This is a genomic window from Thermostichus sp. MS-CIW-26, from assembly GCF_054059115.1.
Window position 1 is genome coordinate 57,672 of sequence record NZ_JBSSBV010000005.1, and the last position, 50,437, is coordinate 108,108.

General features: G+C 58.6%; 57 protein-coding genes, 1 tRNA gene, 1 pseudogene and 1 riboswitch (1 of these 60 running past the window's edge). Of the genes and pseudogenes, 41 read left to right on the forward strand and 18 right to left on the reverse strand.

Annotation, left to right across the window (positions count from 1 at the left end):
* Positions 1-341, forward strand: the 3' portion of a protein-coding gene (locus ACVWZU_RS03270) for a redox protein (RefSeq protein ID WP_414343843.1). It extends 124 nt beyond the left edge of the window; the window shows 341 of its 465 coding nt (coding positions 125-465); its start codon lies off the left edge, out of view; its stop codon occupies positions 339-341.
* An 18-nt stretch (positions 342-359) separates the two neighbouring features.
* Here ACVWZU_RS03270 and ACVWZU_RS03275 read toward each other — a convergent pair whose 3' ends face one another.
* A complete protein-coding gene (locus ACVWZU_RS03275) occupies positions 360-1,577 on the reverse strand; it encodes an RNA-guided endonuclease InsQ/TnpB family protein (protein ID WP_457443356.1) in 1,218 nt (405 codons plus the stop codon).
* A 112-nt stretch (positions 1,578-1,689) separates the two neighbouring features.
* On the opposite strand from ACVWZU_RS03275, the gene deoC reads away from it, so the two are divergent.
* The 3 genes from deoC to rpaB all read left to right on the forward strand — a co-directional run bounded on the left by deoC (position 1,690) and on the right by rpaB (position 4,443).
* Positions 1,690-2,385: a deoxyribose-phosphate aldolase gene (gene deoC, locus ACVWZU_RS03280; protein ID WP_457443358.1), complete on the forward strand. Its 696-nt coding sequence runs from the start codon at positions 1,690-1,692 to the stop codon at positions 2,383-2,385.
* Positions 2,382-3,239, forward strand: a complete 858-nt coding sequence (gene recO / locus ACVWZU_RS03285) for a DNA repair protein RecO (protein WP_414343828.1) — start codon at positions 2,382-2,384, stop codon at positions 3,237-3,239. Before deoC ends, recO begins: the two co-directional genes overlap by 4 nt.
* A gap of 463 nt (positions 3,240-3,702) precedes the next feature.
* Positions 3,703-4,443 carry a response regulator transcription factor RpaB gene (rpaB, locus tag ACVWZU_RS03290; RefSeq protein WP_011434119.1) on the forward strand — a complete coding sequence of 247 codons (741 nt, stop codon included), beginning with the start codon at positions 3,703-3,705 and terminating at the stop codon, positions 4,441-4,443.
* Here the strand turns inward: rpaB and ACVWZU_RS03295 are convergent.
* The 3 genes from ACVWZU_RS03295 to ACVWZU_RS03305 all read right to left on the reverse strand — a co-directional run bounded on the left by ACVWZU_RS03295 (position 4,416) and on the right by ACVWZU_RS03305 (position 7,863).
* Positions 4,416-6,236, reverse strand: a complete 1,821-nt coding sequence (locus ACVWZU_RS03295; protein WP_457443361.1) for a tetratricopeptide repeat protein — start codon at positions 6,234-6,236, stop codon at positions 4,416-4,418. The two genes, rpaB and ACVWZU_RS03295, sit on opposite strands and share 28 nt — an antisense overlap.
* Positions 6,237-6,374: 138 nt before the next feature.
* A complete protein-coding gene (locus ACVWZU_RS03300; RefSeq protein ID WP_041436785.1) occupies positions 6,375-6,575 on the reverse strand; it encodes a DUF2811 domain-containing protein in 201 nt (66 codons plus the stop codon).
* Positions 6,576-7,194: 619 nt separating this feature from the next.
* Positions 7,195-7,863 (reverse strand): RibD family protein, encoded by a 669-nt coding sequence (locus tag ACVWZU_RS03305; protein WP_414399463.1) that lies wholly within the window; start codon positions 7,861-7,863, stop codon positions 7,195-7,197.
* A gap of 124 nt (positions 7,864-7,987) precedes the next feature.
* Between ACVWZU_RS03305 and ACVWZU_RS03310 the strand changes: the two genes are divergently transcribed.
* The 3 genes from ACVWZU_RS03310 to clpS all read left to right on the forward strand — a co-directional run bounded on the left by ACVWZU_RS03310 (position 7,988) and on the right by clpS (position 10,848).
* Positions 7,988-8,383, forward strand: coding sequence for a hypothetical protein (locus ACVWZU_RS03310; protein WP_457410853.1), 396 nt, complete (start codon positions 7,988-7,990; stop codon positions 8,381-8,383).
* Positions 8,384-8,523: 140 nt separating this feature from the next.
* Positions 8,524-10,365 carry a hypothetical protein gene (locus ACVWZU_RS03315; protein ID WP_457443363.1) on the forward strand — a complete coding sequence of 614 codons (1,842 nt, stop codon included), beginning with the start codon at positions 8,524-8,526 and terminating at the stop codon, positions 10,363-10,365.
* Positions 10,366-10,542: 177 nt separating this feature from the next.
* On the forward strand, positions 10,543-10,848 hold the full coding sequence (clpS, locus tag ACVWZU_RS03320; RefSeq protein WP_011434126.1) for an ATP-dependent Clp protease adapter ClpS: 306 nt from the start codon (positions 10,543-10,545) through the stop codon (positions 10,846-10,848).
* On the opposite strand, the gene cobT is transcribed toward clpS, so the two are convergent.
* Positions 10,797-11,924 (reverse strand): nicotinate mononucleotide-dependent phosphoribosyltransferase CobT, encoded by a 1,128-nt coding sequence (gene cobT / locus ACVWZU_RS03325; protein WP_457443365.1) that lies wholly within the window; start codon positions 11,922-11,924, stop codon positions 10,797-10,799. The two genes, clpS and cobT, sit on opposite strands and share 52 nt — an antisense overlap.
* 150 nt (positions 11,925-12,074) lie before the next feature.
* On the opposite strand from cobT, the gene ACVWZU_RS03330 reads away from it, so the two are divergent.
* The 4 genes from ACVWZU_RS03330 (at position 12,075) to ACVWZU_RS03345 (ending at position 14,205) form a co-directional block, all read left to right on the forward strand.
* On the forward strand, positions 12,075-12,398 hold the full coding sequence (locus tag ACVWZU_RS03330) for a DUF1825 family protein (RefSeq protein ID WP_011434128.1): 324 nt from the start codon (positions 12,075-12,077) through the stop codon (positions 12,396-12,398).
* Between the two features lie 29 nt (positions 12,399-12,427).
* Positions 12,428-12,877, forward strand: a complete 450-nt coding sequence (locus ACVWZU_RS03335; RefSeq protein WP_414422382.1) for a Fur family transcriptional regulator — start codon at positions 12,428-12,430, stop codon at positions 12,875-12,877.
* Positions 12,874-13,377, forward strand: a complete 504-nt coding sequence (locus ACVWZU_RS03340; RefSeq protein WP_414330730.1) for an AbrB family transcriptional regulator — start codon at positions 12,874-12,876, stop codon at positions 13,375-13,377. Before ACVWZU_RS03335 ends, ACVWZU_RS03340 begins: the two co-directional genes overlap by 4 nt.
* A gap of 132 nt (positions 13,378-13,509) precedes the next feature.
* Positions 13,510-14,205, forward strand: coding sequence for a chorismate pyruvate-lyase family protein (locus tag ACVWZU_RS03345; RefSeq protein WP_414330733.1), 696 nt, complete (start codon positions 13,510-13,512; stop codon positions 14,203-14,205).
* Here the strand turns inward: ACVWZU_RS03345 and ACVWZU_RS03350 are convergent.
* Both ACVWZU_RS03350 and ACVWZU_RS03355 read right to left on the reverse strand, forming a co-directional pair.
* Entirely contained in the window at positions 14,202-15,029 is an 828-nt protein-coding gene (locus ACVWZU_RS03350) for a DnaJ domain-containing protein (RefSeq protein WP_011434132.1), read from the reverse strand. The two genes, ACVWZU_RS03345 and ACVWZU_RS03350, sit on opposite strands and share 4 nt — an antisense overlap.
* 129 nt (positions 15,030-15,158) lie before the next feature.
* The gene (locus ACVWZU_RS03355; RefSeq protein WP_457403768.1) at positions 15,159-16,730 is read right to left on the reverse strand and encodes a photosystem II high light acclimation radical SAM protein; all 1,572 of its coding nucleotides are present in this window, start codon (positions 16,728-16,730) and stop codon (positions 15,159-15,161) included.
* Positions 16,731-16,864: 134 nt separating this feature from the next.
* Here ACVWZU_RS03355 and ACVWZU_RS03360 point away from each other — a divergent pair, with 134 nt between their 5' ends.
* The 3 genes and pseudogenes from ACVWZU_RS03360 to ACVWZU_RS03370 all read left to right on the forward strand — a co-directional run bounded on the left by ACVWZU_RS03360 (position 16,865) and on the right by ACVWZU_RS03370 (position 19,734).
* A complete protein-coding gene (locus ACVWZU_RS03360) occupies positions 16,865-18,229 on the forward strand; it encodes a serine/threonine protein kinase (protein WP_457443368.1) in 1,365 nt (454 codons plus the stop codon).
* A gap of 98 nt (positions 18,230-18,327) precedes the next feature.
* Positions 18,328-18,902 (forward strand): annotated as a pseudogene (locus ACVWZU_RS03365) (IS5 family transposase); the annotation flags it as partial.
* 73 nt (positions 18,903-18,975) lie between these two features.
* Positions 18,976-19,734 carry a TIGR00297 family protein gene (locus ACVWZU_RS03370; protein ID WP_457385404.1) on the forward strand — a complete coding sequence of 253 codons (759 nt, stop codon included), beginning with the start codon at positions 18,976-18,978 and terminating at the stop codon, positions 19,732-19,734.
* Positions 19,735-20,055: 321 nt separating this feature from the next.
* On the opposite strand, the gene ACVWZU_RS03375 is transcribed toward ACVWZU_RS03370, so the two are convergent.
* The 4 genes from ACVWZU_RS03375 to clpP form a co-directional block, all read right to left on the reverse strand.
* On the reverse strand, positions 20,056-20,388 hold the full coding sequence (locus ACVWZU_RS03375; RefSeq protein WP_011434136.1) for a ribulose bisphosphate carboxylase small subunit: 333 nt from the start codon (positions 20,386-20,388) through the stop codon (positions 20,056-20,058).
* 8 nt (positions 20,389-20,396) lie between these two features.
* The gene (gene rcbX / locus ACVWZU_RS03380) at positions 20,397-20,804 is read right to left on the reverse strand and encodes a RuBisCO chaperone RbcX (protein WP_414349604.1); all 408 of its coding nucleotides are present in this window, start codon (positions 20,802-20,804) and stop codon (positions 20,397-20,399) included.
* 66 nt (positions 20,805-20,870) lie between these two features.
* Positions 20,871-22,295, reverse strand: coding sequence for a form I ribulose bisphosphate carboxylase large subunit (locus ACVWZU_RS03385; protein WP_011434138.1), 1,425 nt, complete (start codon positions 22,293-22,295; stop codon positions 20,871-20,873).
* Between the two features lie 508 nt (positions 22,296-22,803).
* A complete protein-coding gene (gene clpP, locus ACVWZU_RS03390) occupies positions 22,804-23,406 on the reverse strand; it encodes an ATP-dependent Clp endopeptidase proteolytic subunit ClpP (RefSeq protein WP_011434140.1) in 603 nt (200 codons plus the stop codon).
* Positions 23,407-23,796: 390 nt separating this feature from the next.
* Here clpP and ACVWZU_RS03395 point away from each other — a divergent pair.
* Positions 23,797-23,869: transfer RNA gene (locus ACVWZU_RS03395), tRNA-Glu, on the forward strand.
* A 310-nt stretch (positions 23,870-24,179) separates the two neighbouring features.
* On the opposite strand, the gene ACVWZU_RS03400 is transcribed toward ACVWZU_RS03395, so the two are convergent.
* Positions 24,180-24,527 (reverse strand): DUF1815 family protein, encoded by a 348-nt coding sequence (locus ACVWZU_RS03400; protein WP_011434143.1) that lies wholly within the window; start codon positions 24,525-24,527, stop codon positions 24,180-24,182.
* A 484-nt stretch (positions 24,528-25,011) separates the two neighbouring features.
* Here ACVWZU_RS03400 and ACVWZU_RS03405 point away from each other — a divergent pair, with 484 nt between their 5' ends.
* Positions 25,012-26,259, forward strand: a complete 1,248-nt coding sequence (locus ACVWZU_RS03405) for a URC4/urg3 family protein (RefSeq protein WP_457443370.1) — start codon at positions 25,012-25,014, stop codon at positions 26,257-26,259.
* Here ACVWZU_RS03405 and ACVWZU_RS03410 read toward each other — a convergent pair.
* Both ACVWZU_RS03410 and cobO read right to left on the reverse strand, forming a co-directional pair.
* Complete coding sequence (locus ACVWZU_RS03410) at positions 26,256-27,659, reverse strand: cobyrinate a,c-diamide synthase (RefSeq protein ID WP_457443373.1); 1,404 nt, start codon at positions 27,657-27,659, stop codon at positions 26,256-26,258. The two genes, ACVWZU_RS03405 and ACVWZU_RS03410, sit on opposite strands and share 4 nt — an antisense overlap.
* A gap of 16 nt (positions 27,660-27,675) precedes the next feature.
* Positions 27,676-28,416: a cob(I)yrinic acid a,c-diamide adenosyltransferase gene (gene cobO / locus ACVWZU_RS03415; protein ID WP_457443375.1), complete on the reverse strand. Its 741-nt coding sequence runs from the start codon at positions 28,414-28,416 to the stop codon at positions 27,676-27,678.
* 128 nt (positions 28,417-28,544) lie between these two features.
* On the opposite strand from cobO, the gene ACVWZU_RS03420 reads away from it, so the two are divergent.
* On the forward strand, positions 28,545-28,913 hold the full coding sequence (locus ACVWZU_RS03420; RefSeq protein ID WP_457385397.1) for a hypothetical protein: 369 nt from the start codon (positions 28,545-28,547) through the stop codon (positions 28,911-28,913).
* Between the two features lie 67 nt (positions 28,914-28,980).
* Positions 28,981-29,092, forward strand: a riboswitch (SAM riboswitch).
* 298 nt (positions 29,093-29,390) lie between these two features.
* On the forward strand, positions 29,391-30,650 hold the full coding sequence (metK, locus tag ACVWZU_RS03425) for a methionine adenosyltransferase (RefSeq protein WP_414349600.1): 1,260 nt from the start codon (positions 29,391-29,393) through the stop codon (positions 30,648-30,650).
* Between the two features lie 28 nt (positions 30,651-30,678).
* On the opposite strand, the gene ACVWZU_RS03430 is transcribed toward metK, so the two are convergent.
* The 4 genes from ACVWZU_RS03430 to ACVWZU_RS03445 all read right to left on the reverse strand — a co-directional run bounded on the left by ACVWZU_RS03430 (position 30,679) and on the right by ACVWZU_RS03445 (position 36,703).
* Positions 30,679-31,194: a MogA/MoaB family molybdenum cofactor biosynthesis protein gene (locus tag ACVWZU_RS03430; protein WP_457443378.1), complete on the reverse strand. Its 516-nt coding sequence runs from the start codon at positions 31,192-31,194 to the stop codon at positions 30,679-30,681.
* A 48-nt stretch (positions 31,195-31,242) separates the two neighbouring features.
* Positions 31,243-31,758 (reverse strand): hypothetical protein, encoded by a 516-nt coding sequence (locus ACVWZU_RS03435; RefSeq protein ID WP_457443380.1) that lies wholly within the window; start codon positions 31,756-31,758, stop codon positions 31,243-31,245.
* A 184-nt stretch (positions 31,759-31,942) separates the two neighbouring features.
* The gene (locus ACVWZU_RS03440) at positions 31,943-34,321 is read right to left on the reverse strand and encodes a tetratricopeptide repeat protein (protein WP_457443382.1); all 2,379 of its coding nucleotides are present in this window, start codon (positions 34,319-34,321) and stop codon (positions 31,943-31,945) included.
* A gap of 369 nt (positions 34,322-34,690) precedes the next feature.
* Positions 34,691-36,703 carry a hypothetical protein gene (locus tag ACVWZU_RS03445; protein WP_457397965.1) on the reverse strand — a complete coding sequence of 671 codons (2,013 nt, stop codon included), beginning with the start codon at positions 36,701-36,703 and terminating at the stop codon, positions 34,691-34,693.
* Positions 36,704-37,173: 470 nt separating this feature from the next.
* On the opposite strand from ACVWZU_RS03445, the gene rplC reads away from it, so the two are divergent.
* The 23 genes from rplC to ACVWZU_RS03560 all read left to right on the forward strand — a co-directional run bounded on the left by rplC (position 37,174) and on the right by ACVWZU_RS03560 (position 50,347).
* Positions 37,174-37,818, forward strand: a complete 645-nt coding sequence (gene rplC, locus ACVWZU_RS03450; protein ID WP_011434152.1) for a 50S ribosomal protein L3 — start codon at positions 37,174-37,176, stop codon at positions 37,816-37,818.
* A 51-nt stretch (positions 37,819-37,869) separates the two neighbouring features.
* Positions 37,870-38,796 (forward strand): 50S ribosomal protein L4, encoded by a 927-nt coding sequence (gene rplD, locus ACVWZU_RS03455; RefSeq protein WP_457385388.1) that lies wholly within the window; start codon positions 37,870-37,872, stop codon positions 38,794-38,796.
* Positions 38,789-39,088, forward strand: a complete 300-nt coding sequence (locus ACVWZU_RS03460) for a 50S ribosomal protein L23 (protein WP_414330452.1) — start codon at positions 38,789-38,791, stop codon at positions 39,086-39,088. Before rplD ends, ACVWZU_RS03460 begins: the two co-directional genes overlap by 8 nt.
* A gap of 49 nt (positions 39,089-39,137) precedes the next feature.
* Complete coding sequence (gene rplB, locus ACVWZU_RS03465) at positions 39,138-40,022, forward strand: 50S ribosomal protein L2 (protein WP_457443385.1); 885 nt, start codon at positions 39,138-39,140, stop codon at positions 40,020-40,022.
* Positions 40,023-40,088: 66 nt separating this feature from the next.
* Complete coding sequence (rpsS, locus tag ACVWZU_RS03470) at positions 40,089-40,370, forward strand: 30S ribosomal protein S19 (protein ID WP_414331934.1); 282 nt, start codon at positions 40,089-40,091, stop codon at positions 40,368-40,370.
* Between the two features lie 45 nt (positions 40,371-40,415).
* Positions 40,416-40,790, forward strand: coding sequence for a 50S ribosomal protein L22 (gene rplV, locus ACVWZU_RS03475; RefSeq protein ID WP_011434157.1), 375 nt, complete (start codon positions 40,416-40,418; stop codon positions 40,788-40,790).
* A 42-nt stretch (positions 40,791-40,832) separates the two neighbouring features.
* A complete protein-coding gene (gene rpsC / locus ACVWZU_RS03480) occupies positions 40,833-41,603 on the forward strand; it encodes a 30S ribosomal protein S3 (protein WP_011434158.1) in 771 nt (256 codons plus the stop codon).
* 55 nt (positions 41,604-41,658) lie between these two features.
* Positions 41,659-42,126 (forward strand): 50S ribosomal protein L16, encoded by a 468-nt coding sequence (gene rplP / locus ACVWZU_RS03485; protein WP_414399805.1) that lies wholly within the window; start codon positions 41,659-41,661, stop codon positions 42,124-42,126.
* A gap of 13 nt (positions 42,127-42,139) precedes the next feature.
* On the forward strand, positions 42,140-42,361 hold the full coding sequence (gene rpmC, locus ACVWZU_RS03490; RefSeq protein ID WP_414399804.1) for a 50S ribosomal protein L29: 222 nt from the start codon (positions 42,140-42,142) through the stop codon (positions 42,359-42,361).
* Positions 42,361-42,612, forward strand: a complete 252-nt coding sequence (rpsQ, locus tag ACVWZU_RS03495; protein WP_011434161.1) for a 30S ribosomal protein S17 — start codon at positions 42,361-42,363, stop codon at positions 42,610-42,612. The genes rpmC and rpsQ overlap by 1 nt, the downstream gene beginning before the upstream one ends.
* Positions 42,609-42,977 (forward strand): 50S ribosomal protein L14, encoded by a 369-nt coding sequence (rplN, locus tag ACVWZU_RS03500; RefSeq protein ID WP_011434162.1) that lies wholly within the window; start codon positions 42,609-42,611, stop codon positions 42,975-42,977. The genes rpsQ and rplN overlap by 4 nt, the downstream gene beginning before the upstream one ends.
* Positions 42,977-43,375 (forward strand): 50S ribosomal protein L24, encoded by a 399-nt coding sequence (rplX, locus tag ACVWZU_RS03505; RefSeq protein ID WP_011434163.1) that lies wholly within the window; start codon positions 42,977-42,979, stop codon positions 43,373-43,375. Before rplN ends, rplX begins: the two co-directional genes overlap by 1 nt.
* 68 nt (positions 43,376-43,443) lie before the next feature.
* Entirely contained in the window at positions 43,444-43,986 is a 543-nt protein-coding gene (gene rplE, locus ACVWZU_RS03510) for a 50S ribosomal protein L5 (RefSeq protein ID WP_414355946.1), read from the forward strand.
* Between the two features lie 59 nt (positions 43,987-44,045).
* Positions 44,046-44,456, forward strand: a complete 411-nt coding sequence (gene rpsH / locus ACVWZU_RS03515) for a 30S ribosomal protein S8 (RefSeq protein ID WP_011434165.1) — start codon at positions 44,046-44,048, stop codon at positions 44,454-44,456.
* A 33-nt stretch (positions 44,457-44,489) separates the two neighbouring features.
* Positions 44,490-45,035 (forward strand): 50S ribosomal protein L6, encoded by a 546-nt coding sequence (gene rplF, locus ACVWZU_RS03520; RefSeq protein ID WP_011434166.1) that lies wholly within the window; start codon positions 44,490-44,492, stop codon positions 45,033-45,035.
* A 31-nt stretch (positions 45,036-45,066) separates the two neighbouring features.
* Positions 45,067-45,435 carry a 50S ribosomal protein L18 gene (gene rplR / locus ACVWZU_RS03525; protein ID WP_414349593.1) on the forward strand — a complete coding sequence of 123 codons (369 nt, stop codon included), beginning with the start codon at positions 45,067-45,069 and terminating at the stop codon, positions 45,433-45,435.
* Positions 45,436-45,453: 18 nt separating this feature from the next.
* Positions 45,454-45,990 carry a 30S ribosomal protein S5 gene (rpsE, locus tag ACVWZU_RS03530; protein ID WP_011434168.1) on the forward strand — a complete coding sequence of 179 codons (537 nt, stop codon included), beginning with the start codon at positions 45,454-45,456 and terminating at the stop codon, positions 45,988-45,990.
* A 37-nt stretch (positions 45,991-46,027) separates the two neighbouring features.
* Positions 46,028-46,480 carry a 50S ribosomal protein L15 gene (rplO, locus tag ACVWZU_RS03535; protein ID WP_414349592.1) on the forward strand — a complete coding sequence of 151 codons (453 nt, stop codon included), beginning with the start codon at positions 46,028-46,030 and terminating at the stop codon, positions 46,478-46,480.
* A gap of 152 nt (positions 46,481-46,632) precedes the next feature.
* Positions 46,633-47,931 (forward strand): preprotein translocase subunit SecY, encoded by a 1,299-nt coding sequence (gene secY, locus ACVWZU_RS03540; protein ID WP_414412798.1) that lies wholly within the window; start codon positions 46,633-46,635, stop codon positions 47,929-47,931.
* Complete coding sequence (locus tag ACVWZU_RS03545; RefSeq protein ID WP_011434171.1) at positions 47,931-48,512, forward strand: adenylate kinase; 582 nt, start codon at positions 47,931-47,933, stop codon at positions 48,510-48,512. The genes secY and ACVWZU_RS03545 overlap by 1 nt, the downstream gene beginning before the upstream one ends.
* A 38-nt stretch (positions 48,513-48,550) precedes the next feature.
* A complete protein-coding gene (gene map, locus ACVWZU_RS03550; protein ID WP_414349590.1) occupies positions 48,551-49,324 on the forward strand; it encodes a type I methionyl aminopeptidase in 774 nt (257 codons plus the stop codon).
* Between the two features lie 130 nt (positions 49,325-49,454).
* Positions 49,455-49,679 (forward strand): translation initiation factor IF-1, encoded by a 225-nt coding sequence (infA, locus tag ACVWZU_RS03555; protein WP_011434173.1) that lies wholly within the window; start codon positions 49,455-49,457, stop codon positions 49,677-49,679.
* A 23-nt stretch (positions 49,680-49,702) separates the two neighbouring features.
* Positions 49,703-50,347, forward strand: a complete 645-nt coding sequence (locus ACVWZU_RS03560) for an alpha/beta fold hydrolase (RefSeq protein ID WP_457443388.1) — start codon at positions 49,703-49,705, stop codon at positions 50,345-50,347.
* Positions 50,348-50,437 lie beyond the last annotated feature (90 nt).

A 50,437-nucleotide genomic window follows, 5' to 3' on the forward strand; every position in this document is an offset into this window, starting at 1 on the left:
CCAATAATCCTCAGGGCTATTGGCAGTTTTATATGCATCCACACCAAGAGGACAACCTACTGGCTCTATGGGGCGGACGGACGTTTTACCTGGTGAATTTTAGCTGGAGGGATCCCTTCCATATTGTGCGCCTGGAAGCGAACCGAGGCATTTTGCGCATTCCTCCCGGCACTTTTCACCGTTCCGTCTCCGATCCAGAGGGATCCATTGTGTTGAACCAGGCGGTGCGCGACGAAAAAGCCATCTTGGAAAAAGAATTTCGCATCTACGACAGCAGCCGCATCCCCCGATTGCTGCAGGTGACCTCGGCGCCTGCACCTTTGCCCCGCATTTGTGCGTAAACTACCCGACTCCGACCGCTAAGCGGTACGGAGCGGGCTTTCAGTAGCCCTGAGCCTGCTCTGCTCTACCAGAGAACAAAACAAGCCCGGACCTCTAGGCTGGTTTACGGCAGCCCCCAAGAGCGCAATTACGTTTGCACCATTCAAGTCCGCATCTCCTTCCCATCCACAGTGCCCACACTTGAACGACTTACCACTGCGATAGGATTGCGCAGGGTCGGGATGGATGTGCAAACACCGGTGGCAGGTCTGCGACGTATAGGCAGGCGGAACAAGAATCAGAGAAACCCCTGCAGCCCTCGCCTTGTATTCCAGAAACTGGCGTAGTTGGTAGAACGCCCAACTGTTGGCCCTGCGCCTTTCGGTTTTGCTGCGGGGTTGTTGATTGACCCTTTCCCGAATCCCTGTCAAGTCTTCCAGAGCAAGAGCGCTGTTGGTAGCTTTTGCCCTAGAGACAATAGCTTTGGAGATGCGATGATTGACCCACGTTTTTGCTACGCAACGCTGACGCGACTGAAAGCGTCTCTCCTTGCCAGACAGCCGTTGCAGCAGTTGACGGCATCTGCGCCGCGAACTGCGTGTGCCCTTACTGGCTTTGCGTTGGAGTGCCGCCCTCAATCGAGAGTAGTGGTCTCGGACTCGGTTCAACTGCTGTCCATTCCAGTTGTCCCCCTCTGACGTATGGGCAATATCTGTCCTTCCCAAGTCCACCCCCAGCACTCTACCCGTGCGTTGCGGTGGGGATGGCTCCGTTTCCACACAGATCTGAATAGAGTAGGAGCCGTCTTTACGCTTGACCAGAGTGGCAGATTTGGGATTGGAGCCCGCCAGCCGTTCTCTCTGGTAGCGGCCAATCGCCAGCTCAAAGCGCTCCCGACCCTCCACCGTGGTCAGCGACACCGACCAGTCTTTCTCGCGGAACGAAAAGATACGAGCGTCGTAGGTAGCGAAGCCACCCTTGAACGCTTTGACGGGGCGGTTTTTCTGTTGTGCCACCTTGCGAGCAGACGCTACCCGTCTGCATATCTGTTGAGCCAAGTTACTGGACAAGCCGAACTGGGCACGGATTTCGCGGTAGCACAGAGACTGGAGCTTAACGGCGTTGGCGACTTTCTCGGGTGTGTTTTGGTTGACCCAGTTCAAGGCTTGGCCAAAAGCCTCCAAAGTCGCGTCCAATTTGGCGGCTTGCGACTGGGACACCTTGAGCTTGCAGGATACGGTCAGGACTTGGGTCATAGTTCTATTGTAACCTCGCATTCCTCCCGGCACTGACCCTACGGGTACAGTGCGGGGCTCCTGCGATTTCTAGCTGAAGCTAGAGTAAAGATGGGTGCTGGGGGATCGACCAATGCTCTCTCTGGAGCGCAAGGGCATAGCGGATAGCTCGCTCAATTTGGCGGAGTACATCGACCATACTCTGCTGTTGCCGATGGTTACTCCAGAACAGATTGACGAGGGGTGTGAGATTGCCTTGCGCTATGGCTTCCCCACTTTTTGTGTTCCTCCTTGCTACGTGCCGCGGGTGGTGGAGCGGCTGCATGGATCCCCGGTCAAGGTGAGCACGGTGGTGGGGTTTCCCCTGGGCACAACCACTGCAGAGGCTAAGCTCTACGAGGCCCAACTGGCGGTGGAGCAGGGGTGCCGGGAGCTGGATGTCCGCATCAACTTGGCTTGGCTCAAGGCGGGAGAGCTGGATCGCCTCCATGCCGAGATTGCCCAACTGGTGGAAGAAACGGGGGTCTGCATCAAGGCCATTTTGGAAACGGCTCTGCTGACCGAGGAGGAGAAAAAGCTGGCCGGGGAGATTTGTATCGATGCGGGGGCGGCTTTTCTGATGACCTCCACTGGCTGGATGGGGGGGGCGACGCCGGCAGATGTGCAACTGTTGTGGCAACTCAGCCGCGGTAAAGTGGGGGTGAAAGCGTCGGGCGGCATTCGCACAGTGGCTCAAGCAGAGGCCATGATCCAGGCGGGGGCCAGCCGTATCGGCACCTCTTGGGGGCTGGAGCTGATGCAAGAGCTGCGAGCCAGAGGAACCCCATGAGTGGCCGCACCTACCGGGTTACGGGCATCAACCTCAAAGGGATCCCCCTGGGAGAGTCGGATCGGATTGTTACCATCTTGACTCGCGAGCAAGGGTTGATCCGGGCGGTGGCCAAGGGATCCCGTAAGCAGCCTTCCAAGCTGGGCGGGCGGATGGAGCCTTTTGTCATCAACGATTTGCTGATGGTGCGGGGGCGCTGGTCTGCCCAAGCAGATACCTCCCAGCGTTTACAGCGCATTGTCCAAGCGGAAACCCTCCAGACTTTTCCTCGTCTCAGCCGCAGCTTAGCCCATCTCACAGCAGCGCAGTATTTGGCGGAGGTGGCCTTGCTGTTGGCCTTGCCCGATCAAGCCCAGGAAGAGCTGTTTGTGGTGTTGGTCGAACACTTGGAACGCATCGAGCGGGCTGCTTCGGAACAGGCCGTTCTGCCCTTGCTCACCCATGGGTTGTATCACCTCCTGGCGTTGGCAGGGTTTGCCCCTCAGGTACAAGCCTGCTACTTCTGTCAAGGGGGGTTGGTCGGCAGCGTTTTTTTCAGCCCCCAATGGGGTGGCTTGATCTGTGATCCCTGCCGGGTGGCCCAGCGGCCCAGCCCGATTGCCTGGGTCTCAGCCTCTGCCTTGCGTGCCTTGGGATCCCTGCCCAACTCGACATTGCCTCTGCCTGAGGATTCGCTGCCTTTGGCTGCTTGGCTGGAGGCAGAACGTCTGTTGCGGCGTGTTTTGGAGCATCATACAGATCGAGAAATCCGTTCCGCCGAGCTATTGGCCAGTTGCTACGCTGTTCCCACCGCAAACGGCCAGGGATCCCCAGCTTTTCCTGAGGGACATCCCGAAAAATGGGCATCGGTCTGAAAAAGTTGTGAAGGTATGTATCAAGTCCGGCCCAATAGCCGCAAAATAGAGCATCGAGGCGGGTTGGCAGCCGATTTTGGATGATAAATTAGGTTATGGAAAGTAACTTCTTACGAAGGCCTCTCAGGTTTGAGCAATGGTTTGGGGGGAGGAGTGCCTTGCACCAGGTACTGGACAGCATCATCAGGTGGGATTGAAGTTGGAGCTTTTAACAAGATTGAATCCACTGCCGAGAGGGCCTTCTGTTTTGTGCTTGTTTCCCGGAGCTGCATCCCTGGGGTGCGGCTTTGGTTAATTGCAGATGATTGCTTGTGAGTGTTCAATTTCACTCGGTGAGTCTGCCCAACTGAGGAGCAGCCCCTGAGGTTCCTGCATCCTCCCAACTCAAGATAGCGCCCACCTTAGTTCTTTTTCAGATTTCTCTTTTACCGAGTACCGTTAGAAGTTCAGGAGTTGCAGCACCGTGGAAGCACAGCGTAAGGAACGGATTCTGGTGGTCGATGATGAGGCCAGCATTCGACGCATCTTGGAAACCCGTCTGTCCATGATCGGATACGATGTGGTCACAGCTTCGGACGGCGAGGAGGCGCTGGAGGTTTTCCACAAGCAGGATCCCGACCTGGTGGTGCTGGATGTGATGATGCCGAAGCTGGATGGCTATGGGGTTTGCCAGGAGCTGCGCAAAGAATCGGACATCCCCATCATCATGCTGACGGCGCTGGGAGATGTAGCCGACCGTATCACGGGGCTGGAGCTGGGGGCAGACGACTATGTGGTCAAGCCCTTTTCGCCCAAGGAGCTGGAAGCTCGCATTCGGTCGGTGTTGCGCCGGGTGGCGCGGTCGGCCCACGATGGGATCCCCAGTTCCGGGGTGATTCAAGTGGGGGATATTCGCATCGATACCAACAAGCGGCAGGTCTACAAACGGGACGAGCGCATTCGCCTGACGGGGATGGAGTTTAGTCTGCTGGAGTTGTTGGTCAGTCGGTCGGGGGAGCCTTTTTCCCGCTCCGAGATTTTGCAAGAGGTGTGGGGCTATACCCCGGAGCGCCATGTGGATACGCGGGTGGTGGATGTCCACATCTCGCGGCTGCGGGCCAAGCTGGAAGATGACCCCAGCAACCCAGAGCTGATCCTGACGGCCCGAGGCACCGGCTATCTATTTCAGCGCATCGTTCAGGGGGAGGAACAGGCACGGTCTTGAGAAGGGATCCCTTGCAACTTCTCTTCGAGGGCAACCTGGACTCGCCTCAGCACGCCAACCCAGTCTCCCGGTGTGTTTTGTCGAAACAAGCGCATCACCCCAGGGTACCAGGGGCTATCTTCTCGATGGAGGAGCCAGCGCCAATCGGCGGCAAAGGGCAGCAGCACCCATACCGGCTTGCCCATCGCCCCGGCCAAATGAGCAACGGCTGTATCAACGCTGATCACCAGATCCAACTGGGCAACGGCTGCGGCTGTATCGACAAAACTGCGGAAACGGGATCCCAGCTCCAACACTTGGTGCTGCTCCAATAGGGATCCCAGCGGCCTTAGATCTTCCCCCACCTGCAGGCTAACCCACTGGATGGAAGGCACATGCAAGTGCTGGAGCAGCAGATCCAGAGGACAACTTTTCAGCCTTTGCACGCGGTTGAGATCAGGGTGGGCACGCCGGCCGCTGGCCCACACCAGCCCCACTTTCATCCGCTCCTGGGAAAGCTCTGGCCAGTCTTCCCGCCAGGAGAGGCTCAAAGGGATCTGCGGCCCGCCGGCATGAACGGGATAGACAAGATAGGGGATGCGGGCCGGGATCGTCTCCAGAGTGGTGCCCAACCGCTGCGGCAAGCTGAGCAAAGGCAGATGGCAATCGAAAGAGGGCAAGGGATCCGTTTCCGAGATCACCTGCACCTGGGGAAGGGGGAAGCACCCTCTGAACAGCTCGACAAGGGATCCCTGACAGCGGAGGCAGATTTGCGCTTGGGGATGGGCCTCGGCCAGCAGCGGCAGGTAGCGCACAAACTGAAGCGTGTCCCCCAACCCTTGTTCGGCGTAGATCAGCAGGGTCTGGCGGCCCAGAGGGGATCCCGTCCACAGAGGCGAAAGAAAGCGCGGGTAGGTCGCCCCTTGTCGCTGCAGCCGCCATTCGTATTCTCGCCACCCCTCCTCGTAGCGGCCCAGGGTCAGCAAAGCCGTGCCCAGGTTGTAGTGGATCTCCGGCCAGTGGGGGGCCAACTGCAAGCTGTGCCGATAGGCTTCAATGGCCGCTTCCAACCGGTTTTGTTCCTGCAAGATGGTGCCCAGGTTGTTGTGGGGCTGGGCGTCCCTCGGCAGCAGCAAGATGGCCCGTTGCAGACAATCGGCGGCCTCCTCCAAGCGATCTTGCAGGTGCAGGCAGTGGCCGAGGTTAACGAGAATTCGCCCCTCCTGGGGTGCGAGGGCGAGAGCTTGGCGAAACCAGCCTTCCGCTTCCTCAGCTTGGCCATCGAGCATCAGGGCATTCCCCAAAGCTGCCAGAGCATAAACCTGGGGAGGCTGGGCTGCTGCTGCCTGTTGCAACACCTCAATTGCCTGGGCCAATTTCCCCAGGGTGAGCCAACAACTGCCCAATCGGAAAAGCAATTGCCCATCACCGGGGGCAAAGGCCAGGCCCTGTTCGTAGGCTCGCGCCGCTTCCTCTGGGTTGCCAAGCTGCATCCAGGCATCGCCCAGATCCTGCCAGGCCGGCACCCAATCCCCCCGCAGGTGCAGAGCCAGTTGCAAGGGGGTCAAAGCTTGGCGGGGATCCCCCATCTGCAGATAAAGGGATCCCAGCAACGCCTGAGCAGCGAACAAACGCGGCTGGGTGCGGGTAAGCTGCCGGCAGAGGTGCAGAGCAGCTTTCAGATCCCCCGCCTGTCGGTAGCGTTGAACCAACGCCAGAGCCGCCTCTGGGGATGGGATCTCGGATCCCCGCTCTGGATTCTGTGACTTAGCCGCTTGCCGATTGTCTTTCCCTCGCCCAAAGCCCCGTGGCACGTCTTTGCCTCTTTTGAGATCCCTTTCACTTCTTAGCGCCCTCCCCCCAGTGTCCAAATGACAGCGGTGGGACAGGATCCCTACCCAGGCTAACAAAAGGTTCCCACTGCCCCGGTTTTCACGGGCCATCCTTGGGGCTCAGTTGCGGCGAAACAGGCTGTCCAAGTAGATGCGTGCCGCCCGCCGGTCGCTCTCCCCGCTTTGGAGCAGGAATAACGAGAGCGCTGCCGTCACCACCCGATCCTGATCCCAGTCGGGATGGCGGGAGAGGTAGTTTTGGAGGGTGTCATGCAGCTCCTCGGGAATTTCACTCAAAATGCTAACGCTGTGAGAACTCATAGTCCAACCACTCACTCGGGGTCAAGAGGGGAGAAAACGGCATCCCGCAAAACCTGCGGCCACAGCCAGAACTTGGGCAGCCCGAACAGAGCGAGCCCGCAACATCAAAACCCAACCTAGATAGGCCAAGAGCCTCAGCAGGCTCGCAAGCAGAAAAGCAAGCAATATAGGTTCATAGCTTGCCCCTATCCCGGCGGATGGGAGGGAGGGCATGCACAACTGTTCCTAAGCCTGTCGTGGGCCGTAGAACAGATGAAGTCTTTTCTTTCTAAGGAGAGCGCTCGGGAAAATCTCCACACCACTCGCCCTCAGGTGGGGCTATTCTGCCCTCTGCCCTATGGGGGATGTCAATCCCAAGTCAGGGATCCAACCGGACAAAAGCCTGCCATTGGCCTTGATGGGATGGGAAAAAATGGCGCGATCCCGTTACGTTTCTCAGGGTGTAGTCGCCTGAACCTTACCGACCTCAACTTTTCCACAGAAACCCCCGATGCCGCCCCCTGAGGGAAAGGCCCTGTGGAAAACAGCCCGCCCGCCTGTGGAAAGCCTGGGGAAAACCTGTGGATTTCCGGGAAATCTGAATTTGTCCAAAAATTTTTGTGTTTGTATAGAGCATTTCTCAGGGCCACTCAACTCCGTAGCGCAAAAACAGCTCCTTGGAACCGCGGCGGCATTCCAGCAGCTCCAACTGGGGCAGGGATCCCTGCACTTGCCAACCCTCAATGCTGGCAGGCGCATCGGCATATCCACTCAGCAGCACCGGAGCGAGGGTAACCCACAGCTCATCCAAGGCTCCTGCCTGCAGAAATGCCCCCAAAAGCCGCCCCCCGCCCAACAACCCCACCCGTTCAATGCCCAAGCTGCGCAGGCGGGCCAGCCGTGCCGGCAGATCCCAATCGGCAGCCACCCAGATATCCTCAAAGCCGGTTCGGTTCTGCCAAATTTGGGATCCCTTGGGAGTTGTCCACAGCCAACGGGTGAGGGGCTGGCGAAAAAACGGCAAATCCTCAGGAATATCTCCGCTGCCAGAGCAGATGATCGTCAGGGGCTGGGGAGAGAGGCCCTGAGCAGTTCTGCGTTGGATCAACTCGGGATCCCGAATACGCAGACTGGTGCCGTAGGCCCGCAGAGTGGCTGCCCCCATGATCAAAGCCTGTTGCTGAGCAGCTTGGGTTTCCAAATGCCGATAGTCCTCAGGGCTGCTGAAGGAGGGCCTCTGCGCTCGATGGGCTGCGATCTTTCCATCCAAGCTCTGGGCAAAGATAGCTACCAAATGGGGACGATTCAAAGACAAGATTGCTGAGAAAGGGTGGGCAAACCCTACAAATTGACCAGAATAGAGTCAGGCATCGCCGGGAGAACCGTGGCACAGACTGTTGTGCCGGTCACCAGCTCGCCCATGCGGAACGGATATGTTAGGAACATTTCAATCATCCACCATCCGGGTTGAAGTCGAGGCCAGTGCATCGACGATGCAGCGCTGTCTGACAGAAGTGGGGTTGCTGCAGCAGTGGATCTGGCCCCAGCAACTGCAGGGATCCCTTCCCGAAAGGCTGGAGCCGGGCAGCACCTTTGCGGCCCAATGGGGCCCCCTCTCGATCATGCACCAGGTGGAAACCCTGCTGCCGGAACGGCTGCGCCTGCTGATGTGGGGAGGAGCCGATGGCTACTGTGACTGGCTGTGGGGGAACGGCTGGGTGCAGTTGCGGGTAGAGGCCGTCTCTCTCCTGCCCTTGGGCTTGGGACAATTGCTGATGCTGCGGCGGCTGCAACAGTTTGCCCAAAGCCAAGAACAGCGCCCCTCTTAGGACTTAAAAAGCGACCTTCCGGCAAAATCCGTGGATCCTCGGCTTGACAAAATGCGTTTCGGTTGCAGCATGCTACTTCTCTAAGGATTTTCCACTACGATAGTTGTAGCAGAGCTTACTCTTCCCGTCCGAGAGGCCCAATGAATCCGCCGACCAGCCCCACCCCAACCGCCATCGAGCAGGAAAAGTTTGAGATCCGCTTGGGAGAAGCCCTCAACCGAGCAGGACTGCTCACCCCCGCCCAACTGGCTCAGGCCATGTGGGAAAAGGCCGACAACCCCTTGATGTTGGGGGAGCTGTGTATGCAGCACGGCTGGGTTGCCCCCCGAGATCTCTACCCATTGATTCCGGTCGAATTGGTGCGCATCGGCGAGATCTTGATGCTGCATGGGTATCTGGAGCTGGAGCACATCCATCAGGCCCTGATTCAGCAGCGGCAGCACCCGGAGCGCAAGCTGGGGGAGATCTTGGTGCAGCAGGGCTGGGTACAACCCCACTGGTTGGAATGGGCCTTGGACAAGCAGCAGCGGCTGCGGCGCCAGAAAGGAGCTGCCAACAGTTGGGAGGTGATGGTGGAGCAGTGGTCCACCATTCCCGATCAGCCCCCTCTTTATGTCTCCCCTCTACAGGTAGCCCAAGAGACCTACAGAGTTACCCAGCAATACAAAGCCCAGCTGGAGCGCTACCAAGAGCAAATTGCCACCTTAGAAGCGCAACTGGAGCAACAGCGGCAGCAGCAACAGCTCCTGGTCGAACAATCGCTGCGGCAGGTCGCCGACTATCAAGCCCGCCAGCAGGAGCAGCAGCAGCGCATTGCCCAATTGGAAGCCCAAATCCAGCAGGGCACTGAACAACAAAAGGCTGCCCAGCAGCGCATTCGGGAACTGGAGGAGCAACTCCAAGCTCAGCAAGCTCAGGGATCCGCGCAACTGCAAGCCGCCCAAGCAGAGCTGGAAATCCTACGTCGCCGCTGCCACGAGCTGACAGAATGGCAATCTCAAGCCAAACACAAGCTGCAAGAGCTGGGATCCCAACTGCAGGAGCAGCAGAAGATACAGCAGGATCAGGCACAGCAGCTCCAAGAGCAAACCCACCTGCGTCATACTCTGCAGCAAATGGAAGCCCAAGTGGCCGCCCTGAACCAATCGCTGCAGGAGCACCAACATCAACTCCAACTGGCCCAGTCCACGAAACAGCGCTTAACTGCCGACCTAGCCCACGTTCGCCAAGAAGCTGCCGAGGCCACCCACCGCTTGCAGGTGCAGCTCCAAGAAACCCAAGCCCAACTGCGAGAAACTCAAGATCGCTTGCAGGAAGCCCAAGCCCAAGTGAGCCAGCTCCAGGCCCAACTGCAAGCGGCTCAAGTGGAAAACCGTGCCCTAGCTGCAGCGCTAGCCGAAGCCCGACGAACTTCCCCACCTGCAGCTGCACCGACCCCAGCTTCGGAGAAAGCCCGGCCAGAGGCAGAGGATCTCAAGACCCTGACCGTAGCCGACTGGGCAGCCGAGCTGAGTGCCCCAGAAAGCGAATTGCCCCCGCAGCAATATTTGGGGGAAGAGGACTTGGAAGCCTTGCAGCGAGCTACCCCCTGGGTACAGCGGGTGTTGACCCAATTGCGGGCGGCTGGCCTAATCGACAATGCCGGCATCGAAACCGTCATTCACGCTTGGGAAAAGGAAGGGGGCACCTTCACGGATGTGCTGGCCCACCACAGCGGCCTCAAGCCGGAGACCGTCAAATTTTTCAGCGAAGGGGGCTACTCTGTTCAACTGGCAGGGGGACGCCACGTGGCCGACTACCTCAAGGCTTCTGGATTGGTCAGTGCCACCCAAATCGAACAGATCCAGAAGCACCTGCCGCCAGGGGGATCCCTGTGTCAGGCCCTTGCCCAAGCCGGGATTCTACGCCGGGCCACTGCCCTGTATTTCGAGCGCCACTTCGGCGGGCAAAAGCCCCGCCGCCCGCTGCGGGAAGAGCTTTAGAGGAACCATGCTCTATCGCTGACGCCAACGACCGACAAGGGATCCGAATACAGACACAAGCTGCCAACAAGATGCCAATTAGACTAGAAACTAGATAGAGATAGATCATCAGAAGCGACCGGTTTCTCACCCCTGAGAGACCCAAGTTACTCGGTAGTTGTGTCGATCTCTTCTGCTATGACTACGGAAGCTCCAACTCGACCTGCTCAGCAGTTCTCGCCCTCGAGAACCCAGGTTCGCCAGCCCTACCCCCACTTCAAGGTGATCGTCTTGGATGACGATTTCAATACCTTTCAGCACGTTACGGAATGTCTGCTGAAATACATCCCCGGCATGACTTTGCCCCTAGCGCGGCAACTGACCGTGCAGGTGGATGCCGAAGGGCAAGCAGTTGTTTGGGTCGGCCCTCAAGAACAGGCGGAGCTCTACCATCAGCAATTGCTGCGGGAGGGGTTGACCATGGCCCCCTTGGAGCCGGCCTGAAGCACCAGGCGTTCGTAGCTGCGCTCAACTGCTGCCAGCAGCTCCGCTTGGCCCCAACCGGCGTAAAGGCTGCTGGCAATGGCCAGCCCACCCGCCCCCACCCCTTCCTTGACATAGCCCCGCTCGTAAGCCTGTAGAGGCAAATAGCGGCTATTGGCAAAGCTCAGTTGGGTGGCCAAAAGGGGAGCAACCCCCAACAACTCTGCCAAGGCCACCGTATTGCCCGAGGGATCCTCTGCCACCCAGCGGGTGGTTCCCACAACCACGTTCTCTGGGGGCCAAGGGATCCCCTGCTCTTCCCCCCAGCGCTGCATCAAGGCCAGCACCGCCAACATTTGGGTTCCCCCTGCCAGCAGCACCGCTCCCCGCTGCGCTGCGCCCATCGCCAACCCGGCCACAAAGGGCTGCATGGGATCCCCCACTGCGGCCACCACCTCGGCAGCAGAAGCTCCCACCGGCAGACGGGCCAATCCCTGCCGGGCCAAGGCCAGCTTTTGGGCGTGGTTGCAGACCGGGTGGCTGCTGTTTACCATGCCCTCTGCTGCCCACCCCAGTCCCAACAACACCGCCAGCGCCGTGGTGGTGCCCCCTGCCACACACTCCCCAATCACACAGTAGCCTTGCTCCAGCCGGGATCCGCGGTCGTACCCTTCTTGCCAAAGGGATCCCACCTGCTCCACAGACAGAGCCTGTCCTGTGCTCAAGCAGCGGGCTACCCCCCCAGAGCTCACCGTTTCTGCCCCCGGCAAAGGTTCCGGCAAGCCACAATCGAACACTCGGCACGGGATCCCCAACTCCCTCAGGATGGCGCAGCTGATCACCACTGGGGAAGGATAGCCATCCGGAGAGGTGGGCAAGCGGTGAGAATGGCCCGCCAGCAACACTTCCCCATCGGCAAGAGCTGTGTAGCGACGCAAGGAGGGGGTAGCGCCGGCAGCCGAAATGCCCGGAACAAGAGCCGTTTCGGTAAACCCCAAGCAGGCCAGAAACAGAGGTCGGGATCCCTGCACCCGTTCGCACCACCGCCGGGCCACAGCCGGCTGAGTGTAAGCCTTAACGCAAGGAAACGGAAGCATACCGGACACCGAGGCAAACAAGCCAGAGTCTATCCTGAGCCAGAAGGGCGGGATCCCGTACTCGCAGGAGGGGTTGCCTCCTGCTGAGGCAATCGGATTCGGATAGGATGGGTATACCCAATGCAGTTTATTCAGGGCAAACGGAAGGCCATGAGCTTCTTCGACTCTGAGATCGTCCAAGAGGAAGCCAAGCAACTGTTTCAGGATTTCCAAAACCTGATGCAGCTTGGTCAACGGTACGGCCAATTCGACCGGGAAGGCAAAAAAATCTTCATCGAACAGATGGAGGAGTTGCTGGAGCGCCAGCGCATTTTCATGAAGCGGCTGGAACTCTCCGACGACTTTATGGCTCAAATGACCATCAAACAACTGCAAACTCAGCTTGGGGGGTTTGGGCTCTCCCTGACCCAAATGTTTGACCAGATGCACCAGACCCTAGAGCGCATGAAAGCTGAGGCAGACGCTGAGCGTTGACCCCCAAGAACGACCTACACGAAGGGATCATGTCTTCTTCCCGCCAGACCCGCAACCAGAAATTGATTCTGGAGGTGCTAGAGCAGCAGTCGCAGCCCCTTTCGGCGCAAGAGATCTTTCTGGAGTTGCGCAATGCCAACCACACCGTCGGTCTGGCCACGGTTTATCGAGTTTTGGATGCTCTGCGCAATGAGGGCAAGCTGCAAGCGGTCAACTTGGGAGACCAGCAGACCTACTACCAGGTTCTGCCCAGCAATGGCCACAACCGCCACCACCTGATCTGCACCGAATGTCGGCGGGTGGTGCCTTTGCCCGATTGTCCGGTGGAAGATTTGGAGGCACAGCTTTCCAGCCGATACCAATTTGCGATCGAGTACCATGTGCTTGACTTCTACGGCGTCTGTGCCCAGTGCCGTAGAGGGGTTGGGCCAAGCCCGGACTCACGGCGTTCCTCTTTTCTCAAAGCCAAGCCCAAATGATGAGCTATCTCTGGACGGTGTTGATCGGGCTGGCTGGCGCCCTGATCGGGGTCAAGCTGAGGCTTCCGGCGGGAGCACTGGTGGGCTCCATGGTGGCGGTGGGTTTGGTGAATGTCTGGGGAGCGATCCCAATTCCCGCTCCCCCAGCTGGGATCCGTTTTGCCATGCAGGTGGTGTTGGGCATTCTTTTGGGTACTAAGCTCACTGCCGATACGCTTCTGGCCCTGAAAGATCTGTGGCGACCAGCCCTGCTCTGTACAGTGATTGCGGTGGGCACGGGGGTCTTGTCGGGGTACCTGATCTCCCGTTGGCTGGGGATCGAGCGCTTAACCGCCATCTTGGGCACAGCTCCAGGAGGCATTTCCGACATGAGCCTGATAGCCCTGGACATGGGAGCCCAAACCAGCACAGTGGTGGTCATGCACTTGGCACGCCTGATCAGTGTCGTCGTGGTCGTCCCCTGGGTGGTACGACTGCTCGTTCAGCCAGGCACGAGTTAGCTAGACCGCCGGGAAGCCCCGCCCTCTGTGCATCAGCATGAGTGCCGGAGTATGTCACGAAAGTCCTCGGAGCAGAGACGGTGGGTGGGTTAGACTAGGGGCGATACAGAACTTAACAACTGAACCGCTGCCTTGGAACTTTCCCCTTCTCCCCTCACCTGCCATGCCGACGCTGCCGGATCCCCTTGGAGCGCTGCTCTCCGTTCTGCAGATGGCTCTTTGGGCAATGTCTCCTCTGGCCAAGGCGATTGGTGGCCTCTACAGCTGCATTGGCAGGGGGAGCCAGACCCGGTACAGCCTGAGCTGGTGCAGGTGGATCCCGTGCTGCGCTTGCTGCTTTTGGGGGATGGCTTTACCACCCGTAATCTTGCTGCCTTGATCCAAGAGCCGATTCAGGCTCATCTGCTGGACACGGGCCGGGTTGATTTACAGGCAGAGCAGGGCACTGCCCCCAAGTCCATGCAACAGCTGGCCAGAGATTTGGGGCGGCTGGGATCCCCTTTGATGCGGCGGCGGGTTTGGCTGTGCGGAGTAACCTCTCAACAGCCCTTGCTCTATGCCACCTCTTGGTGGAACTCCGAACATCTGGTTCAATACTTGCCCCATCCCGATCGGCCCATTGGCCAAAATCTGATCCAAGAAAAACTGGAGACCTTTCGCGAGCTGCGCGGCCTTTACCACGGCGAGGCAGACCCGGTTGCCCGGCTGCTGCAGTGTCCCGGTCCCTTCTGGGCTAGGCATTATCTTTTGTTGCACAGGGGCCAGCCTTTGACCGTCATCTACGAGGTGTTTTCTCCACGGCTGGCCGCAAGGGCCCTGTCCCGCTAGCGCGACGGAGACCTCCAACGGCGCACAGCTGCGGTGATGGCGGCTGCCACCTGCGGATCCAATTGGGCGCTGGCGGAGATGCGCTGATAGTCCTCTGGGGTCAGTTGATGGGCGACGATGATCTCGGCAGCAGCAGCCTCAAACTGTTGTTCGATTTGCCGACGTTCCTCGCTGCTGTTGGCCTGTTGGAGGCGATTTTGGGTGCTCTCCAGAAGAGGTTGCACCGCCAGGAGGGTGCGGGCAAAGCGGTCAATCTGCTCAGAAGAAGGTGGAGAGGTGGCTTCAGAAAGACTAGCCGGGGCCGAGGTCATCGTCTCTGAAGAGGTTGCGGGCAGATCCCCATCCCATCCGGAGTCTGGCCTGGGCGAGGGAGAGGGATCCGGGTTGGCAGGAGCCTGGAGGGCCACTCTGCCGGCTGCGTCCAAGTCTTGGGCCGGGTTGAGGGCATTCCAAAGGGCCAAGCCCGCCAAACACAGAGCAGCCCCTATCAGTCCAGCACTCAAGAGGGCGAGCCAACTGACAGAGGTCGCAGTCGGCTCAAGCACCACCTGCACCGGCGCATGAGGAGGCAAGGGTTTGGACATGAGGCTGAGATCGTAAGCCCGACGCTGCTGGCTATCGCTGAGAACTCGGTAGGCGTGTTGTAGCTGGAGGAACTCCCGCTGGGCCAACTGCCGCAACCCTGCGGGGATATCGGCAGGCAACCGATCCGGGTGCAGTTCGCGTGCCCGCTGGCGGTAGGCAGCTTTGATCTCCTCCAGGCTGGCTTGGGGAGAAAGCCCCAGCTGTTGGTAGTAGGTGGGGGAAGCAGGCAGAGTAGGCATGGGAGCAGTTGGTTGCAGAACAGAGGGAGAACCGGCTGCCTTCGAAGGCCAGCCACCTTACCCCAACAGGGATCCCTCCTTTCGGACCAGCATATCCTGCCCGGTTCAGCGAGGCTGCTGGCCCAAGAGCTAAGACACGTAAACCCCTGTTAGAGGCGCGCTCAGGGCTTCTTCCAACTCTGCCAGGCCAAGACGACGCTCCAGGATATCCATCACCTCGCGGCCAAAATCATGGGGGTTGCGATCCCAGGCTTCCAGACACACTTCCCCAAAAAAGGATCCCAGGGGTTCTGGGTTCCAGAGCAGTTTGCGCGCCGTCCAAGGAGTCATGTGCATGGGGTTAAAGCGGTCGTCGATAACACCGATTTTGCGGGCAAAATCTTCCAGGTGGGTGTGGGGTTGCAGGCCGATGAAGAAGATGGCCGGCTCAACTTTGTCGCGACCAAAGATGGCTTCCAGCTCGCGATGGTACCGTACTGTTTGCCGAATGGTTTCCGGTCGCTCGTCGATAACATTAAAGGAGTAATTGACCGAAACCAGGTCGTTAAATCCTGCCTGTTTGAGGTAGCGGCAACTCTCCAGTACCGTGCGCAGGTTATAGCCCATGCGCATTTTGCGCACCAGCTCCTGGGATCCGCTGGTGATGCCGATCTCGAAGTAGCTCATGCCAGTTTTCACCATGAGCTCGGCCAGCTTTGGGGTGAGGTTGTCGGCCCGAATATAGGCAGCCCAGCGGATATCGGTCATGCCGGCATCAAGGATTTTCTGCAGCAATTCCTCCGCATCCTCAATGTAGCGGCGGGCAGGGATAAACTGGGCGTCAGTAAACCAAAAGTTTCGCACTCCTCGCTCGTACAACTGCATCATTTCTCGGATCACCTCATCCACAGGGTTGAGGCGCACCTGCTTGCCTTCGATGACGGTGTAGATGCAGTAGCAGCAGTTGTGGGGGCAGCCGCGTTTGGTTTGTACCCCAATGTAAAAATCGCCCCCTTCTAGGTAGTAGTCAATTTCCGGCCAAATGGCGGTGATGTAGGTGTAATCACAGGCGGTTTTTTGCAGAGGTTGGGGCGGCTCGTGGATCAAACCTGGGCGAGGTTGCTCCAGCTTGGCCCGATAGCAGCGCTCTGTGGCTAGGCTTTGCCCTTGGATGACTTTTTCCAGCAGGGTTTCCCCCTCCCCTACCGAGATGATGGTGCCTTTGGGCAGATAGCGGCCCAATTGTTCGTAGAAGACGCTGACTGCCCCACCCCCCAACACCGCTTCAGCGTGAGGTTTGTAGCGCCTGGCTCTGCGGATCCCCTGCCAGACCAGCCGGGTGTTGCGCCAAATCTCGCCATAGTAGGCCAGCACCAGCCTGAGGCTATTCAGGGATCCCCGCAATTTTTTCAGGGGGTTGCGGGCGTAGAAAAACTCAAAAGAGTGTTGCAACAGGTTGCCGGCCCGCCCGTTCACCGGCGCATAGACTTGAATATCTCGCCAAGAGAAAACCAGCAAATCCGGCTGAAACTGATCGATTTGCTCCAGCATGCGGCGGCGAAAATCCAAGGGCGGGAAGGTGCCCATATCGAAGATGCGCTGCTCAACTTGGGGGAACAGCTTGTGGACATGATCGGCCAAATAAACCACCCCAATGGGAAAAATGGGGTTGCAGGGCAGCCGCACATAGAGGATTTTTTGAATCTTCAGGTGCGAGGCCATACAACCTGAGAGCTTACTTTACATCTCTTCACTCACTCTAGTCGGTTTTTGAGGGGCGCGGCGGCAGGGATCCGAAAGGGACAAGGATAAGCTAAAGCTGAAGCAACCAGCAGGGGCAGACCTGAGGAGGGGGTATGACTCCAGAGCGTCCAATTTGGCACCAGCGCTATCGACCAGAGCGGCGATTGAGCAAGCGCAGCGGCAGACACACCTACCTGGCTCAGGATTTGCTCACCTCGGAACAGGTGGTGATCAAGCTGCTGCTCTTCGGGCCAGACTTCGATTGGGCCGACCTGAAGCTGTTCGAGCGGGAAGCCCAGATCCTGCAGACCCTCTCCCATCCGGCCATTCCTGAATACCGCGACCACTTCGAGATCAGCCTAGAGGGAGGACGGGGCCTAGCCCTGGTGCAAACCTACATCGACGCCCCCTCGCTGCAGGAGTGGATGGAGCAAGGGCGGCGTTTTGCTGAGCCGGAGGTGCGCGACTTGGCGCAGAAGCTGCTACGCATCCTCATCTACCTCCACGAACTCCATCCGCCGGTCATCCACCGGGATCTCAAGCCCAGCAACATTCTCTTGGGATCCGACCAGCAGGTGTATCTGGTGGACTTTGGTTCGGTTCAGGCGGCTGCCCCCCGGGAGCAGGGATCCTACACTGTGGTGGGAAGCTACGGCTACATGCCCCTGGAGCAATTTGGCGGCAGAACCGTGCCCGCTTCCGACCTCTACAGCCTGGGTGCCACCCTGATTCACCTGCTCACCGGCCAACACCCGGCGGATCTGCCCCAGGAGGGAGCCCGGATTGTGTTCGAGCAAGCGGTGCACCTGATCCCGCCCTTTCGCGACTGGCTGCGGTGGATGACGGAACCTGTGGTGGCGGATCGCCCTACTTCCGCCCGGCAGGCCCTGGAGGCGCTGGAGCATTTGGATCGTCGTCCCGCCTTGATTCCCTCAGACGCAGCAGCAGTCCCTACTCGACAGCCAGCAGGCAGCCGGATTCAACTGCACAAGTCTGAACAGACCTTTCAGGTGGTGATCCCGGCCCGGCAAATCGGTGTTTTGGTGTTGCTGCCTTTCGCCATCGCTTGGAACTCCTTCATCACCTTTTTCACGATCATATCGGTTGGGTTTGCGCCTTTTCCGGCCAATCTGGTGTTTGGCCTATTCATCCTGCCCTTCTGGACGGTGGGGTTGGGGATGGTGGGCGTGATCCTCTACGGTCTATTCGGCAAAGTCCACCTGCGGATCGACACAAAATACATTCGCCTGGCTCACGAGGTGTTTGGCCTGAGGTTTGGCAATGTTCCCCCCAGTCGGCGATGGGATATTGACCGGCTAGAGCTGATCCCACGCCAAAGCCCACAGTTGAACATCTGGGCGGGCAACCGCAAATACGAGTTGGGAGCGGGGATCCCTTTGCAGGAGCCAGAGCTGGAGTGGTTGGCCTCGGAACTAAGCCGTTGGCTGAAGATCCCAGTTGAACGGCAAAAGGTGTAGTCGTTAGGTTTTTTGCATTTAGTTATGATAAGGACAGTTTTTGGGTAAGGTCTGATGAGTTATCTTGCTGCAGATCACAGCAAATAAAATAGCAAAAAATTATAGCTTTCCTGAAAACAGAATCCAGATCCACATCGGCAAAGAGGCAGGATGCAAACAGTTTATCCAAGGCCTGCTGTAATAGCTCGCTCTGGATCCCCGTGGCGCTACCTCCCAAAAAGATATGGAAAATGGTACACCAGAGATTCCATCGCTGGAGTTGCTTGGGAGTTTGGGAAAGACCCTGACTTAGAGCATCTTATCCTTGACTCAACTGTCGTTCGTGCTCACCCCTGGGCAGCCGCAAAAAAAGGGGAGCAAGCTTTGGGGAGGAGTCGAGGTGGATACAGCACTCAGATCCATGTGAGTGTGGATGGTTTGGGGAAGCCGTTAGTGTTTAGAATCACAGCAGGGCAAAGCAGGATATTACCCAAGCAGAGGCATTACCAGAGAGTTGGCAAGAAGAGCATACGAAGGTGATAGGGGATAAGATTCTCAGGAATTCAGGGAGAGGATAGACAAGGGAAGGCCGGGTGCTGATTCCTTCTAAGAGGAATAGGAGGGTGGTGGGAGATTTGACCGGCACGTTTACAGGGAGAGGCATTTAGTCGATAAAAGATTTTTTTACGATTTAACACGAATTGCTATATTGGTGCTTGTGCTGAGAATTATCTGGCCAAATTGCTGTGGCTAAAGTTTAAGGGTATATGTGGCAAGCGTGGCTTCTGAGTCAGTGGGGGGTGGCACTCTGGCTCAACCTGGCTCTGGTGGTGCTGGGTCTGCTGAGCCCTCAGAAGGCTTTGACGCGAGCAGGGGTCATCCACGCGGGCCTGCTGGGCCTGCTGGTGTGGGGGGGGCTGGGGGGGCGGGGCTACGCGGTGGTAGCTGCCTATTTTTTAGTGGGAACAGCCGTAACCAAACTGGGGATCCGGCGCAAGCAGGCGCAGGGGATCGCCGAAAAGCGAGAGGGGGCGCGAGGGCCGGAGAACGTCTGGGGATCCGCTTTAACCGGGGCAGTATGTGCGCTAGGATACGCTTTCTTCCCGCATCCCCTGTGGTGGTTGGGATACAGCGCCAGCTTTGCAGCGAAATTGGCCGATACCGTCAGCAGCGAGGTGGGGAAAGCCTATGGCCGCAAGACCTTTTTGATCACCACCTTCCAGTCCGTGCCGGCGGGCACAGAAGGAGCCATCAGCCGAGAGGGATCCCTGGCGGGGGTGGCGGCAGCGGCAGGGATGGCCGGGTTGGCCTGGGGGATTGGCGGGGAGTGGGTGGGGGAAAGCCCATTTTGGTTGGGCATCTGCTGGCTGGCCGGGATCCTGGCCACCCTGGCGGAAAGCTGGATGGGAGTGGTGTTACAACCCCGTTTGGCCTGGATGACCAACGAAGTTGTAAACAGTATTCAAACAACCCTGGCCGCTCTTCTGGCGGTAGGGCTGGGATCCCTTATGGGCATCGGATCCTAGAAATAGGGTCACCATGAACTACCCCACCGTATAGGCAGATGGGGTTTCTAGTGCCCCATCCCCTTAACAGTGAGGTTTTTGTCCCTTCCTCTGTCCCAGTTGCTTCATAGACCCGCAGGTCTCTGAAGGAGTGCTGCAACATCCGAGACCAACGAGGCTGGTTCCCAACCCCGGTTGCCCGTTGACGGCAACGTTGTACATGACCATTACCGAACCACGGTCTCTATTGCCGTGCCACCGAGAACGGCCATACAAAGAAGTCAAGCCAGGAGGCTTGACCAAAAGGGGAGAAGCTCTCCCCTTTCGCTGACCAGAGCTCCCTTAGCGCAGGCCGCTGGGCTTATAGACCAGGAAGCTGAGCACTTGGCACTGCTTAATGTTGTCGAACCCCACCACGCGAATGAAACAGTTGGGGTAGGCGCTGCGGCAAGCCTGCACTTCGCTGAGCACCTCCTGGGGAGAAGTGGCGCTGAACAGGGGCAGCTTCCACAGCGTCCAATAGCGAACCGTCGGTTCAGACGATTCGTTGAACTCTATGGCAGGGATATAGCCCTGATCCAAGATGTACTGCACCTGCTTGATGATCTGCAGATCCGTCAGCGGCGGCAGATAGGAGAGGGTTTCGTAGCGGCGCTCTTTTGGTAAGGTTTGCATGATGGGTATCACTCCGTTTCGGGTCTAGGGTTTTGTGGGGGGGATCCCGCTTCCGGGTGGGTAACGGGTAGGGATCCTGTTGCTGAGGTGATCCGTTCTAGGTGATTGCGGCGGTGCTCCATGTTGGCTTGCTGGATGCCGGCTTTGGCCATTTCCGGCAGGTAATCGACCACCTCCGCAGCAATGTGTTCACGAACGGTCATGATGCGATAGGCCAACTCAGGACGCTCAGCCAGCAAAGCCCGCAGGTAGGCTTCTCCATCCTGAAGGTTTTGCCGAGCGGAGAACTGCTGTAGCCAAAGAGCCCTGGGGGGATCTGTTTCGCTCAGTTGAGCCAGCACCGTGCGCATCGCCTGATAAGTCAGGTAGCTGATCAAGGTCTTGGCGGTGTCTTTGGCGATCTGTTTCAGATCCATTGCCGATCCAGGGAGGGAGCCAGTAGGGCAAGAGAGCCGTGGGGATCCCCTGCCCCCAGCAGATCTCTAGAGGGTGTCGACGGCCTTGAACTCGAACTTGATTTCCTTCCACAGCTCGCAGGCAGCCGCCAGCTCTGGCGACCACTTGGCTGCTTCCCGGATAATGTCGTTGCCTTCGCGGGCCAGATCTCGACCTTCGTTACGAGCTTGGATACACGCTTCCAAGGCCACCCGGTTGGCAGTTGCGCCCGGCGCGTTGCCCCAGGGGTGTCCCAAGGTTCCGCCGCCAAACTGCAGCACCGAGTCGTCGCCGAAGATTTCCACCAGCGCCGGCATGTGCCAAACGTGGATCCCACCGGAAGCCACCGGCATCACCCCTGGCATGGAAGCCCAATCTTGGGTGAAGAAAATGCCGCGGGAGCGATCGGCCTCTACGTAGTTTTCCCGCATGAGATCCACAAAGCCCATCGTAATGGCGCGGTCGCCTTCCAGCTTGCCCACCACCGTACCGGAGTGCAGGTGGTCGCCACCGGACATGCGCAAACACTTGGCCAACACCCGGAAGTGGATGCCATGGTTCTTCTGCCGGTCGATCACCGCGTGCATGGCCCGGTGGATGTGCAGCAGAATGCCGTTATCCCGGCACCACTTGGCCAAGCTGGTGTTGGCAGTGAAGCCAGCTGTCAAGTAGTCGTGCATGATGATGGGAGCGCCCAACTCCTTGGCAAACTCGGCCCGCTTGAACATCTCTTCGCAGGTGGGCGCCGTCACGTTCAAATAGTGGCCCTTGATCTCGCCGGTTTCCGCTTGGGCCTTGTGGACAGCCTCCATCACGAACAGATAGCGATCCCGCCAGCGCTGGAAGGGCTGGGAGTTGATGTTTTCGTCATCTTTGGTGAAGTCCAAGCCGCCCCGCAGAGCTTCATACACGGCCCGCCCATAGTTTTTGGCAGAAAGGCCCAACTTGGGCTTGATGGTGCAGCCCAGCAGCGGACGGCCATACTTATTCAATTTGTCCCGCTCCACCTGAATGCCGTGGGGAGGGCCCTGGAAGGTTTTCAGGTAGGCCACCGGGATCCGCACATCTTCCAGCCGCAGCGCCTTTAGGGCCTTAAAGCCAAAAACGTTGCCCACAATCGAGGTGAGCATGTTGGTCACCGAGCCTTCCTCAAACAGATCCAGCGGATAGGCGACGAAGCAGAAGTACTGGTTGTCTTCGCCGGGAACCGGCTCGATGTCATAGCAGCGGCCCTTGTACCGATCCAAGTCGGTCAGCAAATCGGTCCATACCGTTGTCCAGGTGCCCGTCGAAGACTCAGCCGCCACGGCTGCCCCCGCCTCTTCGGGAGGAACGCCCGGTTGAGGGGTAACTCGGAAACAGGCCAAGACATCGGTATCCTTGGGTGTGTAGTCGGGAGTGTAATAGGTGAGTCGGTAATCCTTCACACCGGCTTGATAGCCGCTTTTGGATTGGGTTGCTGAATAGGCCACGTTGATCTCCCTCTGAACGAATTACAGAACCAGAAAATGCCCTTCACGGATGCAACCAAGAGGAAAAACTCAGGGCCAAAACTCGAGACCGCCGAGTTTCCGTGAATAAGACCGCCCCACAACCATGAGGCCAAAGTTGGGCTTTAAGACACTCTTCATCCCGGCGGATGGAAGCCCTAAACCCTTCTTTTCGAGCGCCTTCAATCACTAGCTTCGACTCCCTGGATTTGCAAACCCAGTGGAAAGGAATTTATACAGTGCCTAAGCTAGAATCTCGGCAAACACAACTCTATATTGGTTTAATCCTAAGCTACCATCCGCAATAATGGGCTGATCATTACTTTCTTTATGAGTTTGATTAGTTTAATTAAAGTGAGGCCCCCTGCTTCCCGCTGAGAATACAGATTTCTTTGGCTTTCTTAATATCCTTTGGGTGGGATCCCTGGCCAAAACCAAAAGCTCCCTTCTTTGAGGGAGCGGAGCAAGTCCACCCACAGGATCTGGAGGGTCAAGAAACGGCTGCCAGGGTTGGCTGGGGTCTCTTGCTGATCACTTGGTCGATGAGGCCGTACTCTTTGGCTTGTTCTGGGGTCATGAAGTTGTCGCGGTCGGTATCTCGTTCGATGCGCTCTAGAGGTTGACCGGTGTGGTAGGCCAGCAAGCTATTGAGGCTGTTTTTGATGAAGAGGATCTCTTTGGCCTGAATTTCAATATCGGTAGCTGGCCCCTGAGCTCCACCAAGGGGTTGGTGGATCATGATGCGGGCGTGGGGAAGGGCAATGCGCTTGCCTTTGGTGCCCCCTGCCAGCAGAAAGGCTCCCATGCTGGCAGCCAAACCAATGCAGATGGTGGAGACATCCGGCTGAATGTGCTGCATGGTGTCGTAAATGGCCATGCCGGCATAGACAGAGCCGCCGGGGGAGTTGATGTAGAGGTAGATGTCTTTTTCAGGGTCTTCGGACTCCAAGTAGAGCATCTGGGCCACAATCAGGTTAGCAATGTCGTCGTCCACCTGGGTGCCCAAGAAAATGATCCGATCCCGCAAGAGACGCGAGTAAATGTCAAAGGCGCGCTCGCCTCGCGCAGATTGCTCAATAACGGTGGGAATCATGCCAGTCCAAACGATGGGTCAGTCCTTACTAGTGTAGTCTAAGCCACTGGATGGATGCTTTGCTTAGGACGGCTCACCGGCCTGGCTCCGTACGGGGCTCGACGGGGTGTGAGTCAGCCAGAGCAGCAAGGAGACGGGGTGGTTATAGCGGGATCCCTCTTCTTCTGGGATGTGGAACGGGTCTGAGGTGTGGCTCTTTGTGATGTGGTGAGGTGAAGCCAAGATGGACGTGATCCCAGATGAACCGATTGTGATTGCCAGCCTGCTGAGCCTGGCTTTGCTGGGGATCTTGATTCTGAACTTGGCAGGGCGTGGGTCTGGGGATGCAGATTAAAAGGTTGACAAGCTTACTTATCCTTCTTTAGGATTAGGATCGCCTTGTCGGAGAGCGCCCCCATCGTCTAGAGGCCTAGGACACATCCCTTTCACGGATGCGACAGGGGTTCGAATCCCCTTGGGGGTATTGGGTCAGAGTTATAAGATAAAGCCGTCAACAGGGGATCCCTGGCAGCGGTGACACCTTACTCAGACTTTACTCAGAGAGGCTTTGCCGCCACAAACCACTCCAGATACAAGCTGGGAGAGCGGGTCATCTGGGATCCCCATACAAGCGGCATGGGCAGCCAGCCAACTGCCACTCTGTCGAGGGGGATCCCTATTCCACCCTTACTCCTCAACAGGGGAAAAATCTCCAAAGCAGCGGCCTAGAAGGTTAGGCTTAGTTGTCCAATCGGCTACGGCTTGGGTTTGAGCAGACCTAGGGCCTGCCAGGATCAGGTGCTGGCCACCAGAGCTTCAGCCGGCGTGGCGGCGACCAACAGCTCATCTTTGATAAGCTCTGCCAGCTCCTGCAGTTGGCGAATTGCCTCTGCTCCTTCCAATTTCATGAGCTCTCGGTCATCCCGCATTTCTGTCCAGCTAATGGAGCATTCGGAAACCAAAAAGCGAATCAGGTGCCCCTCTCGTAAGCTGACCATAAACGAGGCACTCTCGAAAGACGTACCACAGGTGTAGCAAGAGGCTGGGTAGCCCCGCTTCTCCAAAACGATGGCCAGGGCCTGCAAACTCATCACCAGATCTTGAACATAGCTGCGGTATTGTTCCGCCAACCGTGTGAACATCACACTCCTCCCTAATGAATTGGCCTCTGTGGGGCTCCGCCTAGCTGCAAATGACCTAACTAGTAATTTATGCTTAGGGCTAGGTTTACATCTATCATAACAATCGACAATCCCTCAAGGAAGTGATTAAGGCCACAGAGTAGGCAAGGTCTACCTCAGTGAAATGTAGTATTCAACACTTCTCTTAACAGGGACATCAAAATTTACCTCGAGTCAATGCTCTTATCTATCGGGATCCTCACTCAGTGCTCGCCCAGTCTTTTCTCAAAATGGCTCGGGGCTGCTCGTGTCAGCAGGACAGTTGCCTCAAAGCTTTCTCTTGCAAGGGTCTCACCGATCGCGAAGTAAGACGCGGTCTTTTGACAAGAGACCGGCGGGAGTGTCAAGTGGGCCAAGGCTTGCAGACGAATGCAGATCAAGGTGGGTTCCCGCCCGATTATGCTGAGAAAATTCTCGGCATGGACAATTGAGAAGGAACGGCTTGATGCTGACACCTGTTGATCTGGAAAAACGAGTGGCTTATTTGCAGAGTCCCCAAGCCATTCGGGATCGCTGTCGGTTGCTATTGGAAAGGGTTTTGGCCGGTGAATCAGAGCATTTTCGCCTCGACCTGAACCGGCTGGGATCCGTAGCCGACTATGTGATCACCACAATGCGGGCCCACTATCCCACCGGGGAAATTCCCTTCCACAGCCGCTGGCAACATTTTCAGGTGGGATCCGGGGAGCGCCTAACCCGTCTGGAAAATCGACTTAAAGACATGGATCCGCTGGAGCGGCTGCGATGCAAGTGGGATCTGGCCATCGTCAGCGTGTTGCTGGACGCAGGCGCAGGCTCTGCCTGGAAGTACTGGGATCCAGAAAGTCAGACGGTGGTGGGTCGTTCCGAAGGTTTGGCCTTGGCCAGTTTCGACTGGTTCTGGCAAGGTGGGTTTTCCAGCGATCCCCGGCAGCCTCTGCAGGTGGATGCGGCGGGCCTGGAGCGGATCACCTTGGCGGATTTGGCAGCAGCTTTCCAGGTGGGGCCGGAAAATCCTTTACTGGGACTGGAGGGGCGCTGGCAACTGCTGCAAAGGTTGGCACAAACTTTGCGGGCTCAACCTCATTACTTTGGATCTGGTCACGATCTTCCTCGTCCAGGCCGGTTGTGGGACGCCATCCAGCCTGAGGATCCCAGCCGTGGGATCAAAGCAGCACAGGTCTTCCAGGCAGTTCAGAGGGGGTTTAGCTCCATTTGGCCTGGGCGAGTCTCGCTGGCCGGGATCCCTCTGGGGGATGTCTGGCCCTATCCCCACCTGCCCCAAACGGAGCCGGGGAGCCATTGGGTGCCTTTTCACAAGTTGTCCCAATGGATGACCTATTCCCTGCTGGAGCCGTTGCAGCAGGAGGGGATCCCAATCGGGGGTTTGGATGAGCTGACGGGTTTGGCGGAGTATCGCAACGGGGGGCTGTTTGTGGATTTGGGGGTGATCCAGCTCAAGCAGCCGGAGATTGGGCAGCAACCGCATCCCCCAGATTCGACGGTGATTGTGGAGTGGCGAGCCCTGACGGTGATTTTGCTGGATCAAGTTGCCTCCTTAATCCGGAAAAGACTGGGTTGCTCTGCCCAGGAGTTGCCCCTGGTGAAAATACTGCAAGGGGGAACCTGGACGGCAGGGCGGCAAATCGCTGCCCAGCTCAGGCCAGATGCTTCTCCCCCCATCCAACTGCTCAGCGATGGCACGGTTTTTTAGGGATCCCCTTTCGAGATTCTTAAGAAGTTCTGTAATAATCTCAGGGCCAAATCAGGACGGGATCCCCAGTGCAGATGCAGGTACGAAGCGTGAAGACGCTCGGTGGCCCATCCTTCCTGTTGAAGCTGGGCGGGGGATCCCCAGCCATAGATTGGGCTGGGGGAGATGGGGGTGCTGCGGGAGCGGTGAAATTCATGCCCGCGCAGGCGATCCCCGGCTGGGGCCAGCAGGGTTGGGCGCAAAACCGCAGCTTCGCGGTAGCCCAAACACAGCCGGTTGGCCATGTCTACTGTGATGGGCAACAGCCCGGCCATCGGGTAGGTCTTTCCCTGAAAATCGGTAAGGGATTGGCCCAGCACCATCAGTCCGCCGCACTCGGCGTAGAGGGGTGGGTGGGTGGGCGGGGGAGGTTGTTGGTTAATGCTCTCAGATAGAGGTGCTGCAAACAATTCCGGGAACCCTCCCCCCAGCAGCACGCCGTCGCAGGGCTCCGGTGGCCATAGCCCCACCTGGAGGGGGGAATACTCCAGCAGCTCGGCTCCACAGGCCCGCAACAGATCCAAGTTGTCGGCGTAGTAGAAGTTAAAGGCGTGGTCTTGGGCCACCGCCACCCGTACCTGTTCGCAGCGGCGGGGCGGAGTCCTTTCGGTGAGAGGGGGGATCCCTGGCCACAGCTCTCCTACCGCTGGAGGAAGCCTCCGAATGAGGGGCAATAGGCTATCCCAATTGACGTGTTGCTCGGCCAGCTCGGCCCAGGCAGCTTGCCAGCGGGGAAAGTGATCCAGTTCTGAGACAGGCACCAACCCCAGGTGTCGGCTGGGCAACCGCAAATCCTCCCGCCGGGGAAACTGGCCCAAGACCGGGATCCCCGCTGCAGCCGCCGCCTGCTGCAAGATTTGTCCATGCCGCTCCGAGGCCACCCGGTTGAAGATCACCCCGGCAATGGAGAGGCGGGGATCCCAGCGGCTCAAGCCGTAGAGCAAAGCGGCCACCGTCGTTCCCATGCCGCTGCCATCGATCACCAGCACCACAGGGATCCCGAGCAGGCGGGCCACATGGGCGCTGCTGGCAAAAAAAGGCTCCGTTCCGCCCTCGGGGAGGGGCAGGGATCCCGGCGCTCGTCCATCGAAGAGGCCCATTACCCCCTCTACAATGGCTCCATCCTTGCCCTGGCAATGGTGGCGAAAGCAGCGCTGCACAAAGTCCTCGTCGGTCAAGAAGGGATCCAAATTGCGACAGGGGATCCCGCTCACCGCCGTGTGAAACAGAGGATCAATGTAATCCGGCCCCACCTTGAAAGGTTGGATGCGCAGGCCCCGTCGCCTCAGAGCGGCCAACAGAGCCAGAGTGATGGTGGTTTTGCCGCTGCCGCTTGCTGCCGCCGCCAGCAGAATGGCCATCTTTCCTGCCCAAGGGTTAGAACTCGATGCCGATTTGCGCCTTGATCCCCTGGTCACGGAAGGGATGCTTGACCAAAGTCATCTCCGTCACCAGATCGGCTCGGTCGATCAACGCTGCCGGCGCGCCCCGCCCCGTCAAGATCAGGTGAACCCGCTCCGGTTTCTCCGCTAGCCCGGCCAACACCCTGTCCGGCGAGAGATATCCCAACTTGAGGGCGACATTGATCTCATCCAGAAGCACCAACTGAAACTCCCCGCTGGTGAACAGCTCCCGCCCCTTTTCCCAGGCCGCCTGTGCATGGGCGATGTCTCGCTCCCGGTCTTGGGTTTCCCAGGTAAAGCCCTCTCCCATGGCGTAAAAAGCTATTTTCCCCAGGCCTAGCTCTGGATGCTCGGCCAATTTCCGCAATAGCTTGGCTTCTCCTGGATCCCAGGCCCCCTTGATAAATTGCACCACCCCCACCGACAATCCCTGGCCGAGGGCGCGGAAGATCATGCCAAAGGCAGCCGTGGTCTTTCCCTTGCCCTGCCCGGTGTGTACGATGATCAAGCCCTTGTCATCTCGCATGCCCGACAGACGCTGCCGCTGCCGCTGCTGGCGTTTTTGCATTCTTTGGCGGTGCCGCCAGTTTGGGTCGGCCTCTGCGCCCGGTGAAGACTCCGCACCGCTATCGCAAGCGTCCTCAAGTTCTGTTGTCGAGAGGGGTTGGGATCCGGAAGCCGGTGCAGGCCAGCCAGACAGGGCGGGTTGGGCCATAATCAAAAGGAATCGAGATTCGCCACACAGGCTGAGGGGAACTGCACCACTGGCGCGACCGTCGGGGCAAACCCAAGTTCCCCACAGTGAACCGCCTTTATCCTAATCCGGTTTCATTCGGCTGGGATATGAGAGAACCGGCTGCCGCTTTCCGAGATAGCCTGCTAATGTACTGCTTCATCTGGGCAGTGCTGGCAATAGGGTGTTTTCAAGTCTTGCCCCGCATCCAAGTCGTATCTGCCGCCGAGTTGCAACCGTGGCTAGCGCCCAGCTACTTTGCAGGTCTGGGGGGATCCCTATTGGCAGCCTTGGGATCCCTGTTGGCCATCTCAGCCGAAACGACGCCAAATTCTGCCGACAAAAAGCATCTGCACCGCTTGGCTTGGGGATTGGGGACAGTTGGCTTTCTCGGCGTTCTCTCCCCCCTGGGCTTGGCCGGCGCATTCTTTCTCAAAGCCGCTCAGGGGACAGACTGGTGGCAGGGTCTGTTTGGCTGAAGCCGCCCACAGCTTATTTTTTTGACAAATGGGCGGAGGTTGGGGGTACTATAGGGACAAGTTCCGTTCTTTATCCAGAGCAGACTGAGGGACCAGGCCCAATGAAGCTGCGGCAACCCGGCGGAAGCCTCCGCTACGGTGCCAATTCCTGCGGTTAGTCAGTAACCGAAAGATAAAGGCAATAAAGTTTTCTCTAGAGGATAGCCCTCTTTGGCGGGGGACTTTTCTGGCAACTTTATCCTTTAGCAGCTCCCATAGCTCTGGTCGCGGCAGCGGGGCAAGGCCTTCGCGGCAGTGCTGGTGCGTCAGCGGTGCAGAACGCTTGCTGGTTGCTGGGCCTTTCCTCTGGCTGAGTTGGGGCTGGTGCGGAGCACCTGGGGATCCCTGGTTGGCTCTTTCTCCGACGGATAATGAACGAGCGGGTGAGCCTTGTTTTTTGTTCAGGTTCTCAGTTCTAGCTTTTAAGGAGAAGGTTCGTTGTCCAAGTCGTTTTTGTTTTCCTCGGAGTCGGTGACGGAGGGGCACCCCGACAAAATCTGCGATCAGATCTCCGATGCCATCGTGGATGCCCTCTTGACGGCGGATCCCCTCAGTCGGGTGGCCGCCGAGGTGGTGGTCAATACGGGCCTGGTTTTGTTGACCGGGGAGATCACCTCGCAAGCGCAGGTCAACTTCACCCGTCTGGTGCGGGACAAGGTGGCCGAAATTGGCTATACCGATGCCAAGAATGGGTTTTGTGCAGAAAGCTGCGCGGTGTTGGTGGCTTTCGATGAGCAATCTCCCGATATTGCCCAAGGGGTGAATGTGGCCCTGGAAAGTCGCGGCTCCCAGGAAGATCAATTCGACTTGGTCGGGGCCGGGGATCAGGGGTTGATGTTTGGCTTTGCCTGCGATGAAACTCCCGAGTTGATGCCCTTGCCCATTAGCTTGGCCCACCGCCTCAGCCGCCAGTTGGCCACGGTTCGCAAAAACGGCACCCTGCCCTATCTGCGCCCGGATGGCAAAACGCAGGTGACTGTGGCCTATGAGGAAGGTCGCCCGGTGGGCATTCACACCCTGCTCATCTCCACCCAGCACACACCCACGATTGGCGCCATTACGGAAGAGGCGGCGGTGCAAGAGCGGATCCGCGCCGATCTCTGGGAGGCAGTGGTCACGCCGGTGTTTGCCGAGCTGCCCATCAAGCCGGATAGCCACACCCGCTTCCTCACCAATCCCACCGGCAAGTTTGTCATCGGCGGCCCTCAGGGAGATGCGGGCCTGACCGGACGCAAGATCATCGTCGATACCTACGGCGGCTATTCTCGCCATGGGGGCGGGGCCTTCTCCGGCAAGGATCCCACCAAGGTGGATCGCAGCGCTGCCTATGCGGCTCGTTACGTGGCCAAGAACATCGTGGCAGCTGGCTTGGCGCAAAAATGTGAAGTGCAGGTGAGCTACGCCATTGGGGTAGCCCGCCCCATCAACATTTTGGTGGAAACCTTTGGCACAGGGCGCATCCCCGACGAAGAGCTGTTGCGGCTGGTGCAGCGCCACTTCGATCTGAGGCCGGCAGCCATTTTGGCCCAGTTCCAACTGCGGGAGCTGCCCCGCCAACGGGGGGGACGCTTCTACCAAAATGTAGCGGTCTATGGTCACTTCGGGCAAACTCACCTGGATCTGCCCTGGGAGCGCACCGATAAAGCCGCTCTGCTGCGGGAGGAGGCTCTTGCCAAGGCGACTGCCCTCTTGGCCTAAGAGGGGATCACTAAGACGGCCTGCTGCCTCAATGCTTGCCCTGGTGCAGTTGCTTAACCAGGTGGGGTAGCTCCGGCAGGATCAGGCTGCGCATAGCCAGTTGCACGGCTGCTGGGGAGCCAGGCATGGAAAAGATCAAGCACTTTCCGTGGATCCCGGCGATGGCCCGAGAGGCGATGGCCCGACTGCCAATCTGGGCATAGCTGAGCTGGCGGAAGATCTCCCCAAAGCCGGGCAAGGTCTTTTCCAGGAGAGCCTCGATGGCGTCGTAAGTGGTGTCGCGGGGGGCGATGCCTGTGCCACCATTCAACAAGATCACCGGCAGGGATCCGGCCCAATCCTGAACCTGCTCTCGAATGAGCTGCGGTTCATCTCGGAGAATGCAATATCTCTCCACCCGGTGGCCGGACTCCTGGAGGGCTGTGCAGATAAACTGGCCGCTGTGATCGGTTTCAGGGGTGCGCGTGTCGCTGACGGTGATCACCCCACAGGGCAAGGAGGCAATGTGCTCCGCACCGCCGTCGCAATCGAGGGGAAAGTTCATGGCCAGGATCCCTGAGGAAAGAGAGTGGCAAGCCCATCAAGACTGTCCCTAAGGGGGCTCGGCAGGAGTTGGAGGGTCAACGACCGTCTGCTGGAGCTCTAGGATCCCTGAGGACTCTGCCCCACCAGCACGGGCGAGTTGGGGAGGAGGGGACTGGGCAAGCAGGCGGCGCAGCTTGGGGGGAAGCTCCTGCAACTGCTCCAACAACAAGTTTAGAGATATGGCCGGTTCTCGGGAAAACAGGGATCCTGCGAGGGGTACCGGCGGCAACGGAGAACAGGCAAGGGCAGCCGCAGCCAAAGAGCGGATCAGCTCCTGCTGCTCCTGCCAAAGGAACTGGCCGATTTCTGGGGGAAAGGTAAGATGAGGAGAGCCGCGACGCTGCCAAAGGCGGAGAAGCTGCTCCACAGAGGCGGCCTTGTACCGCCCCTGGTAGAGGGCTTCTAGCAAGGCTGCCGGGATCCAAAGATCCGGGAACAACTGGCTCCAGCGCTCCACCCAAACCTGGCTGGGTTGACCTTCCAGCTCAAACCCATAGTGCTCCAGAAAGGTGGCAGGATCCATCAGCCCATGGCAGCCCAAGGAAACTCAACCCAAGCTAGTCCAGATCCGCCGAGACAAAGGGGAGATAAAGCCTTTCTCCCTGGATCTCGCAAGACAGCTCTCGTCCAAGAATACCCCTATTTGCCTTTCATGAAGGCTCTGTGAAGAGGCTATAAAGCTGCAAAGCCGCGGTACGCTTAAAGACTCAGTGGCTGACGGGCCCCAGCTCAAGCGCTGCCTCCAGAGCGCGCTCGCTATCAGGAAACTGCGTCAGCAGCCGTCCTAGGAAGGCGACATCTCCCGTCAGGCCGTACAGAGCCATGAGCACATCCCCGGCATAGCGGCTCTGGGGGAAGCGGTTCAGCAGCTCATTGCCGGCGTAGATCGCCTGGCGGGCATAGCCATCCTGCAGGGCTTTGGCTTCCAGAAAGTAGCTGTAGCTGAGGCTGCCAGGATCCACGTAGTCCGGCAGTGACGTGTCGAACAAGCTGGTATCTTCTGTCACTCCTGGGGGGAAGCCCGGCAGCGGATAGATGGCTGCCGTTTCCTCGGGAGGGTAGGTGGTATACTGGCGGTAGAGGATCAGCACCTGCCGGTACAGGCTTTCTTCCTGAAGATGGGCAGGGGCGGTGGGATCCGCAAGCACAGAGCCGAGTAACTCTGCTGCTACAGCATGGTGATTGGCCCGCTGATAGTCCGATAGAGAACTGGAGGAAGCTGGTTGCGGCGGCCCGCTTCCATCAGCATCCCCACTCAGGCCACCGGCACGGGTTTGGTTAAACAGCCACAGGTACCCATTGCGCCAACCGTCGGCAGCGGCCCAGTGGGCGGCCAGTTGATAGCGTTGTTGGGGAGTGGATTGGGCTTGCCAACGGCTCAATTGGCGCCAGCGTTCTCGTTGGGCCTGGATTTTCGGTTGCAGAGGGGTGCGGCTGGCGGGCACGGGATCCCAGTCGTCCAGCCAGTAGCCGCCATCCAGCAAGGGGTAGCGATCCAACACAGCATCCAAAGCCAGATTTTCCGTCAGCTGCAGGGCTAGGTCGTAGCGGTGTTCGCGGGCGAAGCGAACCGCCAGAGCATAGCGGACGGCGGCGGCCAGAGGATGCTCGCCGTGGCGGTCGAGAAAAGCTTGCAACTCGCTGGGGGTTGCACCGCTGTCTAAGAGCAAAAGCAGGCGGCGGCGCAAGACGTAGCGCATGTCTCCATCGCCGAAGGGATCCGCCAGCCAATTGGCCAAAAGGACCAGTGCTTCTTCCCTTTTGCCCTGCCACTCCAAGGTGCGTGTCAGCCAGAAGAGGGCATCGTCGGCACCGGGATGATTCGGGTAGACGGTCAGCCAAGTCCGCCAAAGGGTCTCTTCCTCTGCCGGGGGGAAAGGCCGCGGGATCGGTTCGCCGGTCTCGGGGTTGTAGAGGGAATGGCCAAAATAGCTGCCCCCCCGAATGCGGGCGTATTCCCGGCAAGCTTGCGTAAAGCGGGAATTGGGAAAAGCTTCTGCCAACTGCAGCAAAACCAGGTGGTCGTCGATGCCGTGAAGAGAGGCAAAGTCCTCGTTGAGAGCCTTCTGCAGCAGCGGCTCCCCGCTGGGATCCCCTTTTAAGTAGAGAAGAGCCGCCGCCAAAAACCGCTGCGGGTCAGCATCATCGCCCACCACGCTGCGCAGCAACACCTGAGCGGCAGGGGGGAGAGTTTCTGGATCCGCTATCTGCAGCAGAAAAAAGTGTCGGGATGGGGGCGGTAAATCTTCGTACAAAGGGCGCACCGTTTGCACCGTCGGCTGTTCTAGGATCAACACTTGGCCGGCACGCCCATAAACATCAGTGTATGGAGAAACATTCCCCGCAACCCGCTGCCGCACCGCCTGCACCTGCGACAGCGCCCAAGAGGGGATCCTTTCCTCCTCGTAGGGCAAGGCGCTCAAGAGTTTCTTTGCCCGCTGCGGAGAGCTGCTTTCCAAGGCGGGGAGCAGCGCTCTGTAGACCTGATCTCGCAAGGGAAATTCTTCTTGGGTCAGCAAGCTGTTGAGCCAGTTGAGATTAAAACTCCACTCGGGGCTATCGGCTTGGATCCCGGCCAAGGCCAGCTCGGTGAGGCGCTGCACCGACTCTGGCCGATCCAGCCCAAACAGCTCGTATTGAGGCGCAATCTTCTGCCCGCTTGAGTAGTCATAGCCCCCGAACAAAGCTGCTGGGGCGAAAAACTGAGCCGAATTTTGCCGCAGCCGATCCTCCAACCACCAACGGCTGTAGGGCAGGCCATGGCTTTGCAAGGTGTAGAAGGCGTAGCTGCGGCGGCTCGGGTCGGCGGATCCCCCCCAGCGGGCCAACACCGGATAGGTAAGAGGAAACCAGCGATCACTTTGGCCGGGATCGAACGCTGGCGAGCCTCCATAGCCAAACTCAGAAAAGACGGTGTACCGATAGAAGATCAGATCCCGGTGCATCTGCAGCCGTAGCCGCTGCAGTAAGGCATAGCCCCCCGCTCCTAACCCCGCCAAGAAGCCGGCAGTGAGGGCCACCATTGCTACGGGACGAAGGGGAAAGCGGCGGGACGAGGGCGCAGCAGGAGGGGTAGCTGGATTCATAAAACCCAATCCAAATCAAAGCAGGCGCCCCCACTCTACTCGATACTCGACTGTGTTGGAAGACAGAGGGAATGCCCACAGCCGTTTCCAGCCGGCTTGAGACGCCGGCCCTCTGCGCCACCCAAGGTCATCAGTCTTACCCCTGCCTGAGAGGGATCCCGGCCAGCCATTTCTTGGAAAGGCTCTGCTGTATTGCTTTATCGTTGTTTCAAACAAGATTAAGACACTTTGCCGCCGACTCCTACCCCCACAATAAGAGGGGCGGCTGCGCCGCTCTTCTAAAACCCTTGCCTTTGACCATTCCTGCAGTGCATCCCCCGATTTCTTGGAGGCCTGAGTTGCCAGCACCCTTTCAGGATAGGCTCTCCCTTAGCCGGCGGTTGCCATGGCCTTCAACCCCTTCAAAATCAGGTAGTCCAGAATACTGGTGTTCTCCTCGCCGCGATAATTAAAATTGGAGCGCACCAGCCACAGCCCCTTCTGAGTGCGGCAACAGAGGTTCAGCAGCGTGCGGGCCAAAATCTGTTGACGCGCCTGTAAATCCCGCGCCGCATCGAAAACCTCCCCGTCCCATTCCGGCGTCAGCACACGGCTGTTGTAGAGCACATGCCAGAGGGAGCGGGACCAGCTGGGGTTGGTGATATCAAACCAGAATTGGTAATCCGCCTCCAAACCCCGAGTGATGTAGGCCCCCGGAGTTGCAACTACCAAGTAACGGGAATAGTCGGGCTCGAAGCGGCTGCTGCTGGGGGTCTGTCCCGAGCGGATCATGGCCAAAAAGGCGGGATCCCCTTCGGCAGGGAAGGCCTGACGAAACCGCCGTGCCGCTTCCATCAATACGCGCAGCAGCTCTTGATCCTGAGGGGAAGCAATCACCGAGGCCAAGTGATCGGCAAAAAACTGCTGGAAGAAAGCGGCCAATGAAGGGCCGGGATGATAGCCGCGCAGCCAATCGAACAGTCGCTGGTAGCGCTCCAGGTTGGCAAACCCTACTCGCTCTGGCTGCCGTACTGCCGTTCGGGGACGCAGAGAACGCCCCACCGGATCCCAGGTATCTTCGGCCAACAGAGCTGCCCGGATGGGATCCAGCCCCAGCACCCAGCTCAACATCAGCCGCCAAGCCGGCAAAGTGGGAAAAGCACCCCACTCGGGATGGGCCAATTCTGCTGCCGTCAGCACCGCCCGCACCAAGGGATAGCGGATCAACGCCGGGAAGGGGGCAATCGACAAAACCGGCACTTCCGACAACTGCTCCTGCAAGCTCAGGCTCACCCCCACATCCATACGGGGCAGCAAAACAGCAATGCGATGGGCCGGGATCCCGGCCCCCAAAAGCCGGCGAATTTGAGCAACCATCACCTCCACTGCCGCAAACTGGGTCTCTTCCTCCAGCGTTTGCACCAGCGGCAGTCCTCCCCCCTGCGGCTCGGGCAGCGGATGAGAAAACTGGGGATCCAACACCCGCGCAATCTGCACCCCTAAGCGGATCATGCCTGCTGAAGCGCGATGGCTCCCCTCCAGAAACCGAACCTGCGTTTTTGCCATCAAGAAGTCAGCTACTGCCTCTGGGATCCCGGTCAAGGAAACCCCACCACCAAGGGTGTAGCTGAAAAATTGACTTTGCAGATGGGATTGCCCCTGCCGGTAAAACTCCAGCGCCACGGCACAACTGTCTTCCGCCTGATCCACAATCAGGTGATCCCACTCTTGCCAAAACTCCGCCAGCGGCAGGATGTGCTCGCCAAACAGCCGAATTTGCAGGCCAAAATCCAGGGATCCCAACCGAAGCGCTGCCTCCCACAGCCGACCCACACAGCAGCCCATTGCCTGCAAAGCCTCTGCCCGCCGTGGATCCGCCTCTTCCGGCCAAGCCCTGGCCAGCCGGGATCCCACCACTTCTGCCGACAAACCCGAAGCCCCCGCAATGTAAGCAGCACTGCTAATCTGATCCCAGATCTGGAACTCCTTGAGCCCGACCCCGGCAAAGGCTTCCCCATGCCGAGGGCACAAAGCGCAGGCTCGTTCGCAGAGAAATTGAGTGAGATCTTTGGCCAAGGGGATCGGCTCCAACGAGCGTGGCAACTGGGGGACACGCTCACACACCTGTGGCCAATGATCGGCCAACGAGCGTCCCACCCGCTGCAAGAACGTTTCGATCCGCCACGGCCCCACCAAGCCCGAACTGGACTGCTGCAAGCGCCGCAGCACCTCATCCGCTTGCCGTTGACTCCGCACCAAAAATAAGACCCGGCCCGGATCGGCTCCCGCCTGCAACAAACTTCGATAGTGATCCACACAAGCCTGGGTCAGCCCACTGCCTGCCCAGCCCATCACACTTTGGAAGGGAGATGGCTTCCCCCGCCAATGGCTCTTTTCTTCCACTTGAGCTGCCCTTACCCTCTCCGGCCTCTCCAACCAACCCATTTTCTCAGCAAAAGTCTGGACAAACGGGCCTTCGCTTCATTATGATTGTTTTCCGTTGCCAACTGAGTCCATCCGCTTTGGCGACCCGGCGCGCTGCTACACCAGATACTGCCTCTTTAGCAGGTAAGTCTGAGCAGCTCTCAACAAAAGCAGTTTGGCGTGCAGCTTTGGGGGTGAACTAAGCAAAAGGCTCAGCGTTGCCGGCGCTGAACTTGGCCTCGGGGTATCCCTACCTTGCTCTTTCGCCTCAGCCGGCAGACTCAGCTTTGTCTTGAGCTTCCTGCTGCCACGCTATTGCTGTATGCCTATCCATCCGGCTAACTGAGCCATTGGCCTACGGCCCGCTTCGCGAACGGCTAGCCGATTGTCGGAGTGAGCTGGCTCTCAGTTGATGAAAACGAGTCGTGCAGGCTCGATTGGAGGTTCTTGTGGCACTTGGCATCCTCGGAAGAAAAGTCGGCATGACCCAGATCTTCTCTCCAGAAGGGCTGGCCATTCCGGTCACTGTCGTGCAGGCGGGGCCTTGCACCGTGACCCAGATCAAAACCCAAGCCACAGATGGCTACAACGCCATTCAGTTGGGCTACTTGCCCACTGCCGAAAAGCATCTCACGCGGGCGCAGCGGGGCCACCTCACCAAAGCGGGGGTGACAGAGCTGCTGCGCCACCTGCGGGAGTTCCGGGTTGACCAGCCAGAAGCCTACCAGTTGGGGCAGAAAATTACCGTCGAGATGTTCTCCCCTGGCCAATTGGTGGATGTGGCAGGTACCTCCATCGGGCGAGGGTTTGCCGGCTATCAAAAGCGCCACCACTTCGGTCGTGGCCCCATGTCCCACGGCTCCAAAAACCACCGCCGACCGGGCTCCATTGGCGCCGGTACAACCCCAGGCCGCGTGTTTCCGGGGATGCGCATGGCGGGGCGGCTGGGAGGTGGCCGAGTCACCACCCGCAAATTGCAGTTGGTGCAGGTGGATCCGGAGCGGGATCTGTTGGTGATCAAGGGCTGCGTGCCCGGCGTAGAAGGAGGGCTGCTGGAGATCACCCCTGCCAAGCAGGTGGGCAACAAGCGTTAGGGGAGGGATCCCTGGCAAAGGCTGACCCGCATCCGCAAAGACGAGGAAACCATGGCAAGTTGTGTGGTGAAAAATTGGCAAGGGGAAACGGTGGGCAGCGCGGAGCTGAGCCTTAAAGTTGCTCGTCCCGAAACAGCCGCCCACATCCTCTATCTGGCACTGCGCCGGCAGATGACCAATGCTCGTCAGGGCAACGCCCACACCAAGACCCGAGCTGAGGTGCGCGGCGGCGGTCGCAAGCCTTGGAAGCAGAAAGGCACCGGTCGGGCCCGTGCCGGCTCCATCCGCTCCCCACTTTGGCGCAAAGGGGGGGTGATCTTCGGCCCCCGCAAGCGGGAATACAACCTGGCCATGAACCGCAAAGAACGGCAACTGGCCCTGCGCACCGCTCTGCAAAGTCGGGTGGAAGACCTGATCGTCGTGGAGGATTTCCAGGAGCAGCTCAACCCGCCCAAGACCCGCGCCGTGGCCCAGGCTTTGCTGCGCTGGGGGGTGATGGAAGATCAATCGGCCCTGCTCATCGTTGCCGAACGCTCGGAAGCCGTAGAGCGGGCCGTGCGCAACATCGCCCGCGTTAAGCTGATCGGCCTGGATCAGATCAACGTTTTCGATCTGCTCAACGTCGATTGGGTGCTGATCACCGTTTCTGCCCTAGAGCAGCTCAAGGCCCGTTGGGGATCCGACGCTGCGCCGGCAGTTCTGGAGACTCCCTCTGAGGATGCACCTCAGGCCGACATAGCCGAAGATCAGGCCCTGCCTGGAGATCGGTTAGAGGATCAGGCTGCTTCAGAAAGCGAACACGAGGAAGAAGGGCAGGAAGACCAAGCTGACCTTCAAGGACGTCCAGCAGATCAGCAGGGGCCAGAAGAGCAAACCGAAGAGCCCCAAGATCAAGCAGAAGAACTGGCTCAAGGAGTAGAGCCGCCAACTGCAGAAGAGGCCGAAGCAGCCCCAGCAGAGGAGGAAAGCGATGACTGAGAGCAAGCGGATCCTGGCCGACGTCCTGTTGCGCCCCGTCATCACCGAAAAGGCAACCGCCTTGATGGAGCAGCGCAAATACGTCTTTGAAGTGCTGCCCACTGCCACCAAGCCGCTCATCCGAGCTGCCGTCGAAGAAATGTTCCGCGTGCGAGTTACTTCCGTCAACACCCTGAAGCTCCCGCGCAAGCAACGGCGGGTGGGCCGCTTTGTGGGCTACCGCACCCGTCCCAAGCGAGCCATCGTGACCTTGGCGGAGGGAGATTCCATCACCCTCTTCCCGGACACCTGAACGCCCCTTTTGAGCTGTTGTTGTCCCATCCCCCACCCCTACCTGAGCCATGGGCATTCGTACTCTCCGACCTTACACCCCCAGCACCCGTCACATGACGGTCTCTGACTTCGAGGAGCTGTCCCGTGACGAGAACGGCAAGCGGCCCAGACCGGAAAAGTCGCTGCTGCAATTTATTCACCGCAAGAAAGGGCGCAACAACCGTGGCGTCATCACCTGCCGGCACCGCGGTGGTGGCCACAAGCGGCTTTACCGCATCATCGACTTCCGTCGCGACAAGCGCGGGATCCCGGGGACCGTCAAAACCGTCGAGTACGATCCCAACCGTAGCGCCCACATCTGCCTGGTGGAATACGAAGACGGAGAGAAACGCTACATCCTCGCTCCCCGCAACCTACAGGTGGGATCCACCATCATGGCCGGGCCAGAGGCCCCCTTTGAGATCGGCAATGCCATGCCCCTGGAGCGGATCCCCTTGGGAACGGTGGTTCACAATGTGGAGCTGTATCCCGGTCGCGGCGGACAGATGGTTCGCGCTGCCGGGGCTGGCGCTCAAGTGGTGGCCAGAGAAGGCAAATATGTCTCCCTCAAGCTGCCCTCTGGTGAGGTTCGCATGATCCGCGGCGAGTGCTACGCCACCATCGGCCAACTGGGCAATGTTGACCACAACAACATCAGCCTGGGCAAGGCGGGCCGCAGTCGTTGGTTGGGGCGCCGTCCTAAGGTGCGTGGCTCGGTGATGAACCCTGTGGATCATCCCCATGGCGGCGGGGAAGGGCGAGCCCCCATAGGCCGCAGTACCCCTGTCACCCCTTGGGGCAAGCCCACCCTGGGGTACAAGACCCGCAAACGCAACAAGCCCAGCAGCAAGTTCATCGTGCGCGGTCGTCGTCGCGGAGGCCGCCGAGACAAGGGCGGAAGGGCTGCTCAGTAGCCGCTGGCCATTCGCTCCCCGAAGCTTTTTCGACAGTGAATTGCTTATCAAACGGTTGAGGTTCTTATGGGACGTTCGCTGAAAAAAGGCCCCTTTGTGGATGCCAAGCTGCTTCTCAAGGTGGAGAAGATGAACGAGCGCAACGAGAAGCACATGATCAAGACCTGGTCGCGGGCCAGCACCATCTTGCCGGTCATGATCGGCCACACCATCGCCGTTCACAACGGCAAGCAACACGTGCCCATCTACATCACCGATCAGATGGTGGGTCACAAGCTGGGGGAATTCGTTCCCACCCGTACCTTCCGCGGTCACGCGGGGAGCGACAAAAAAGCCGCTCGCCGTTGAGAGGAATAACGAACAGGAAAGTATCGAGTAGGCAAGGAGAGGGCCATGGCCGATTCATCCCCTGAGGTTAAAGCGGTAGCCCGCTATATCCGCATGTCCCCCTTTAAAGTGCGGCGGGTGTTGGATCAGATCCGCGGGCGCACCTATGCCGATGCCCTGATTCTTTTGGAGTTCATGCCCTACGCTGCCTGTGAGCCGGTTCGTAAGGTGCTGCGCTCGGCGGTGGCCAACGCAGAGCACAACAACGGCTTGGATCCCCGGGATCTGGTGATCAGCCAGGCCTATGCTGATCAGGGGCCCGTCCTGAAACGGTTTCGCCCCCGCGCCCAAGGGCGGGCCTACCCCATTCGCAAGCGCACCTGCCACATCACCATCGCCGTCCGGCCCATAGAGGAAGCTGAAGCGGCGACGGCCTCTTAACCTCCTGTATTTCTAGCCCTTTACCCTTCAACCGACACCACCATGGGACAGAAGATCCACCCCACCGGTTTCCGCCTCGGCGTGATTAAGGAGCATCGCAGCCGCTGGTTTGCCGATCCAGCCCGCTACCCAGCCTTGTTACAGGAGGATGATCAGATTCGCACCTACCTGACCAAGCAATTGAGCAGTGCTGGTTTGGCCGATATCCAAATTGAACGCAAAGCAGATCAAATTGACCTAGAGATCCGCGCTGCTCGCCCTGGGGTGGTCGTGGGTCGGGGCGGATCCAGCCTAGAGACTTTGCGCCAAGGTCTACAGAAAGAGCTGTCCGCGCTAGCGGGACAAAGCCCTGGTTCACGAGGTGGTGGCGAGCGAACCATTCGCATCAATGTAGTAGAGGTCACCCGTGCCGATGCCGAGGCGACCTTGTTGGCGGAAAACATTGCCCAACAGTTGGAACGGCGGATTGCCTTTCGCCGCATCGTGCGCCAGGTGATCCAACGGGCCCAGCGGGCAGGTGTACAAGGGATCAAAATCCAAATTGCCGGGCGTCTGAACGGGGCCGAGATTGCCCGCACCGAATGGACGCGGGAGGGGCGGATCCCTTTGCATACTTTGCGGGCCGACATCGACTACGCCGAGCACCTCGCCCACACCACTTTCGGCATCATCGGGGTCAAGGTCTGGGTCTTCAAAGGGGAAGTTCTGCCCGGGCAGGAACGCCACGAACAGAAGTTTCCCCTGCAACAGCCCAAACGTCGGCAGCAGCGGCGGCGGCCCACCTTTGAAGATCGCTCGGCTCAGGAGGCCTGAGGGCCAACACCGGAACGTCCAGGGATCCCTATCGCAGTTGACTTAAGGAACGGCCATGTTAAGCCCCAAACGCACCAAATACCGCAAGCAACAGCGCGGGCGCATGAAAGGCAAAGCGACCCGTGGCAACCGCATCAACTTTGGGGAATACGGCCTTGTGGCCCTAGAACCCGCCTGGATTACAGCTCGACAGATCGAGGCCAGCCGTCGAGCCATGACCCGCTATGTTCGGCGGGGTGGCCAAATCTGGATTCGCATCTTTCCCGACAAGCCCGTTACTCAGCGAGCTGCTGAAACCCGCATGGGATCCGGTAAAGGCAACCCTGAGTACTGGGTTTGCGTCGTCAAGCCAGGCCGTATCCTCTTCGAAATGGGGGGAGTGGCAGAGCCCATCGCCCGCGAGGCCATGCGACTTGCCGCTCAGAAGCTACCCATTAAAGTCAAGTTTGTAACCAAAGCCGACTTTGAAAAGCCAGAGCCTGGCCAGGCAACAGTTTCAGAAGTGGCCACCAGCAGCGTATGAGGAGAGTCCAGCTATGCCCATGCCCAAAATCGCCGATGCCCGTGCCCTATCGGATGAAGAGCTGAGCAACGAGATCTACGCCGTCAAGAAAGAGCTGTTTGAGCTGCGCTTGCAGCAGGCCACGCGGCAGTTGAACCAACCCCATCTCATCCGGCTGCGCAAGCACAAGCTGGCGCAACTGTTAACTGTAGAGGCAGAACGCAAGCGGGGCAAACGCCCAACCCAGGAGGAGTAATGGCTGTTCGGGAGAAGATTGGCATTGTGGTCAGCAACAAGATGCAAAAAACGGTGGTTGTTGCCGTAGAAAATCGGGTCGCTCACCCGAAGTACGGCAAAATCGTCGTCAAAACCAAGAAGTTTAAGGCCCACGACGAGGAAAACCGCTGTCAAGAAGGGGATCTGGTGCGCATCACGGAAACCCGTCCCCTCAGCCGCACCAAGCGTTGGCAAGTTGCCGAAATCCTGAGGGAGGTGAAGAAACTATGATTCAGCAGCAAACCATGCTGACGGTGGCCGACAACACAGGCGCCCGCAAAATGATGTGCATTCGCGTGCTGGGCAGCAGTGGCCGTCGCTACGCCAGCTTGGGCGACGTGATCATCGGCGTCGTCAAAGATGCCTTGCCCAACATGCCCGTCAAAAAATCCGATGTCGTCAAGGCTGTTGTCATCCGCACTGTCGACACAGTACGTCGCCCCGACGGCATGTGCATCCGCTTCGACGACAACGCCGCCGTGATCATCAACAACGACGGCAACCCCCGTGGAACTCGCGTTTTCGGCCCTGTAGCCCGTGAGCTGCGGGAGAAAAACTTCACCAAGATCATCTCCCTTGCCCCGGAGGTACTCTGATGGTTCGCCCCCTCAAACCCAGCCAAATTCGGCGCTTAGTTCGGCGACCGGGCATTCGCAAGCACCGCAACAGCCTGCGCTACAAAATGCGTATCAAGCAAGGGGATACCGTGCAGGTGATCTCCGGCGATGACAAAGGCAAAATCGGCGAGGTGCTGCGCGTTTTTCCCGAACGCAACATGGTTTTGGTGGAAGGGGTTAACATTGTTACCTACCACCGCAAACCTCAGCGAGAAGGGGAAAGTGGCCGGATTGAGACCAAGGAAGCCCCCATTCCCGTCTGCAAAGTGATGGCCTATTCCAAGAAGCAGGAAGTGGCCAGCCGCATCGGCTATCAAATCACCGCCGATGGTCGCAAAGTCCGCGTCCTTAAGAAAACAGGCGAGATCCTCGACTAGGCATTACATTCTTTTTTCCATCATTGGTTTGGCTCTGACCCAGCCCAGAGCCGCAAGGAGAAGCCACCATGCCCCAACGTCTGCAAATCCTCTACAACACCGTCATCGTCCCCAAGCTGCAAAAGGAGTTGGGCTACACCAACATCCACCAGGTGCCCCGCCTGGAGAAGATCGTCATCAACCGCGGCTTGGGGGAAGCTTCCCAAAATGCCAAGGCTCTGGAATCCTCCATTGCCGAGATCAGCGCCATCACTGGCCAGCGTCCGGTGATCACCCGCGCCAAAAAGGCAATTGCCAGCTTCAAGATTCGCAAGGGCATGCCGGTTGGCCTGATGGTAACCCTACGGCGGGAGCGCATGTATGCGTTTTTGGATCGCCTGATCAACATTGCTCTGCCCCGTATCCGTGACTTCCGCGGCGTCAGCCCCAAAGCCTTTGATGGACGAGGCAACTACACCCTGGGCATCCGCGAACAACTGATTTTTCCCGAAATCAACTATGACTCTGTAGATCAGTTGCGAGGTATGGATATTTCAATTGTGACCACTGCTAAAACCGACGAAGAGGGCCGTGCCCTGCTCAAAGCGTTTGGCATGCCCTTTGCCTCCTAGGTTGCCCACCCTGACTTTTCTTGATCTGCATCGATCTTCCGAGGAGCACTGACCCACCGATGGCCCACACCAACGACACGATCGCCGATATGCTCACCCGCATTCGCAATGCCACCATGGCTCGGCACGAGTCGGTGGCAGTTCCGGCCACACGCATGACCCGCAGCATCGCTCGCGTTCTTCATGAGGAAGGGTTTGTCAGCGAATGGAAGGAGGAGGGAGAAGGGATCCAAGCCCGAGTGGTGTTGCGATTGAAGTACAAGGGCAAAGGCCGCAACTGCAGGCCCATCATCAATGGCTTAAAGCGGGTGAGCCGACCCGGCCTGCGGGTTTACCGCAACCACAAAGAGCTGCCCCGAGTGCTGGGAGGAATTGGGATCGCCATCATCTCCACCTCCAACGGCATCATGACCGACCGGGAGGCTCGTAAGCAGGGCATTGGTGGTGAAGTCCTCTGTCTTGTCTACTAGACCTTAAGTTTTCTCTGGTCAGGAGTTTTTCCCATGTCCCGTATCGGTAGACGCCCCATCGCCCTTCCTGCCAAGGTGGAGATCCAGATCGACGGCCAACACATTGCAGTGAAAGGCCCGAAAGGTCAACTGTCCCGCAGTTTGCCGCCCTTGATCACAGTCCAGCAAAACGCTCAGATGCTCACGGTCAGCCGTCTCAACGATTCTCGTCCTGCCCGCCAACTGCACGGCCTCTGCCGCACCTTGGTCGCCAACATGGTAGACGGAGTGTCCAAGGGATTTGAGCGGCGGCTGGAATTGGTGGGCGTGGGCTACCGGGCTGCCATCCAAGGCAGCAAGTTGGTTTTGAACGTTGGCTACAGTCACCCTGTGGAGATCCCCTTTCCCCCCGGCATCCAAATTGCCGTTGAGGGAAACAACATCATTGTTGTCTCAGGCACAGATAAAGAACTGGTGGGCAATACTGCCGCCCGCATCCGAGCCGTCCGGCCTCCGGAGCCCTACAAGGGGAAAGGGATCCGTTATCTAGGGGAACAAGTTCGCCGCAAGGCGGGTAAATCCGGGAAAGCGAAGAAGTAAATAGCCCATTGCGAAAGCGGGACGGAGTCCTATGAAAACCAGCCGCAAAATCACCACCCAACGTCGTCATCGACGCATTCGCCGCAAGGTCTTTGGCACTGCCGAGCGGCCTCGCCTGGCCGTGTTTCGCTCCCATCGACACATCTACGCCCAGGTGATCGACGATGTAGCCCAGCATACCTTAACCTCCGCCTCCACCTTGGACACGGAGCTGCGCGAAAAATTCAAAGAAACCGGGACAGCCACTCAAGAAGCGGCTGCCTTGGTGGGCCGCTCAGTTGCTGAACGAGCCTTACAGATGGGCATTTCCCGCGTGGTTTTCGATCGGGGGGGCAAGCTCTATCACGGGCGCGTTCAGGCTTTGGCAGAAGCTGCCCGAGAAGCAGGGTTACAGTTCTAGCTACTGAGGACATAGCACATGGCTGAGCAGAGGGAACGTCGCAGAAGCAAAAAAAACCGCGAAGAGCAACCCACCGAGTGGCAAGAGCGGGTCATCCAGATTCGCCGCGTCACCAAGGTGGTCAAGGGCGGCAAGAAGTTGAGCTTCCGCGCTGTGGTGGTGGTCGGCAACGAGCGGGGCCAAGTCGGGGTTGGCGTGGGCAAAGCCAACGATGTGATCGGAGCAGTGCGCAAGGGAGTTGTGGACGGTAAAAAGCACCTCATTGAGGTGCCCCTCACCAAAGGTTTGTCCGTACCCCATCCCATGCAGGGGGCAGGCGGCGGTGCCACTGTCTTGGTCATGCCAGCAGCTCCTGGCACAGGCGTCATTGCAGGGGGGGCAGTCCGCACCGTTCTGGAGCTGGCGGGTGTACGCAACAGCTTGGCCAAGCAACTGGGATCCAGCAACCCCCTCAACAATGCCCGTGCTACCATCGATGCGCTGCGGCGGATGCGTACCTTTAAGCAGGTGGCCCAAGACCGAGACATCGATGTGCGCCGCCTATTGGGCAAGTGATGGACAGGTATATCGAGCAAGTGAGCTAGAGGTAGACATGCGACTGGAAGACATTCGGCCTCAAGCAGGTTCGACGCGGCGGCGGCGGCGGCTAGGTCGTGGCGTTTCTGCCGGGCAGGGGGCCTCCTGTGGCAAGGGGATGCGGGGGCAAAAGGCCCGCAAGGGGGGTGGTACACGACCCGGCTTTGAAGGGGGCCAGACTCCCCTCTACCGGCGTTTGCCCAAGCTTAAGCATTTCCCCCGCTACACGCGGCGTCTGGAATACACCCTGGTCAACCTGCGCGCCTTGGCGGATCTGCCTGCCGGCAGCGAGGTCAGCCTGGAAAGCCTGATGGAACGAGGGATCGTCACCACCAACGATGGCCCGCTGAAGATCTTGGGAGATGGGGAAGTCAGCGTGCCCCTGACGATCAGGGCGGCGGCTATTACCGCTTCAGCCAAAGCCAAGATCGAGGCAGCCGGAGGTCGGGTGGAAATCTTGGGATCCTAGACCGCCCCTTCCCGCTGCTCTGGCCAGCTTCTGCCGGGTGGCGCTGAGTTGCACTTTTTTGATTTTGCTTTGATTTTGCCGACTGCTCCACCAGCAGCGTAGAGTGGTAGATAGCTAACCTTGCCCTTTGCTCCCGCGAGATTCTCTTCCCTATGGTTGACACACGAGGTTCCGCCCCCTCTGCCCAAGAGACCTTTATGCAGATGGCTATGGCCTCTGGCCTGCGCAGCCGTCTGTTTCTCACCTTGGGCTTGCTGCTGTTGGTCAGACTGGGCATTTACATCCCCATTCCCGGTATCGATCGGGCCCGCTTTGCTGCCGAAGCTGCCAACAGCCCTGTGTTTGGCTTGCTGGATGTCTTCTCCGGCGGGGGGATTTCTGCTTTGGGAATTTTCGCCCTTGGGATCCTGCCCTTCATCAATGCCTCAATTATCATGCAGTTGCTGGTCTCGGCCATTCCAGCCTTGGAGAACCTGCAGAAAAACGAGGGAGAACAGGGGCGGCGGCAGATTTCTCAATACACCCGCTATGTCACCTTGGTTTGGGCCATCATCCAGGGCATTGGCATTTCCTTTTGGGTGCGGGAGTTTGCCAGTACCACCAATGAGTTGGCCTTCATGGCCTCCACCACCCTGGCTCTGGCGGCGGGATCCCTGTTTGTGATGTGGCTGGGAGAGATGATCACGGAGAAAGGGGTGGGAAGTGGCCCTTCGCTCTTGATCTTCGTCAACATTGTTGCCACTCTGCCCCGTGCCCTCGGACAGACTATTAGCCTGGCCCGTGCCGATAGCAGCACCATCGGTGGCATCTTGCTGTTGCTGGCAATCTTTTTGGTCACCATTGTCGGCATTGTCTTTGTCCAAGAAGGCAGCCGCAAGATCCCTATCGTCTACGCCAAGCGCCAGGTGGGCAACAAGCTGTTCCGCGAGCAGAAAAGCTATCTGCCCCTGAGGCTAAACCAAGGGGGGGTGATGCCGATCATCTTTGCCTACTCGGTGATGTCCCTGCCTCTGGCCCTGGCCCAGTACACCCAAAACCTGACTTTGGTGCAAGTGGCCAACTTCCTATCCCCCACCTCCTGGTTCTACATTCCTTTTTATTTCGTGCTGATCCTCTTCTTCAGCTACTTCTACGCCTCTTTGCTCATCAACCCGGTGGATCTGGCTCAAAACTTGAAGAAGATGGGGGCCAGCATTCCAGGGGTACGCCCGGGCAAGGCCACTGCCGAGTATGTCGAAGGGATCCTCAACCGCCTGACGCTGCTGGGGGCTTTGTTCCTGTGCGCGGTGGCCATCATCCCGACGACGGTGGAACGGGCAACCGGCATCACCACTTTCCAAGGTTTGGGGGCGACCTCGCTACTGATTTTGGTGGGGGTGGCGATCGAGACCTCCAAGCAGATCCAGACTTATGTCATCTCACAACGCTACGAAGGGATGGTCAAACAGTAGTGCCGAGGTTGATCTTTCTGGGGCCGCCGGGGGCGGGCAAAGGTACACAGGCGGAGCGGCTGGCGGCCATCTACCACACGCCCAAAATTTCCACAGGCGATCTGTTGCGGGCCGAGGTGAAAGCCCAAACGCCCCTGGGGTGCCAGGCCAAGGTTTACATGGATGCGGGAGAGCTGGTGCCTGACGAGGTGCTGATCGGAATGGTGAAGGGGCAGTTGCAGCAATCTCCAGAGCAGGGCTGGATCCTAGATGGATTTCCTCGCACCTTAGCCCAGGCAGAGGCCTTGGAAGAGCTGCTGCAAGAGCTGGGCCAAGATTATGACTACGTCCTCAACTTGGAGGTGCCGGATGAGGTGGTGGTGGCCCGGCTGCTGGCCCGGGGCAAGGAACAGGGGCGCAGCGATGATGCGGATCGGTCGGTGATTCTCAAGCGTCTGGAGGTCTATCGGCAGCAGACGGCTCCCCTGATCGATTTTTATGAGGCCAAGGGGCGCTTGCAACGGGTCAACGGCAACCAGCCGATGGAATCCGTACAGGAACATCTGCAGGCTCTTTTGGAAGGCTTTAGGAGGACGGCGTGATCAGAGCAGGAGCTGGAAATCCCTCCCAGCGGCGGGGCATGCAGCTTATTGAGATCAAATCTCGCCGCGAAGTGGAGAAAATGCGGCGGGCCGGTCGGGTGGTGGCCCAAGTATTGCAGGAGATCGCGGAGCGCCTAGAGCCGGGCTGGACTACGGCAGATATCGATACCTATGCTGAGAGACGGGTGGCCCAACTCAATGCTTTGCCCAGTTTCAAGGGCTACTACGGCTTTCCCGCCTGCGTTTGTGTCAGTGTCAACCATGAGGTGGTGCACGGGATCCCCAGTCCCCGTAAAGTGGTGCAGCCGGGAGATGTGGTCAAAGTGGATTTTGGTGCCATCGTCGAGGGCTGGCATGCGGATTCCTGTATCACCATCGGCCTGGAACCCCTGAGCGACGCAGCTCGGGATCTGATCGATACAGCGGCCAAGGCCCTGCAGACGGGCATCGACCACGTGCGCCACGGCGTTTGGCTTCAGGATGTCTCAGGCGCCATTGAAGATTACATCGAGGGGCGGGGCTACTCGGTGGTGAAGCAGTATGTCGGTCACGGGGTGGGGCGCAACCTGCACGAGGAGCCGCAGTTTCCCAACTATCGCACCCGCGATCTGCCCAATCCCAAGCTGCGCTCCGGCATGACAGTGGCCATTGAGCCGATGGTGAATGCGGGGGGAGAGGCAACCCGAGTGTTGCCAGACCAATGGACGGTGGTCACAGTAGATGGCTCTTGGTCAGCTCAGTTTGAGCACACGGTCTTGGTCACCGAGTCTGGAGCAGAAATTTTGACCGATCGCACGCCTTTTCAGTCCTAAGGGATCCCCTGATGAAGGACTGCAACGGTTAGGATAGAAGAGATGGAGTATATTTTCATTTCTTAACAGCGCGTGTCGTCGCGGCTGTGGATTGTTCTGTTGTTTGTTATGTCGTTTTTGGGAGGGCTCATTGTCTAAGGAAGATGCCATTGAAATGGAGGGGGTTGTTACCGAATCCCTGCCCAACGCCATGTTCCGAGTGGATCTGGACAACGGCTTCAACGTGCTCGCTCATATCTCCGGCAAAATTCGCCGCAACTACATCAAGATCTTGCCCGGCGACCGGGTCAAGGTGGAGCTGAGCCCCTATGACCTCAACAAAGGGCGCATCACCTACCGCCTTAAGAAAAAGTAGGTTCCCTAGCTAGGCTGCTGAGGATGAAAGAGCTGAGCCAAGTTCTCAAGATCGGGCTCTGGACTACTGTCGGCGGCTTGGGTGCTCTAGCCGTTTTCAACGCTTGGATCTCTTCCCAAACTCAGCCTCTGCAGAGCCTGCTGCCGGGAGAGGAAAGGCATCACTTCTGGCGCGGCCATCGCCTGTTTTACAAGGTCATGGGATCCGGCCAGCCGTTGTTGCTGGTGCACGGCATTGGGGCAGGCTCCTCCAGCTATGAGTTTCGTGCCATTATGGCGGAGCTGGGGCAGCACCATCAAGTCTATGCTCTGGATTTGTTGGGGTGGGGCAACTCAGAACGTCCAGATTTGAAGTACACCGGCAGCCTCTATGCCGAGATGATCGGGGATTTTGTCCAGGAGGTGATCGGGCGACCGTGTCACGTCATTGCCAATTCCCTCTCGGCAGGGTTTGTGCTGCGCTCGGCCCGCCTACAGCCCCACCATTGGCAGAAGCTGCTGCTCATCGCCCCTCTGGGAGACAACAGCCTCATCCCCGATGCCCTTGGGATCCCTTTGGCCCAGATTGCCTATGGATTTCTCAGCCTGCCCGTTTTGGGGTTGGCTTTCTACAACGGCATCACCGCCCCCTGGAGTGTACGCTTGTTTACAGAGCAGAGCTTGTTCTGATACATTTACGCTGAACACTGCTGAACATCACTGTTCAACTATGCAGCGATAGCATTCTGTTTGTTTCCATTCGCGTTAGCGGGACGGAGT

Coding starts and splice junctions, on each gene's coding strand:
- ACVWZU_RS03275 (WP_457443356.1), bottom strand. CDS start 1,577: ATGACCCAAGTCCTGACCGTATCCTGCAAGCTCAAGGTGTCCCAGTCG.
- deoC (WP_457443358.1), top strand. CDS start 1,690: ATGCTCTCTCTGGAGCGCAAGGGCATAGCGGATAGCTCGCTCAATTTG.
- recO (WP_414343828.1), top strand. CDS start 2,382: ATGAGTGGCCGCACCTACCGGGTTACGGGCATCAACCTCAAAGGGATC.
- ACVWZU_RS03300 (WP_041436785.1), bottom strand. CDS start 6,575: ATGAGTTCTCACAGCGTTAGCATTTTGAGTGAAATTCCCGAGGAGCTG.
- ACVWZU_RS03310 (WP_457410853.1), top strand. CDS start 7,988: ATGTTAGGAACATTTCAATCATCCACCATCCGGGTTGAAGTCGAGGCC.
- ACVWZU_RS03315 (WP_457443363.1), top strand. CDS start 8,524: ATGAATCCGCCGACCAGCCCCACCCCAACCGCCATCGAGCAGGAAAAG.
- clpS (WP_011434126.1), top strand. CDS start 10,543: ATGACTACGGAAGCTCCAACTCGACCTGCTCAGCAGTTCTCGCCCTCG.
- cobT (WP_457443365.1), bottom strand. CDS start 11,924: ATGCTTCCGTTTCCTTGCGTTAAGGCTTACACTCAGCCGGCTGTGGCC.
- ACVWZU_RS03330 (WP_011434128.1), top strand. CDS start 12,075: ATGAGCTTCTTCGACTCTGAGATCGTCCAAGAGGAAGCCAAGCAACTG.
- ACVWZU_RS03335 (WP_414422382.1), top strand. CDS start 12,428: ATGTCTTCTTCCCGCCAGACCCGCAACCAGAAATTGATTCTGGAGGTG.
- ACVWZU_RS03340 (WP_414330730.1), top strand. CDS start 12,874: ATGATGAGCTATCTCTGGACGGTGTTGATCGGGCTGGCTGGCGCCCTG.
- ACVWZU_RS03350 (WP_011434132.1), bottom strand. CDS start 15,029: ATGCCTACTCTGCCTGCTTCCCCCACCTACTACCAACAGCTGGGGCTT.
- ACVWZU_RS03355 (WP_457403768.1), bottom strand. CDS start 16,730: ATGGCCTCGCACCTGAAGATTCAAAAAATCCTCTATGTGCGGCTGCCC.
- ACVWZU_RS03360 (WP_457443368.1), top strand. CDS start 16,865: ATGACTCCAGAGCGTCCAATTTGGCACCAGCGCTATCGACCAGAGCGG.
- ACVWZU_RS03370 (WP_457385404.1), top strand. CDS start 18,976: ATGTGGCAAGCGTGGCTTCTGAGTCAGTGGGGGGTGGCACTCTGGCTC.
- ACVWZU_RS03375 (WP_011434136.1), bottom strand. CDS start 20,388: ATGCAAACCTTACCAAAAGAGCGCCGCTACGAAACCCTCTCCTATCTG.
- rcbX (WP_414349604.1), bottom strand. CDS start 20,804: ATGGATCTGAAACAGATCGCCAAAGACACCGCCAAGACCTTGATCAGC.
- clpP (WP_011434140.1), bottom strand. CDS start 23,406: ATGATTCCCACCGTTATTGAGCAATCTGCGCGAGGCGAGCGCGCCTTT.
- ACVWZU_RS03400 (WP_011434143.1), bottom strand. CDS start 24,527: ATGTTCACACGGTTGGCGGAACAATACCGCAGCTATGTTCAAGATCTG.
- ACVWZU_RS03405 (WP_457443370.1), top strand. CDS start 25,012: ATGCTGACACCTGTTGATCTGGAAAAACGAGTGGCTTATTTGCAGAGT.
- ACVWZU_RS03410 (WP_457443373.1), bottom strand. CDS start 27,659: ATGGCCATTCTGCTGGCGGCGGCAGCAAGCGGCAGCGGCAAAACCACC.
- cobO (WP_457443375.1), bottom strand. CDS start 28,416: ATGGCCCAACCCGCCCTGTCTGGCTGGCCTGCACCGGCTTCCGGATCC.
- ACVWZU_RS03420 (WP_457385397.1), top strand. CDS start 28,545: ATGAGAGAACCGGCTGCCGCTTTCCGAGATAGCCTGCTAATGTACTGC.
- ACVWZU_RS03430 (WP_457443378.1), bottom strand. CDS start 31,194: ATGAACTTTCCCCTCGATTGCGACGGCGGTGCGGAGCACATTGCCTCC.
- ACVWZU_RS03435 (WP_457443380.1), bottom strand. CDS start 31,758: ATGGATCCTGCCACCTTTCTGGAGCACTATGGGTTTGAGCTGGAAGGT.
- ACVWZU_RS03440 (WP_457443382.1), bottom strand. CDS start 34,321: ATGAATCCAGCTACCCCTCCTGCTGCGCCCTCGTCCCGCCGCTTTCCC.
- rplD (WP_457385388.1), top strand. CDS start 37,870: ATGGCAAGTTGTGTGGTGAAAAATTGGCAAGGGGAAACGGTGGGCAGC.
- ACVWZU_RS03460 (WP_414330452.1), top strand. CDS start 38,789: ATGACTGAGAGCAAGCGGATCCTGGCCGACGTCCTGTTGCGCCCCGTC.
- rplB (WP_457443385.1), top strand. CDS start 39,138: ATGGGCATTCGTACTCTCCGACCTTACACCCCCAGCACCCGTCACATG.
- rpsS (WP_414331934.1), top strand. CDS start 40,089: ATGGGACGTTCGCTGAAAAAAGGCCCCTTTGTGGATGCCAAGCTGCTT.
- rplV (WP_011434157.1), top strand. CDS start 40,416: ATGGCCGATTCATCCCCTGAGGTTAAAGCGGTAGCCCGCTATATCCGC.
- rpsC (WP_011434158.1), top strand. CDS start 40,833: ATGGGACAGAAGATCCACCCCACCGGTTTCCGCCTCGGCGTGATTAAG.
- rplP (WP_414399805.1), top strand. CDS start 41,659: ATGTTAAGCCCCAAACGCACCAAATACCGCAAGCAACAGCGCGGGCGC.
- rpmC (WP_414399804.1), top strand. CDS start 42,140: ATGCCCATGCCCAAAATCGCCGATGCCCGTGCCCTATCGGATGAAGAG.
- rpsQ (WP_011434161.1), top strand. CDS start 42,361: ATGGCTGTTCGGGAGAAGATTGGCATTGTGGTCAGCAACAAGATGCAA.
- rplN (WP_011434162.1), top strand. CDS start 42,609: ATGATTCAGCAGCAAACCATGCTGACGGTGGCCGACAACACAGGCGCC.
- rplX (WP_011434163.1), top strand. CDS start 42,977: ATGGTTCGCCCCCTCAAACCCAGCCAAATTCGGCGCTTAGTTCGGCGA.
- rplE (WP_414355946.1), top strand. CDS start 43,444: ATGCCCCAACGTCTGCAAATCCTCTACAACACCGTCATCGTCCCCAAG.
- rpsH (WP_011434165.1), top strand. CDS start 44,046: ATGGCCCACACCAACGACACGATCGCCGATATGCTCACCCGCATTCGC.
- rplF (WP_011434166.1), top strand. CDS start 44,490: ATGTCCCGTATCGGTAGACGCCCCATCGCCCTTCCTGCCAAGGTGGAG.
- rplR (WP_414349593.1), top strand. CDS start 45,067: ATGAAAACCAGCCGCAAAATCACCACCCAACGTCGTCATCGACGCATT.
- rpsE (WP_011434168.1), top strand. CDS start 45,454: ATGGCTGAGCAGAGGGAACGTCGCAGAAGCAAAAAAAACCGCGAAGAG.
- rplO (WP_414349592.1), top strand. CDS start 46,028: ATGCGACTGGAAGACATTCGGCCTCAAGCAGGTTCGACGCGGCGGCGG.
- secY (WP_414412798.1), top strand. CDS start 46,633: ATGGTTGACACACGAGGTTCCGCCCCCTCTGCCCAAGAGACCTTTATG.
- map (WP_414349590.1), top strand. CDS start 48,551: ATGCAGCTTATTGAGATCAAATCTCGCCGCGAAGTGGAGAAAATGCGG.
- ACVWZU_RS03560 (WP_457443388.1), top strand. CDS start 49,703: ATGAAAGAGCTGAGCCAAGTTCTCAAGATCGGGCTCTGGACTACTGTC.